29 protein-coding genes (1 of these 29 running past the window's edge) are annotated in these 57,671 nt (G+C 50.7%); 23 read left to right on the top strand and 6 right to left on the bottom strand.

Annotated elements, in window-relative coordinates; genetic code table 11:
• The 4 genes in view from GWG06_RS29515 to GWG06_RS29500 are tightly spaced (at most 24 nt apart) and all read left to right on the top strand, a layout consistent with a single transcriptional unit that may run on beyond the window.
• Positions 1–2,635 carry the 3' portion of a TonB-dependent receptor gene (locus tag GWG06_RS29515; RefSeq protein ID WP_160718070.1) on the top strand. It extends 812 nt beyond the left edge of the window, so only the last 2,635 of its 3,447 coding nucleotides appear in the window; the start codon falls outside the window, past its left edge; it ends in the stop codon at positions 2,633–2,635.
• Positions 2,636–2,655: 20 nt separating this feature from the next.
• Positions 2,656–4,071 (top strand): RagB/SusD family nutrient uptake outer membrane protein, encoded by a 1,416-nt coding sequence (locus GWG06_RS29510; protein WP_160718069.1) that lies wholly within the window; start codon positions 2,656–2,658, stop codon positions 4,069–4,071.
• Between the two features lie 24 nt (positions 4,072–4,095).
• A complete protein-coding gene (locus tag GWG06_RS29505) occupies positions 4,096–5,184 on the top strand; it encodes a TlpA disulfide reductase family protein (RefSeq protein ID WP_160718068.1) in 1,089 nt (362 codons plus the stop codon).
• A 16-nt stretch (positions 5,185–5,200) separates the two neighbouring features.
• On the top strand, positions 5,201–6,412 hold the full coding sequence (locus tag GWG06_RS29500; RefSeq protein ID WP_202183162.1) for a TlpA disulfide reductase family protein: 1,212 nt from the start codon (positions 5,201–5,203) through the stop codon (positions 6,410–6,412).
• Between the two features lie 115 nt (positions 6,413–6,527).
• Here the strand turns inward: GWG06_RS29500 and GWG06_RS29495 are convergent, their stop codons facing one another.
• A complete protein-coding gene (locus tag GWG06_RS29495; protein WP_160718067.1) occupies positions 6,528–7,496 on the bottom strand; it encodes a metallophosphoesterase family protein in 969 nt (322 codons plus the stop codon).
• 391 nt (positions 7,497–7,887) lie between these two features.
• On the opposite strand from GWG06_RS29495, the gene GWG06_RS29490 reads away from it, so the two are divergent.
• The 11 genes from GWG06_RS29490 to GWG06_RS29440 all read left to right on the top strand — a co-directional run bounded on the left by GWG06_RS29490 (position 7,888) and on the right by GWG06_RS29440 (position 26,344).
• Complete coding sequence (locus GWG06_RS29490; protein WP_127034007.1) at positions 7,888–8,496, top strand: RNA polymerase sigma-70 factor; 609 nt, start codon at positions 7,888–7,890, stop codon at positions 8,494–8,496.
• A 94-nt stretch (positions 8,497–8,590) separates the two neighbouring features.
• Entirely contained in the window at positions 8,591–9,589 is a 999-nt protein-coding gene (locus tag GWG06_RS29485) for a FecR family protein (RefSeq protein ID WP_160718066.1), read from the top strand.
• A gap of 97 nt (positions 9,590–9,686) precedes the next feature.
• Complete coding sequence (locus tag GWG06_RS29480; protein ID WP_158631293.1) at positions 9,687–13,130, top strand: SusC/RagA family TonB-linked outer membrane protein; 3,444 nt, start codon at positions 9,687–9,689, stop codon at positions 13,128–13,130.
• 46 nt (positions 13,131–13,176) lie between these two features.
• Positions 13,177–14,703 carry a RagB/SusD family nutrient uptake outer membrane protein gene (locus tag GWG06_RS29475; RefSeq protein ID WP_158631294.1) on the top strand — a complete coding sequence of 509 codons (1,527 nt, stop codon included), beginning with the start codon at positions 13,177–13,179 and terminating at the stop codon, positions 14,701–14,703.
• A gap of 41 nt (positions 14,704–14,744) precedes the next feature.
• Positions 14,745–20,942: a M43 family zinc metalloprotease gene (locus tag GWG06_RS29470; RefSeq protein ID WP_160718065.1), complete on the top strand. Its 6,198-nt coding sequence runs from the start codon at positions 14,745–14,747 to the stop codon at positions 20,940–20,942.
• Between the two features lie 29 nt (positions 20,943–20,971).
• Positions 20,972–22,147: a type IX secretion system outer membrane channel protein PorV gene (porV, locus tag GWG06_RS29465; RefSeq protein WP_160718064.1), complete on the top strand. Its 1,176-nt coding sequence runs from the start codon at positions 20,972–20,974 to the stop codon at positions 22,145–22,147.
• Between the two features lie 185 nt (positions 22,148–22,332).
• Positions 22,333–23,280, top strand: a complete 948-nt coding sequence (locus tag GWG06_RS29460) for a hypothetical protein (protein WP_160718063.1) — start codon at positions 22,333–22,335, stop codon at positions 23,278–23,280.
• A complete protein-coding gene (locus GWG06_RS29455; protein ID WP_160718062.1) occupies positions 23,277–24,125 on the top strand; it encodes a hypothetical protein in 849 nt (282 codons plus the stop codon). The genes GWG06_RS29460 and GWG06_RS29455 overlap by 4 nt, the downstream gene beginning before the upstream one ends.
• A gap of 229 nt (positions 24,126–24,354) precedes the next feature.
• On the top strand, positions 24,355–24,690 hold the full coding sequence (locus tag GWG06_RS29450; RefSeq protein ID WP_127034019.1) for a hypothetical protein: 336 nt from the start codon (positions 24,355–24,357) through the stop codon (positions 24,688–24,690).
• A gap of 76 nt (positions 24,691–24,766) precedes the next feature.
• Entirely contained in the window at positions 24,767–25,162 is a 396-nt protein-coding gene (locus tag GWG06_RS29445) for an Hsp20/alpha crystallin family protein (protein WP_160718061.1), read from the top strand.
• Between the two features lie 204 nt (positions 25,163–25,366).
• Positions 25,367–26,344: a hypothetical protein gene (locus GWG06_RS29440; protein ID WP_202183161.1), complete on the top strand. Its 978-nt coding sequence runs from the start codon at positions 25,367–25,369 to the stop codon at positions 26,342–26,344.
• Positions 26,345–26,467: 123 nt separating this feature from the next.
• Here the strand turns inward: GWG06_RS29440 and GWG06_RS29435 are convergent, their stop codons facing one another.
• The 5 genes from GWG06_RS29435 to GWG06_RS29415 form a co-directional block, all read right to left on the bottom strand.
• Positions 26,468–28,912 carry a TonB-dependent receptor gene (locus GWG06_RS29435; RefSeq protein WP_160718060.1) on the bottom strand — a complete coding sequence of 815 codons (2,445 nt, stop codon included), beginning with the start codon at positions 28,910–28,912 and terminating at the stop codon, positions 26,468–26,470.
• 48 nt (positions 28,913–28,960) lie between these two features.
• The gene (locus GWG06_RS29430; protein ID WP_127034025.1) at positions 28,961–29,350 is read right to left on the bottom strand and encodes a hypothetical protein; all 390 of its coding nucleotides are present in this window, start codon (positions 29,348–29,350) and stop codon (positions 28,961–28,963) included.
• 23 nt (positions 29,351–29,373) lie between these two features.
• On the bottom strand, positions 29,374–29,787 hold the full coding sequence (locus GWG06_RS29425) for a hypothetical protein (RefSeq protein WP_127034027.1): 414 nt from the start codon (positions 29,785–29,787) through the stop codon (positions 29,374–29,376).
• A 63-nt stretch (positions 29,788–29,850) separates the two neighbouring features.
• Complete coding sequence (locus tag GWG06_RS29420) at positions 29,851–30,300, bottom strand: anti-sigma factor family protein (protein WP_160718059.1); 450 nt, start codon at positions 30,298–30,300, stop codon at positions 29,851–29,853.
• Positions 30,297–30,914 carry an RNA polymerase sigma factor gene (locus GWG06_RS29415; protein ID WP_160718058.1) on the bottom strand — a complete coding sequence of 206 codons (618 nt, stop codon included), beginning with the start codon at positions 30,912–30,914 and terminating at the stop codon, positions 30,297–30,299. Before GWG06_RS29415 ends, GWG06_RS29420 begins: the two co-directional genes overlap by 4 nt.
• A gap of 324 nt (positions 30,915–31,238) precedes the next feature.
• Here GWG06_RS29415 and GWG06_RS29410 point away from each other — a divergent pair, with 324 nt between their 5' ends.
• The 8 genes from GWG06_RS29410 to GWG06_RS29375 form a co-directional block, all read left to right on the top strand.
• Positions 31,239–31,928, top strand: a complete 690-nt coding sequence (locus tag GWG06_RS29410) for a response regulator transcription factor (RefSeq protein WP_160718057.1) — start codon at positions 31,239–31,241, stop codon at positions 31,926–31,928.
• Positions 31,929–32,171: 243 nt separating this feature from the next.
• Positions 32,172–32,678 (top strand): UpxY family transcription antiterminator, encoded by a 507-nt coding sequence (locus tag GWG06_RS29405; protein ID WP_160718056.1) that lies wholly within the window; start codon positions 32,172–32,174, stop codon positions 32,676–32,678.
• A gap of 30 nt (positions 32,679–32,708) precedes the next feature.
• Positions 32,709–33,743 (top strand): pyridoxal-phosphate dependent enzyme, encoded by a 1,035-nt coding sequence (locus GWG06_RS29400; protein ID WP_158631295.1) that lies wholly within the window; start codon positions 32,709–32,711, stop codon positions 33,741–33,743.
• Position 33,744: 1 nt separating this feature from the next.
• Positions 33,745–40,044 carry a non-ribosomal peptide synthetase gene (locus GWG06_RS29395; protein WP_160718055.1) on the top strand — a complete coding sequence of 2,100 codons (6,300 nt, stop codon included), beginning with the start codon at positions 33,745–33,747 and terminating at the stop codon, positions 40,042–40,044.
• An 11-nt stretch (positions 40,045–40,055) separates the two neighbouring features.
• A complete protein-coding gene (locus GWG06_RS29390; RefSeq protein ID WP_160718054.1) occupies positions 40,056–50,945 on the top strand; it encodes a non-ribosomal peptide synthetase in 10,890 nt (3,629 codons plus the stop codon).
• Positions 50,935–51,585: a response regulator transcription factor gene (locus GWG06_RS29385; protein WP_127034042.1), complete on the top strand. Its 651-nt coding sequence runs from the start codon at positions 50,935–50,937 to the stop codon at positions 51,583–51,585. The genes GWG06_RS29390 and GWG06_RS29385 overlap by 11 nt, the downstream gene beginning before the upstream one ends.
• 173 nt (positions 51,586–51,758) lie before the next feature.
• Positions 51,759–53,693 (top strand): AMP-binding protein, encoded by a 1,935-nt coding sequence (locus GWG06_RS29380; RefSeq protein WP_160718053.1) that lies wholly within the window; start codon positions 51,759–51,761, stop codon positions 53,691–53,693.
• Positions 53,690–57,671 (top strand): non-ribosomal peptide synthetase (locus GWG06_RS29375; RefSeq protein WP_160718052.1); only part of this gene is annotated, 3,982 nt, incomplete at its 3' end. The genes GWG06_RS29380 and GWG06_RS29375, both read left to right, overlap by 4 nt.

Here is a 57,671-nt window from a genome sequence, read left to right as displayed (position 1 = left end):
TATCATCGATGGTGTACAGGTAACCATCCAGAACAGATATATCCAGAACCAGGCAGAAGTAGTAAACCCTGTGGAACGCTTTGGCAGCGATGATCCCAACTCCTCGGTGGGGGGCTCCTTTGCACGCGGGCTCAACAGCCTGGCCGGTCTGAATATCAGCGATATCGAATCCATCGATATCCTCAAGGATGCTTCTGCAACAGCGATCTATGGTTCTAAAGCCGCCAATGGTGTCATCATCATTACCACCAAAAAAGGTAAGCTGAATCAGAAGCCTGTGCTGGAAGCCAATTACTACGCTGGCTTCAGTCAGCCGGTGAAAGAAAAACTACTCACCGGAGATCAGTACCGCATGGTTATGAAAGAGGCGGCTAAAAACCTGAATGACGCCCGCGCCGCAGCCGGACAAGCGCCGAATACTACGGCTACCAATATTCTCAATGACCCGCACTTCTTAGGCGATGCCAATACCAACTGGTTGCAGGAAGTGCTGCGTACTGGTATTACGCAGAATGCAGACATCTCCGTACGCGGCGGTGGCAGCGGCTCCCGCTATTATACCTCTCTCGCCTATACGAAACAGGAAGGTGTCATCAAAGGGACAGATTTCAGCCGCATTGCCGGAAAACTCAGCCTGGACAATGAAATCACTTCCCGCTTCAAAGTGGTGACCAACCTGGATTACGGCTTCACCAAAAATAATATCACCAACGGCATGTACGCACAGGCATTATATGCGCCACCGACTTTACGCGCGCGCAACGCGGATGGCAGCGTATACCGCTTCCTCGCTTCCGACCTCGGCGGCTACAACTACCAGGGCTATCAGAACCCGCTGGTACTGCTGGATGGCATCAACGAAGGGAAAACATCTTCCCTGATCGGATCGTTATCTGCCGAATACGATATTATCCATGCCCTGAAATTCAGAAGTATTGTATCTGTTAACTATAACAACTACCATCAGCTGAACTTCGTGCCCAGCACGGCGGTGATAGCCTCGCCCAACGGCGTCGATGATTCCAACGGTGGTACTGCCTCGCAGAGTCAGACAGAAGATATCAACATCTTTTATGAAAATACGCTTACCTGGGATAAGCAGTTTAATGAAAACCACCGCATCAATGTAGTGGGCGGTACCTCCTGGCAGAAATTCCGGTACAATTCCTTTTCCGCCAGTGGCCAGGGCTTTCCGGATGATAAGTACCTGAATAATTTATCTTCCGCAGCTCTTACCCTGCCGGCCACCGGTATATCCGGACAAAACTCACTGCTGAGTTTTTACCTGCGCGCCAACTATGCGCTGAAGGAAAAATATCTCTTCACTTTTACCGGCCGCTCTGATGCCTCTTCCAAATTTCCGGCCAGCAACCGGGTGGGATATTTCCCTTCCGGTGGTATTGCCTGGCGCATCTCCGAAGAAAATTTCATGAAGAAAGTGAAATGGATCACAGAGCTGAAACTGAGAGCCAGTGCTGGTTATACCGGAACGCAGAATATCGGTGATAACATGTTCTATACCCTATATACGCCAGGTTCCTATGCAGGACGTAATGCACTGGTGCCTACCCAGCTGGGCAACGAAAAAATCAAATGGGAATCTACCCTGCAGAAAGACCTCGGACTTGACTTTGCAATGTTTGGTTCCCGGCTGCGCGGGGTGATAGGTTATTACGAAAAAATCACCAGCGGACTGCTGCTTACTACAGCGTTGGCGCCCAGCACTTCCTATGGCAGCGTGATTTCCAACATGGCATCCATCCGTAACCGCGGCCTGGAAATAGATCTGCGTGGAGATATTATCCGCCATAAAAAATTCCAGTGGACCAGCGCCATTAATTTCTCCGGTAACCGTTCGCTGGTAACGGATATTACCAATGATTTTACTAATCCCAACGACGACCCCGCCAGTGCAAAGTATAATCTCGGCAACAGCATCGTGCGTACAGGGCAGCCGCTGGGGCTTATATATGGTAAGCAGTTTACCGGTATTATCCGCACGCAGAAAGAACTGGAAGCCTATAAAAAAGAGTTCCGCTATGCAGATTTTTTTGCACGTTACCTGGGCATCGGTGATCCCATGTACAAGCTGAATGCAGAAGGAGATTTTGCGGAGGATGTGATCGGCAAGGCGCAGCCTGACTTTTTCGGTGGCTTCACCAACACCTTTACCTGGAAAAATTTCAGTCTCATTACCTTGCTGACCTTCTCCGTTGGCGGCGATATGCTTTATCTCGCCGATATCCAGAATCAGTACGTGGCAGGCAGAACCAACAAGGGCGTGCGCATCCTCGACCGCTGGACGCCTGAAAATCCGGGATCAGAAAGGCCCAGGCTGATGATGAATGAAAACAGCTACTATTATACCGCCAGCAATGATGTATTCGATGCTTCCTATCTGAAACTGAAATCTGTTACGCTCACTTATCAGCTGCCAACGGTAACGGCTACACGCTTACGTATCCGCGATGCTTCCGTATATGTAGCTGCCACCAATCTGTTTACCATTACGCGGTACCCTGGTCCGGATCCGGAGGTAAGCAATAACCCGTACAGCATTATCAACGCCAGCAGCGACGTGAGCACTTATCCCACGATCAGGCAGTACAGTGTAGGAATGCGGTTTGGATTTTAATCATTTTAAAAAAAGTATGTATGAAGACAATACTGAAATATATATGCTGCGGAATGCTGTTGCTGACAGGAGTTTCCTGCGGCAAGGAACTGGGGAAACTGCCTGAAAGTGCTAAAGTGGATGGTAATACCATCCTGGATCAGCGCACGGCTGAGATAGCGCTGAATGCAGTGTACTACCGCTTTGCCAATGTGCAGGCAAGCTCCAATACGACCAGCTGGCGCGACCACCAGGTAGTGCCGGGCATGTGTGCCGGATGCCTCGGAAGCGGCTATGGTATTGACCGTGCAGAAGAAAATAATTATGCCGGTTCCGGTTTTGCCGGTGTGTACTGGTCAGAATGCTATGCCCTTATCAACGCTGCCAATGGTGTGTTGAAGGGGGTAGAACCGTTGGCAGAACAGGGATTCACCGGTAACCGTAAAAAGGAGATGCTGGCAGAAGCCCGTATGATGCGTGCCTATGGCCATTTCAAACTGCTGAGCTATTACGGCGAATGGTATGATCTCAGCAGTGCCTACGGCGCTCTGCTGCGGACAGCGTTCATTACCTTATCCAACATACCGAAGAAACGGAGTACAGTGAAGGAAAGCTATGACCTCATCCTGGAAGATATAGATTACGCTATTGCCAACGCCGCTGCGGTACGCCCCAATTATTATGCCTCCAGATGGGCGGCCATGGCGCTGAAGCTGCGGGTGCTGATGAGCCGCGGCGACTACGCAGCAGCAGCAACACTTGCCGGCGCCATTATCCAGGACAGTCCCTATAAGCTGGAAACCAACGTAAAGGATATATTCTACATGAAAGGGCTGCGCAGCGAAGAAGTGATACTGGGCATACAACCGCAGCAAAATCAGCAATCCTATTACTATAACCTCAGCTCCCAGTACTATCCCGGCGCCTCTTCGCTGTATGTGGCGAAAAAGAAGCTGAAGGATATGCTGGCCGGAGATCCCCGCCAGTCCTGGCTGATAGGCAGCGAAAACAAAGAGGAAAAAGATACTTACTATTTCCTCAAGTATATTCCGGAAGGCACCAAAGCTACCATCACCTCCGAAACAGCCTATGCTTTTCGTCTCACCGAAGTGTACCTGCTGAGGGCAGAGGCTATCTTGCGTTCCGGCGGCAGTATGCAGGAAGCGCGTAACCTCCTGAAAGAAGTGATGAAACATGCCGGTATCACTGATTTTTCAGCAGTGGATAACGCCGCCACTACAACGGATTTACTGCTGCAGACCTACTATGAAATCACCAAAAGCCTGGTGGGAGAAGACGGACAGGAATGGATGGCATTGTTGCGGCTGCCCTTTGCGACCGTGCGGCAACTGAAACCTGAAATCAACGATCAGATTAGATATATCATGCCCATACCCAGGGAAGAATTTCTGCAGAACCCATCTATCGGTGATCAGAATAAAGGATATCAGCAATAATCATCTCACTAAAAATTTTCATTCATGATGAAACAACAACCTGTTTTATTTTCCCTGCTGGTGCTGGCAGCTGCCGCCTGCACAACAGGGAAGAGGCAAGCCACTATCACTGCAGAACTGCGTGGGCTGGAGGATTCAGTGGTACATATCATTTTACCGGTAGCAGATTCTTCGAAGACGGACACCGTGCCGGTGACCGCCGGTAAGTTCAGCTGGAAAGGCGATCTGCCCGAAACACAGAAAATATATATCGGTACTTCTTCCCGTTATATTGAATTGTTTGCCGGTAATGATGATATTAAAATCAGTGGACATATCGATTCTACCGACAACCTGCAGATCACCGGCTCGCCTGCACAGGATGAGCATAAAGCGTATACTGCTTCCATCAAGGATATAACAGACCAGGAACATGCGCTGTATAACCGTTACCAGGACGTACAGGATAACGACAGTGCAAAGGCGGCAGTGGAAGAAAGTCTGGATAAACTGCGTCTGCAACGCAGAGGCCGTGCTGCAGATTATATCCGCTCGCATCCTGCCAGCGTTGTCAGCGTAGACATGGTAGCGGATATGGCTGTGATGGGAGAATTTGCACCGGTTGACAGTCTGTATAAAACCCTTGCACCTGCCGCGCAACAGACCGCTGCGGGCAAGCGCCTGGCAGAGCGGCTCGCCGTGCTGAAACGCAGCGCTATCGGGCAGCCGATGATTGACTTCACCCAGGCGGATGTAAACGGTAAGCCGGTGCGGTTATCAGACTTCAGGGGAAAATACGTACTGCTGGACTTCTGGGCCAGCTGGTGCGGTCCCTGCAGAGCAGAAAATCCCAATGTGCTGAAAGCCTACAATACATTTAAGGATAAGAACTTCACCGTTGTGGGTGTATCGCTGGATGACAAGCAGGACAAATGGCTGGACGCCATCAAACAGGATGGCATGCCCTGGATACAGGTGTCTGACCTGAAAGGCTTCCGCAATGAAGTGGCAAAGCAGTACGGTATTCAGGCTATTCCTTCTTCTTTCCTGATTGATCCGCAGGGCATCATTATCGCAAAGGAATTACGTGGCAATAAATTACATGAGCAACTCGCTGCATTACTCAATAAATAAAAACCAAAAACCACCCATGATCAAAACGAAAATGCAAACTGCCGCCTTAACGGCTATGCTGCTGCCTTTCAGCCTGATGGCACAGCAGTCGTTTACCATCAACGGCCATATCAAGGGACTGACCGCAAAATTTGTTTACCTCAGCTATGGCAGTGATGCGAAGTATCTGACGGACAGCGCGGCGGTCAGCAATGGCAGCTTTACACTGAAAGGAAATATTGCCGAACCTGCCATGGCACGGCTGTATACGGACAAGCAGGCTGCCATGTATGGCGAAGGAGATGTGGCCTCGCTGTTCCTGGAACCAGCAGTAATGACGCTGACCGGAGAGAAGGGACATTTTGAGCAGCTGAAGCTCACCGGCTCCGCCACACAGCAGGAACAGGATCAGCTGAATATCGCCTACAAGCCTGTTACAGAGAAGCTGAAGCCCCTATCTGCCGCCTTCGATAAACTGAACAAGGAATACATGGCAGGCATGCGTGCGAAAAAAGGCGAAACTGCACTGACACCGTTGAAGAACAAGCTGGATAAGCTGAAAGAACAGATGGAGCCGTATTATGAGCAACGGGAGGCAATTGATAAAAAGTATATCGATGAGCATCCGGATTCTTATCTGGCAGCCTACCTGCTCCGGTGGCGGGTAAGCGGCATGCCGCTGCAGGAAGGGGAAGGCTACTACGCTAAAATGCCGGCAACATTGCAACAGAGCGAGAATGGCAAGGCTATACGAAAAGAACTGGACGGGCTGAAAATGGGCTCTCCCGGCAGCGTGGCGCATGCCTTCACCAAAACGGATATCAACGGTAAAACCCTGAACCTGTCTGACTTTAAGGGCCGTTACGTGATGCTGGATTTCTGGGCCAGCTGGTGTGGTCCCTGCCGTAAGGGTAATCCGCATCTGAAATCCCTGTACACCAGATATAAGGATAAAGGCTTTGAGATCATCGGTATTTCTGATGACGACAGCAAGCCGGAAGCCTGGAAGAAAGCGGTGGACCAGGATGGCATCGGTATCTGGAAACATGTGCTGCGTGGACTGGACTGGAAGAAACGCCAGGCAGGAAAAGAAAATCCGGAAGATGTGAGTGATTACTACGGTATCCATTCACTGCCCACCAAAATACTGATTGATCCGCAGGGCACCATCATAGGCCGCTATGGTGGCGGCGGCGAAGACGACGACGCGATGGACAGGAAACTGGAAGAGGTATTCAGGGAAATTTAATTATTTGAGATTTGGTTATTTGGTTATTTGAGATTTCTTTCCAATCAGTATCTGCCTTTAAATTTTAGGCAGATACTGATTGGAAAGAAATCTCAAATAACCAAATAATCAAATCTCAAATAACGAGGTTTCTGTCTGAAATATATGGAACTATAGGGTAGATGTATTCTACCGGATTAACTCCCAGCTGTTCCGGCGTAGTGCCTACGAATATGGTTTTGCGCCCTTTGATGGTAATGCTGCCGTTGTCTGTTATTTCTATTGTGGCCCACAGTGGTTCTTTATACGGTACTGTATATTTTATCCACGGATGTGTTTTGTCAATATCCGCGGAGTACCTGATCTCCTTGTATTTTTCTCCCAGCCATTGATAGGAGGCGCTGTTAATCTGTACATAGTGGATACCATTGATGTGATTGTAATAATCCTGGTGGTGATGACCGCTGAGCACCAGTATGACTTTATGTTTACCGCGCTGGTTTGCCTGTTCCAGGGTGTATCTGAGCAGGGTGCCGTTTTCCAGTCCGCCGGCGTCGTTATCGAGTCCCTGGTGGCAGCAGACGATTGTGGGCAGAGCGGTGGCGGCGAGGTCTTCCTGCAGCCATTGCAGCTGGGTGGAAGAGATGTAGCGCGCGTATCCGGGTGGTCTTGATTTGCTGCTGTTATGCTCATTGCCATCCAGTATGACGAAGTGAAACCCGTTGCTGTCGAACGAATAATATTTTCCTTTAGCCTTCCAGAACTCCACTACCTGTTCGCGGGTGAATCCGCCGTCGGTATCATGGTTGCCGATGACATGATAGCGCGGTCCGCTGAAGCGGTTCCATATATCCATCAGCGGCTGGTTTTCTTTTTTAGGATAGCAGAAGTCCCCCATCTGCAGGATAAAGTCCGGTTTTTCCTGGTTCATGGCGCTGATGAAGGCGGAGAGCCTTTCCGGCGCATCATGCATAATATCATGATGCAGATCGGCGATGACTCCGAACCTGATTTTCTTTTTGGCGGGTGTGTAGGCCGGGAAGCGGGCAAATAATACAGCGCCACCGGCCAGGGTGGTTTTAGTCAGGAAGTTTTTTCTGTCCATATTATTGGTATTGCTGAATAGGATAGTTACAAATGCTAAACACAAGAGTAGTAAAAAGCCTTGTAATTTAATAATATGCTGGATGAATGGTAATGATGGTTGTTTAGATATATTAAACCAGGGGGGAGTGCTGCCATTATATCCATGTCAGTAGATAAGATGAAGGGTTGTCTGCCGCCACAGGATTAGTTGAGGGGGAATGCAGTGCAGCAGCAGACTTATTACGTATAGCCGGCGCCGTAACGGGTTAATTTTTACGCAGTTTGTGTTAATAATTGTGTGTACACTATATCTTTATTTCTGTACGTTTAGTGCAACAATATAAATGCCCGGTACCTTTTCTGTAAGATAGCAGTTACCAGACAATCATCTGCCAGCCAAAATTTAAGATATTTCATCGTTATCAACATATCAGCATTGCACAGATACTGAATTATGGCATCTGTTGAAAAAGGGTGACCAGCGTGCTTTTGAATGCCTGTATGAAAGATACTGGCTGCCGCTGCTGGATCATGCCTACCAGCGTTTGCAATCCACCGATGCAGCCAAAGACCTGGTACAGGGGCTTTTCGTGAACCTGTATGTGCGCCGCGAAGAGATTCCGGACATACACTCTCCCCGTCATTATTTATTCAGGGCATTAAAATACCAGGTGCTGAACCAGCTGCGCGGCACGTTGCTGCGTTCGGAGAAGCTGCAGCAGCTGCAGGCGGAAGGGCTACGGGAACGGCAGCCGCGGGAGCAGGCTTCAGCCCACGTCATAGAAAAGGAGCTGGAAGGCAGGCTGCGGGATGCTATTCACCTGCTGCCGGAAAAATGCCGGGAAGCCTTTCTCCTCAGCCGTATGGAAAATCTCTCCTACAAATCCATCGCACTGCGTATGGGCATTTCCGTTAATACCGTGGAAAAGCAGATCGGCAAAGCATTGCGCATTCTCCGTGCGCAGGTCGGCAATTATTACCTGGATTGCCTGATACCATTTATTATTTACTTTCTCTGAGCATTTCAAAAAAAATAAAAAAAAATTAACGGGGAGATGGCGGTAGTTATTTTCTCAGGTGACATATATACAGGAGGCATCATTAAATATTCATATGCAGCAGAACGAACGAATTATCACGTTAATAGAAAAGTACAGTGCCGAAGCCTGCACAGACAGCGAGTTGCAGGAGTTGGAAGCGTGGTATGCCGCCTATGAGAATAATGCTCCGCTCAGCAGCCTGCTGGACGCCTCCGCCAGGCAGGAGCTGAAAGGAGAACTGCTGCATTCCATCCGGCAGGAGATAGTGCGCCACACCGCAGCGCAGCCTGTTACCGGCAGATCCCGTCGCTTATTGCTGTTAAGTCGTGCAGCCGCTGCCGTTATTATTACCGCAGCGGTTTCATGGGGTATCTACCAGCGTATGCATCCGGCTGCGGTGACTACCGGTAACGGATATACGCAGATAAGTACAGCCCGCGGAGAAACACGGCAGGTAGTATTGCCGGACAGCAGTAAGGTATGGCTTAATGCAGACAGCAGAATCCGTTATGCCGCCGGTTTCAATGCATCCCGGCGGGAAGTATTCCTGGAAGGGGAGGCCTTCTTTGACATCCACAGGGACCCCGCGCGTTCATTTGTAGTGCATACCGGTAAAGTTACCACACAGGTGCTGGGTACGGCTTTCAACGTTAGCAGCTATCCCGGCAACGAAACCCTAGCGGTGACTGTCGTACAGGGCAAGGTGCGCGTGGCGGAAGGCACTGCAGAAATGGGCGTGCTGTTGCCCGACCAGCAGATCAGTTATAACCGCAGTACCCGTAAGGCAATATACCAGCGTACAGACGCCGCGGCCACGGCCAGCTGGAAAGAAGGGTGGCTGGTATTCCGGGAGCAGTCCTTCCGGGAAATAGCCGCCGCATTACAACGTAAATTTGATATATCCATCGACATCAGCGACCCGGCCCTGGCCCGCTGCCGTTTCACGGCCAGCTTTGCGCCCGGCACCGATCTGCCAAAAGTTTTAAATCTGTTATGTAGAATCAACCATTCCAATTATCAGCTGAAAGCTGATAGCAACAAAATTATCATCAAAGGAAAAGGCTGCCTGTAGACAGCCGCATTGCAACCGAAAAGGAGAGGGAATGCCACATGCAGGGCGTTTCCCGGGATCCTGTTTGTCACTATAGTACATGAAAAATTTTATCGTTATGAAAAAAGCAAGGGAAACAATTGTATCCCGGTACCAGGGTATTGCCAAAAGAGGAGGGCGGTATTTTTTACTCACCGCCTGGCTCTTCTTCGCCTGCTCCTCTATACTGCAGGCGGGCGCCTATTCCCAGCAGCTGGGTGATGTGCGTATATCCCTGGACGTTAGAAACCAGCCACTGGCGAAAGTATTGTCTGCCATCGAAAAGAAAACCATCTTCCGCTTCGTGTATAACTCTGTATCGCTGCAGGAAAGGGCTGCCAAAGGCATCACCCTGGTGGCGCACAATAAGAGTGTGGAAGAAATACTGCGGGAGATACTGACACCGGTGCGCCTGAACTTCGGCCAGGATGGTATCAATGTACTGATTACCCCCGCCGCCACCGCCGCCATGTTCATCAGCACATCGCCTGTAATGGCCCCTGAACCTGTAAAGGGCCGTGTCATCAGCGCTGGCGGACAGCCGCTGCCAGGTGTGAACATCAAGGTGAAAGGCGCTGCACAGGGTACCATTACCAACGAAAAAGGCGAGTTTACCTTACAGGTGGAACCCGGCGAAACACTGGTGATCTCCTATGTAGGCTTCAACACGGTGGAAATACCTGTTAAGGGAAAAGCACATCTCGATATTACCATGAATGAAGCTACCACCAGCCTTTCCCAGCTGGTGGTGGTAGGCTACGGCATACAGAAGAAAACAGATGTTACCGGCGCTATCGCCTCTGTGAAAGGCGAATCATTGAGTAAAATGGGAACTACCAACCCAATTGACGCCCTGCAGGGAAAAGTGGCGGGGCTGACTGTCAGCCGTACAGGCGGCTCTCCCGGCTCCATGGCTGATATCCGCATCCGCGGCCTCGGTACCATGGGCAACCATCAGCCGCTCTTTATCATTGACGGCGTTCCCGGCGATCCCTACTTTCTGAACAACGATGATATTACTTCCATGGAAGTGCTGAAAGATGCTGCTGCTGCCGCTATCTACGGATCGCGCGCGGCTAACGGAGTTATTCTCATCACCACCAAAACCGGCAAGAAGGGAAATGCTTCCTTCGACTTCTCTATGTTTTCCGGAACAGTGACGCCTACTAAAAGATATGAATTCCTGGATGCGGACGGCTACCGGAAGGTGCATAGGCAGATGTATGTAAATGCCGGCAGAACATCATTTCCCGCATACCTGAACGATAATGCCGGCCCCGGATGGAATACCAACTGGCAGGATGAAATAGGGCAGAAGGGAAATTCCCGCAATTATACCATGGGTATCCGTGGTGGCGGCGATGTAGTTACCTTCAGCCTTTCCGGCAGCCTCACTGATGAAGCCGGCACCATCATTGGGTCCGATTTCAACAAGAAGGCGCTGCGCTCCCGCGTGGATGTAAAGAAAGGCATCTTTGATGTGGACGTCAACATCTACTACGCCAACACCCGCCGGGAACTCTCCAAAATCAACCTGAAGGACGCCTATTATCAGTCGCCCCTGCTGCCGGTTTTCGACCCTTCGGAGAAATACGGCTATGCCCTGGAAAAAGACGGATTACCTAAATTCCAGAATCCCGTGGCGGCAGATAATTTCTATGACAGCTACAACCGCACCCAGTACTTTGTCAGCAACGGCCGCATCGCCATTGATCTGGCAAAAGGATTGAAATACACGGTGAACCTGGGTTACACCAGTTCCCACGAATTTGATTATTCCTATTACCCGCCCAATAAGGTTAATGGCAACGATCCGGAAGTCCTTTATCCCTATGTCTATAACCAGCGCAGCAACTGGGAGGAAAAGCTCATGGAGAACCTGCTGACCTGGAACCAGGCTTACGGTAAGCACAACATCAGCCTGTTGGGCGGTTATACCGCTTCTTCGCAGACCTATGATTACCTGAACGCTTCTGTGATCGGTAAGTCGGTTGTCCGTTATATAGATGAAAACGGGAATATTGCGGAGAAAGACGTGCCCGGCGGTTTCCTGGATCCTCGCTTTAATACGCTGAAAGCCGGTCTGGGCGGCACCTACGGAGCTGATGGCTCCGGCTACGTCTACAACCGTACCTCCCTGCTGGGAAGAATAAACTATTCATACGCTGATAAGTACCTCGTGCAGTTCACGGTACGCAGAGACGGTTCTTCCAAATTCGGACCGGACAGCCGCTATGGTACTTTCCCTTCTATCGCCCTGGGCTGGCGTATCACCGAAGAACCCTTCATGAAATCCGTTGACTGGCTGAGTAACCTGAAACTGCGCCTCAGCAAAGGTAAGCTGGGGAATGAAGTGGTGCTCGGCAACTACGACGCGCAGCCGCGTATCTCTATGGGTAATTATTCGGGAGAAGGATATGTACAGGGCACGGGCGCTACGCCATGGCCCGGCTCTATCGCCCGCGACCTGGAAAACAGAAGACTCAGATGGGAAACCGTTAATTCTTCCAACATCGGTGTGGACTTCGGATTCCTGAACAACGCATTGTCCGGTAGCATCAACTATTTCAACAACCGCACCACTGATCTGCTGGTAGTGAAGAGAATGCCTTCTTCTGCCGGTATCAATGATCCTATCCTCAACGTAGGAGAAATCGCCAATAAGGGTATAGAGCTGGAACTCAACTACACCAACAGTTACAAAGGACTGACCTACGATGTAACCGGTACTTTCAGCACCCTGAAAAATGAAGTGCTGTCGCTCGCCAACAACGGCCAGATATTGCAGGGCGCAGGCCTGAAGTTCGGCGATCACATACCTACCCAAACTCGTGTAGGCAGTGAAATAGGCGCTTTCTACCTGTACCGCACCGACGGCATTTTCAGAACTGCCGCTGAAGTAACCGAATGGAACAAGGCGCACAATAACATACAACCTAAAGCCAAACCGGGAGATGTACGGTTTATTGACACCAACGGCGACGGTAAGCTGGATCCCAACGATAAAGTATATGCCGGCACCGGAATGCCTAAATATGAATACAGCCTGAACATCAACCTGGGATATAAAAATTTTGACCTTACCATCTTCCTGCAGGGCGCCGGCGGAAATAAAATCTACAACGGCAACCGCTTTGAAATGGAAGGTATGGAGGCTGGACGCAACTTCCTTACTACCACACTGAATGCCTGGACGCCTGAAAATATCAACAGCACTATGCCCAGGGCTATACTCGGCGATCCTAACGGCAATAACCGCGAGTCAGACAGGTTCCTGGAAAACGGCGACTACCTGCGCCTGAAAACACTGCAGCTCGGATATACGGTGCCGTTATCCCTGCTGAACAGAATTCACTGCAACCGGTTACGGATATACGCCAGCGGACAAAACCTGCTGACGTTCACCAAATATTCCGGTCTTGATCCGGAAGTAGGCCGCACAGGCATTTCCAGCATCGGTGTTGACCGCGTATTGTATCCGCAGACAAAAACCATCATGGCCGGTGTGCAACTGTCATTCTGATGTCTGCAGTATGATGATGACACTTTTACCATTTAAAAGCGATCGTATGAACTATTCTAAAATATTATTGTGCACACTGCTGACTGCGGCCATCGGATTTTCTTCCTGTGAGAAAAGTTTCCTGGAGCAGCAGGCGCCCGACCAGCTGACCACCGATAAATTCTGGAGAAATAAGAGTGATGCGTTATCCGGACTGGCAGCAGTATACGGGCAGCTGGAAGGAGCTACCGACTGGACCAGCTTTATTGAAGCCCGCTCTGTGAGAGAGTATTACCGGGAAGACTATGTGGTGCCCGGCGCGGATGCAGACAACTACCCCTGGTGGCTGGAGCATTACAATTTCAACTTCACCGCCGGCAACCTTGCGGTGGAAGTGTTATGGTCCGGCAGCTATCTCGGCATCAACTTCGCCAACCAGGTGATAGAGAAGGTAGGAGAGATGCCCGACACCAAAATAGATGCACCCAGCAAAAAGATGATCCTGGGCGAAGCGCATTTTCTCCGCGCCTATTATTACTTCTCCCTGGCTAAAAATTTTCAGCAGCTGGTGTTACGCGACCGCGTACCTAAAAGCGATCAGGAAATCGGACATCCCTTGTCAGATAAAAAGGCAGTGTGGGATTTCATTGTGGCAGACCTGAAAGAAGCAGCCGCTAATCTGCCGCTCCGTTCCAAACGTCCGAATACAGAAATGGGGCGTGCCACAAAAGGCGCTGCACAGGCTTATCTCGGTAAAGTATACCTGTATATGGCCGGTGAATATAAAGACCAGGCGGCCGCCTATTACAAGGAGGCGGCGCAGTGGCTCGGCGAAGTGAAAGCCTCCGGGGAATATTCGCTGGAAGCAGACTATAACAGTATGTTCAACGGTACCGTCAAAAACAGCCGGGAATCTGTCTTTGAATTGCAGCAGTCTGCCGACGAAAGCAACGGCGCCTACTACAAGTTTATGCTCAACGCCTGGATTGGCGCCCGCGAATTTAAAGGCTATGGTGAAATATACGGTACACAGCGCCTGGTGACAGAGATGACCAGAGAAGGCAGGATAGCTGCTGACGGTAACTTTGACAAACGTGCGTATGGCACTATCTACTTCAACGATGCCTATTTCAATGACGCGCAGGCCAAACGCGTATACAGCAAAACTTTCACCGCCTGGTTTAAAAATAATACCGATGCCGTAGCCTTCCGCAAATGGCTGCCCGTTGATACGCTGCGTATGCAGCAGGCCAACGATATCAATATGCCGCTGATGCGTTATGCAGATGTGCTGCTGCTGTATGCAGAAGCACTCAACGCTGCAGACCGCACCCCGGAAGCCATCCCGGTTATCAACGACGTGCGGAAACGCGCTGGTATGCCGGCGCTCACCATCACTGCGAAAGAAGAAGTATTTAAGCAGCTGATACATGAAAGGGTAATGGAACTGACCATGGAAGGCAGCCGCTACTACGACCTGCGCAGATGGGGGCTGCTGGAAACCAATATGAAAGAAGCCGGCCGCGGCTATTCGGCGGACAAGGCATACTATCCGCTGCCTAAAAGTGAAGTGGATAATAACAGCGGCATCTGATCCTGCCGCCATGTTACATTTTATCAACTAAAGAAACGATCATGACTAATTCCTTTACCAGACTGTTATCAGCACTGATAATATGCCTGCTGTTCTGCACCGGCGGGGTCTACGCCCAAAGCCCCGTCTGCGGTACAGAACGCGCTATGGAAGAATATTACAGGCTGCATCCTTCCGCCAAAGCACGCATGCAGGATTATGAAAAATACCTGCAGCGTATACAGAAAGAGGTAGTTACCGGCAACGCACGCCATGCGCGTGCCGCCGGTCCTGCAGACGACACCTGCGCTATGCAGCTGTTTGTCATACCGGTTGTATTTCACGTATTCTACGGCGACTCCCCGGAGGCCGCCGCCAGGCTGGTGCCCATGTCGCAGCTGCAGTCCGCACTCGACATTGCCAACGAAGATTTTAATATGCGCAACAAACAGCTGATCAGCACCATCGATCCGCTGTTTGCGCCGATCGCCGCCCGTATGCGCGTGAAGTTCGTAATGGCGAAGAAAGATCCGCAGGGGCAACCCACACAAGGCGCTACCTATCATGCAGAGAGGAGATTCTTCGGAGACGCTACCCGCGAAGCTGAAGACTCCGTTGCCAAATATGCCTGGGATAACTACAAATACTGTAACGTATATGTCATGAACTACCTGGAGCATAACAACAAACCTATGCCCAAAGCCACTTTTAAAGTGAGCAAACAGGAAACGGACATTGAAACAAAGCAGCTCATCACGGGAGAAAACAGCCAGCAGTTTTTTTATGTGGGAGAGAACTACTTCAGCGGCGGCGCCGTTACCCTCAATGTATACACGCCGAAAGTAGATCTGAGAAATGTGCAGCGCCCGTTGCTGACATTCTCCGATAACCTCAGCTGGGACCCGGCATACCCCACCAGCCGGCCGGAAGATAAAAGTACCACCATACTGGTAGCCGAAGCGCTCAACGGCCCCTGGCAGGAAGTGCAGACCATCGCTACCTCCAAATCTGATTTCAACAGATGGCTGCCGCGTCAGGTAGATCTGTCTGCCTGGGCCGGCAAGCAGGTTTATATCAACTTCCGCAGAAATAAACATCATTTCTACTACGCGCTGGATAATGTGTGCATCAAAGCAGCAGGTACCACTGCCTGCACTTTCACAGAAGGCTTTGAATCCGCCGCTGCCGGCGCTTTGCCTGCAGGATGGACTACCGCGGTTACAGATTATAACTACGATGCCAACAACTCCGGTATCGCCTGGTATCCTGACAAAGGTATGAACGACCGTAAAACATCCCGTATCGTTTTCAACGGATGGTACCTGGGGATGGGCGGTATATCTACCAACAACCGCAGCTTTAATTCTACCTTCTCGCATGAGCTGGGCCACTGGCTCAACCTGAAGCATACCTTCGACGGCAACAACTGCGCCGGCGCCGGCGACGGCGTGGATGATACGCCTTCTACCAACGTGGCCGGAGGCGGTTGTAACGCTACTGTATGCGGACATAAAATCAACGGCGAAAACTTCATGGATTATAACACCACCTGTTATAAGATGTTTACCGCCGGACAGATGAGCCGCGCTACACAAGCCATGTATCATGTGGCGCGTAAATCCATCTGGCAGCTCAGCAACCTGGAAGCTACCGGTGTGAGAAACGAATATGACAACGTATGCCCGCCACGCGCTGTTTTCAGCATGGACGTGGAAAGCGTACTGGCCGGCGTGAATACCACCGTTACCTTTACCGATGCCTCCGTTCATTTCCCCGCATCATGGGAATGGACCATCGACAACGGTTCCGGCACGCCCGTTATCCTGAATACCGCTACGGCTACTGCTGTATTTAATAAGAAAGGAACCTACAATGTTACACTGAAAGTAAAAAATCAGTATGGCGAAAACACACTCACCAAAACAATATCGGTAGTAGAAAAAAGCCCTTCTGCCTGTAAACAGGGAGAAGACTTCAACTACAGTGCGCTGGGCAGTCTGCCTGCCGGCTGGACCAAACAAATACCTGCCGGAAACTTCGCCGTAGCAAAAGTCAGCAAAACAGAAACCGTTGACCTGGACGGCCCGATGGTGGCTCTGACAGCAAAAGATAACAGCGGATACCTCTTCATCGGTGAAAACTTCAACAGCGAAACCAACAGCGCTGATGAAGTGAATGTAATCACACAGCAGTACCAGCTGGCAGGTATCAAAGAACCGGCACTGTATTTTGTGGATAACCTGGCCTGGGATAAATCATGGCCTGATCCGCGTCCGGACGACAGATCCACCACCATCCTGGCAGCTACCTCCCTGGCAGGTCCGTGGGAAACGGTAGCCACGCTCAGTACCAACAAATCCCTCATGGGCAAGTGGAATGACAGGAAGATGAAGCTCCCGGCTTCCTTTACAGGCAAAGATGTGTATATACGCATACGCCGCAATCAACACCACTTCTTCTATGCGTTTGATGATATGTGTATCAAAGAGTGGGACGGTACCGTGGAACCTGAGCCGGAACCCAGCATGGGAGCAGATTGTAAGGCGGGTGAGAATTTCAATACCACCCTGCCGGATAACCTCGCACCGGGATGGACACAGCAGGTGCCTGCTACACTGAAAGGCGGCAAGTTCCGTGTCAGCAAACAGGAAACAGTAAGGCTCGTTACCTCCATGGCTTATCTCAAAGCAGCAGATAATTCCAATTATCTTTTCCTGGGAGAAAACTATGATGATGCCGTTAACAATGCAGCAGAAGTAAATGTATATTCCGGCAAACTGAACCTCGCAGGTATCGTGAAACCGGTTGTATTGTTTGCAGATAACCTTTCCTGGGATCTGGCCTGGCCGGAAGCACGTCCGGAAGATAAAGCCACAACGGTATATGTAGCTGAATCACTGACAGGCCCATGGACCAGCGTAGCGGTATTGACTACCGACAAGGCTGCCATCGGCCAGTGGAATGAACGTAAGATAGACCTCTCCGCCTTCACCGGTAAAACTGTTTATCTCCGTATCAGCAGAAACAAACATCACTATTTCTACGCTGCAGATGATTTCTGCGTGCAGAGCGGCGTAGCAGCGCCTGATCCGGAACCCAGCATGGGAACAGGTTGCAAGGCCGGTGAAAATTTCGATAAAATGACCGTCGGACAAAAACCCGGTGGCTGGACGATAAAGATTCCGGGTGGTAATAAAGCGGCTGCAAAAATTGCTGTCAGCGAGAATGTATCTGTAGACGGAAAACAGGCTACCATCAAATCTTCCGACAACTCTCCGTTCCTGATACTGGGAGAAAACTTCAACGATGACCTGAATGGGATAGATGAATTAAATCTCATCACCAACAAAGTATCCCTGAAAGGATTAACCAAATCTGTACTGACCTTCGCCGATAACCTGGCCTGGGATCCTTCCTGGCCTGATCCGCGTCCGGAAGATAAAGCCACTACGCTCCTGGTAGCGACAGCTGCTACCGGCCCGTGGGACAGCGTTACCACGTTTACTACAACCACTTCCCGCTTCAAACTGTGGAACGACCGTACGGTTGATCTCAGCAAATATGATGGCAAGGATATTTATATCCGCTTCCGCAGGAATGCACATCATTACTATTACGCGCTGGAAAATCTCTGCGTGAAAAACAGCGGGGATACAGATCCCGATCCGGAACCAAGTATGGGCAAGGATTGTAAGGCAGGAGAAAATTTTGATAAGATGAAAACCGGCGCCGCACCGGCAGGCTGGAAGAGTGAAATTCCTGCCGGCAACAAAGCCGCAGCGAAAATCACTGCCAGCGAAAATGTATCGATAGACGGTGCACAGGCTACCATCAAATCTTCCGACAATTCTCCGTTCCTGATCTTGGGAGAGAACTTCAACGATGACCTGAATGGAGTAGATGAATTAAGTATCATTACGAACAAAATATCGCTGAAAGGATTGACGAAAGCGGTGTTTACATTCTCAGACAACCTGGCCTGGGATCCTTCCTGGCCTGATCCGCGTCCGGAAGATAAAGCGACTACGCTCTTTGTAGCAACGGCTGTTGGCGGTCCGTGGGACAGCGTTACCACGTTTGCTACAACCACTGCCCGCTTCAAACTGTGGAACGACCGTACGGTTGATCTCAGCAAATATGATGGCAAGGATATTTATATCCGCTTCCGCAGGAATGCACATCATTACTATTACGCGCTGGAAAATCTCTGCGTGAAGAACAGCGGTAGTACCAATCCTGATCCGGATCCGGAACCAAGTATGGGCAAGGATTGTAAGGCAGGAGAAAATTTTGATAAGATGAAAACCGGCGCCGCACCGGCAGGCTGGAAGAGTGAAATTCCTGCCGGCAACAAAGCCGCAGCGAAAATCACTGCCAGCGAAAATGTATCGATAGACGGTGCACAGGCTACCATCAAATCTTCCGACAACTCTCCGTTCCTGATCTTGGGAGAGAACTTCAACGATGACCTGAATGGAGTAGATGAATTAAGTATCATTACGAACAAAATATCGCTGAAAGGATTGACAAAAGCGGTGTTTACATTCTCAGATAACCTTGCCTGGGATCCTTCCTGGCCTGATCCGCGTCCGGAAGATAAAGCGACTACGCTCTTTGTAGCAACGGCTGTTGGCGGTCCGTGGGACAGCGTTACCACGTTTGCTACAACCACTGCCCGCTTCAAACTGTGGAACGACCGTACGGTTGATCTCAGCAAATATGATGGCAAGGATATTTATATCCGCTTCCGCAGGAATGCGCATCATTACTACTATGCTGTAGAGAATCTCTGTGTGAAGAACAGTGGTGGTACCAATCCTGATCCGGATCCGGAACCAAGTATGGGCAAGGATTGTAAGGCAGGAGAAAATTTTGATAAGATGAAAACCGGCGCAGCACCGGCAGGCTGGAAAAACGATATTCCGGCCGGTAACAAAGCTACCGTTAACATCAGCACCAGTGAAAATGTGAATATTGATGGTATGAAAGCCACCATCAAGGCGGCGGATAATTCTCCCTACCTGTTCCTGGGAGAGAATTTCAACGATGCCGGAAATGGCCCGGATGAAATGTCATTGTATTCTTCAAAAATATCTCTGAAAGATGTGAAGGATGCCGAACTGCATTTTGTGGATAACCTGGCATGGGATCCAACCTGGCCGGCAGACAAACCTGATGATAATGCCACTACCATCTTTGTGGGACTGAGCCAGAGCGGCCCGTGGGACAGCATCACCTTCCTTGGCACCAACAAAGCCAACTTCACGAAATGGAATGCACGTACCATTAACCTGAAAGCATATGACGGTAAGGATATCTACATCCGTATCCGGAGGAACGCCCATCATTTCTATTATGCGATGGATGATATCTGTATTAAGGGGTCGGGCGGCAGCACAAATCCGGAGCCTGGAGATTGCAAAACCGGAGAAAACTTCGATAACACCGCCGCTGGCAGCAAGCCCGCCGGCTGGACGGAGAATATCCCTGCCGGCATGACCGTGAGTTATAAAGTAACCAGCAGCGCTAATGTGGACATTGACGGCACACCGGCAGTGATCAAGGGAAAGGATCAGTCTCCGTATCTCTTTGTCGGCGAAAACTTCAATGCAGGCATCGATGCACCGGATGAGATCAATCTTTATACGCCGAAGATTTCGCTGAAAGATCTGAAGACTGCCGAGCTGCACTTCACAGACAACCTGGCATGGGATGCCGCATGGCCGGCGCCGCGTCCGGAAGATAAAGCCACTACCATTTTTGTATCCGCATCCCTGACCGGCCAGTGGGATAGTATCACTGTGCTGAGTACAGACAAGGCGAATTTCAAAAACTGGAATGAGCGGACAGTCAACCTCACGAAATATGCCGGAAAGGAAATATTTATCCGCATCCGCAGAAATGCACATCACTATTACTACGCCATAGATGGTATCTGTATCAAGGGAACAACGGGTCCGGTAGATCCGGGTGTTCCGGTACAGCCGGAGCTGGGCAGGGGCGCAGCATTCGGGTTGATGGTTACACCTAACCCGGTAGCGAAAAATATGCGTATCACTTTCCTGAACAGAACACCGGGTACGGTCAGCTTCCAGGTGATAGATATGTCGGGCAGGATCATGATGCATGGCAAACTGCAGAGTGCAGGCCGTGTAGCAGAAACACATGACCTGCCGGCAGCCTCCCTGCAGCCGGGTGTATACATCCTGAAACTGCAGAACCGCGAGGTATGGGAATCACAACGGTTTATCAAACTATGATGATTTATTAATTCAAAAAAACTGAAATAATGTTGCGCAGATATATCATTTGTTCACTCGGGCTGTATGCTGCTACCGCGCTTTTCCCCGGCAGGGTAAAGGCGCAGACGATACCTTCCACTGCTGTTAATGTAGACGGAAGAACCAATACCATCAGTACAGCCGTACCTTTTCTGAGGATTTCTCCGGACGCCCGCAGCGGCGCCATGGGAGAAACGGGGCTGGCGCTTTCCGCCGATGCCAACGCCGCTTTCTGGAACCTGTCACGGCTGGCCTTTACCGAAAATCGTGCAGGCGTTTCCGTAACCTATACGCCGTGGCTCCGCGATCTGATCGGAGACATGTACCTGGCGAGTCTGAGCGGTTACAAAAAGCTGGACGAGCAGCAGGTTATCAGCGCATCGATGCGTTATTTTTCCATGGGTAACGTCACCTTCAGGAATGAAGCGGGGCAGGAGCAAGGTAGCTCCCGCCCCCATGAAATGGCCATAGATGCGGGATACGTCAGAAAACTGTCGGACCACTGGGCACTGGGTATCGCCATGCGCTACATCTATTCCAACCTGGGCAGCGGGCAACACGGCGCAGACCCCGGACGTACCTTTAAAGCAGGACATGCATTTGCGGCAGACCTCTCCGCCACCTATCATAACAGCATGACCTATGACAACGGGCAGTCCGGTAATTTCAGCTTCGGCGCAGCCCTCACCAATATGGGCACCCGCATCTCCTACGGCAGCGATGCACAGAAGTACTTTATTCCTGCCAACCTGGGTATCGGCGCTGCCTATACACACCAACTGGATGAAGCCAATAAGCTCACCTTTGCACTGGACCTGAATAAGCTGCTGGTACCCACACCGGCCATCTCGGCAGACAGCCTCGGTACCGTATCCACCAAAGGCTCCATGGACGCCCTGTTCAGCTCCTTCGGGGATGCCCCCGGCGGCTTTAAGGAAGAACTGCAGGAAGTCATGCTCTCCGTGGGCGCCGAATACTGGTACAACGACCTGTTTGCTGTCAGAGGCGGCTACTACCGCGAAGGCGTTAATAAAGGCAACCGCAGGTATTTCACTACCGGCGTTGGCTTAAAACTGCAGCAGTTCGGCATTAATTTATCGTATATCGTACCGGCAGGATCAGGAACAACAAGAAACCCATTGTCGAATACGGTGAGGTTTTCGTTGATGCTTGATTTGAAATAACGACGGGAAGTAATTACGAATTACGAATTGCGAATTACGAATGAGGAGCGAAGATATAAGCGGATAAAGAATTTACTTCTTCGCTTATATCTTCGCTCCTCATTCGTAATTCGCAATTCGTAATTCGTAATTTAAAATCCCTATATTTAGTGTATTAATCTTACCCATAACCCCAGCACGCAGCCATGAGATTAATCTGTACCTCTATACTTTTATACTGTCACCTTATTACGATGGCGCAGTACCATCAGCGGCAGGTTGTTGCCATTAATGATTTTCAGTATGGTGTGGCGGGAAAGGCCATTATGGAATTGAAGAGAAGGGAGCCACATCTGCGGCTGTCGGTCAGTACGGGCATCGGGTGTCCGGTGGCTGGCAACGGGCTTTACCCGGCGCTCAATATGGAATGGCAGATCTATTATGGTGGATTGGGTACGAAGTCAGGCTCACAGAAGAACGGCCTTTTTTCGTCAGATATTATCTGGTCAGCTATGCTGACGGCAGGTACGGGATACAGCAGGAATCCGGACTATGTGCCGCTGTATTATTTCACGGATCTGTCGCAGCCGCCGCTGATAAATCCTTATCAGGGAGTATCTGCATCAGTTGGCGTCAATGCCGTGCTGGCAATGGATAGGGGAAAGAGCCGCTGGCAGCGGATAGCGTATGTGAATGCCCATTGGCGTTATGTTCAGCTGGGATACTATAATGATGGCGGCGCCTTGCTGAAATACTGGGGAGATAAGGCAGACAGGTACTATACCGGTGGTGGTTTTCTGGCTGTCACCATTCCGGAGGAGAACACCATCAATACTTTTACAGCCAGCTATCATAAATTCACCGGGTATACCGGCTGTGCCTTTGAGATCACCAATGAAATCAACGGCGCTAATGTGTATTACAGAAAGGTGGAGCAGCAATACTATAACCGCAGTTACTGGAATGTATCTGTAGGCAGCGCCAGGTATGGGTTGTCTGCCTTTTATCAATACAATAATCCGATTCACCGGTGGGATTTTCAGAACTTCATTCACTACATCGGCAACTTCGGATATCACCAGATTCCCTATCCGCAATATCAATCATTCGGGCTGACCTATTTTAATTCATTCCATCAAATCAGCAAGCCATGAAATACCTCCTGTTATGTTGCGCTATGGCAACGGTTTTAAGCTGTAGTATGGCGAAGCGGAAGTATCTCAGTTTTGCCGGTTACAAAAGGGTTGGTACACTGGATACGCAGTTCCTGCCGCTGGATAAGGATTTTCAGTTGTATGTCAGACAAATATGCAGGGTAAGGCCGGTGCCAAACTTTTACACGTCCCGGGATCCCAACCACGCCGCACCGGCAGAAAGATGTAACTGCGATGATAAGCCTGCCGGCAGCAATATGGAAAAAATGGAAGTGGCCTATCTGCTGTATTCGCCCACGCTTCGCAAGGTGTTGTATATTACTACCATACCTACCTATACGCTGAAAAACGGCGATGAACGGAGAGGGTTATACGATATGCCCATATATCGCGCCGATAGCTTTGTGAACGTTGCCAATTTCAATACTTTTTTTGCCGGAGAAATTAAAGGAAATCAATTCATCTTCATTCAGAAAAAAGATACGCTGCGATGGACATTTACTACTACCGATAACAACCGGATAATTACCCTCTCCGATATATCGCGCGATAATGGCAAACAGGAGGAAAGCTATGGCCTGGACTGCTCGCTGGCATTGCCGGTGAGCTTCTACAAAAGAAACAGCTGGACGATGGGATTCGGATTTAATTTCCGGTCAGATACAATCGACCGGGAACACATCACATTTATGAAACACCAGGGTATCTGGTTTGGCAGAGAAAAAAACGGAAATGAAGATAGCTTCTTTCCCCTCTTTGAATTTGAAGCCAACGTTGACTACAGAAAGAAATATCCCTGGGTGTATTTTGGAGCATTCCGGATGCAGAGCAGATGGTTTAGGTAATTACGAATTACGAATTGCGAATTACGAATGTTGAGCGAAGATTTAAGCGGATAAAGAATTTACTTCTTCGCTTAAATCTTCGCTCAACATTCGTAATTCGCAATTCGCAATTCGTAATTGCCCGAAGGGCAAAAACTTATCTTCCCTTGTAAAGAAATGTGAAGATTGATTAAGCATGGTTTACGGACGGATATGTTGTTTAATATTGAGGCTCAACAATCTGTTCGCTATGCTAAAGAGAATGTTTGGCCGGCTGCCTTCTGAACCGGGGGCTGCAGCTGTGCTATTGCCTGCTATGGTGTTATTTGCCTGCACTGCACCCCGTCAGGCACAACAGTATAATTTTACTGCCAGAGGTTGTGACCCTGATTCTCTGTTAAAGCAGGCCACTTACATATTTACAAAGTATAACCTGAATGGGCGGCCTTTTAAGGTAGATGTCATTCAAACAGATTCTTTTTATGTCATCAGAAAATATCCGAAGCGGGAGTATGATATCGGAGGATCTGCCTATATCTATATTTCCAGGGCAGATTGTAAGGTAGTCAGGGAGTTGTGGGATTAGGGGTTACAATATTCCGGTGGTTCATTCGTCTGCATATACAGGTGTTATTACCTGTTAACATTTTAAATGAAAGATCATGAACTACTATCAGTCATGTGCCGCAAAAGGCAACTACGGAAACAGACAACGGGGTTTGTTTTACCGTTCAATGGAAAGGGCTGCTGTAAACATTTACAGGACAGACAGCTCTCTGGAAATACTGGTGTTTGCACCCGGCCGTATCCGGGAACATTTTAGCCTGGCAATCAAAGGGAATGAGCTGGAGGTGTCTTATACGCCGCCTGAAGGTTTTGCGCGGCCTGAATGGATCAGGCGGGAGTACAGCAGGGGCGGGTTTATCAGGACATTTGCCCTTGATCCGTCCATCGATGTATCCGGTATTACGGCAAAGTATGTAGATGGTGTGCTGCAGGTGAGCCTGCCGCTGGCCACCGGAAAGGAGGCCGCACCGCATACCATCCCGGTCAGTTAAGTATGTATTACATTTGTTGAATCAGCCGGTTGTTCTTTTGGGAGCAACCGGCTTTTGTTTAGATATTGCCGGAAATTTATTTATTGGCGGAATAACAGAAGGTGTTTAAATTAGTAGATGATACGACACGCCGGTGAATAAATCGCCGGTTATTGTCAGCCCGGAGCACTGATATTTTCCGGTACTAACCAAATTTCCCCTGTTATGAGTATGTCCCTGAATGATGCTATTATTAAAGCCCTCGACGTAATTAAGGAGCCGGCCACCTATATGCAGGTGTATAAGAAAATCTGCGAACACAATGACTATGATTTTAAAGATGGCAAAACACCTGCTTCCACGGTATCTGCCTCACTCGGTAACTTTATCCGGAATCGGGATTCCCGGGTGAAAAGGATTCCGTTGAAAGGAAATAATTTCACTTACTACCTGTCGAAGTATGAAGGAGAGATCAGTATGGAAGCGCTGCAGGTAGTACAAAACAACGAGCCGGCGGTAAGTGTTCCCTTGCAGGCTGCGGGCGGCTTTGATGAAAGAAGTCTGCATCGCCTGCTCAGCAGCTTCCTGCACTCTGTCAATATCAGATCCAGAACGATTTTTCATGAGCAGTCCAATGCGAAGGACAGTAACCAGAAATGGATACATCCTGATATGATAGGTATCAGGTTTGTTAACCTGCATACGGCTACGAGCCAGGCATTTTTAAATGCGATCAACCGGTTGGCCACCTTTGAGCTGATGTCTTACGAAATCAAGAAGGAGATTAAAACGGATTATGAGCTGAAGAAGTGTTTCTTCCAGGCTGTTTCAAATTCCAGCTGGGCCAATTATGGTTACCTGGTGACCTTTGAGCTCAGCGACGTGCTGATGGATGAAGTGAAGCGATTGAACCAGGCATTTGGTATTGGTATTATCCGGTTAAGCGGCAACCCTTTTGAGAGTGAGATTATTTTCCCTGCCAGATACCGGGAACTGGATTTTGTGACGATAGATAAGCTATGCAAGATAAATCACGACTTTGAGAAGTTTATTGACCATACAGAGAAATATATTACTGCGGATAGCCGCTACACATCTGCCTTAGCCAGCGAGCTGACAAAATTCTGCGATGAGTTTTTTATGACAGAAACAGAAGCCGTGGAGTACTGCAGGGGGAAGAACATTCCGGTAATTTTAGAATAAAATTAATTACGAATTACGAATTGCGAATTACGAATGAGGAGCGAAGATTTAAGCGAAGAAGTAAATTCTTTATCCGCTTAAATCTTCGCTCCTCATTCGTAATTCGCAATTCGTAATTCGCAATTAATTTTTAACTCTATTCTGTTCCGTATCAGCCCCCGAGTTATTATGTTTCCGCTGGCCTTCCACGGCTTTACCGAAGCGGAAGCTAACGGTGAGGATGGCGGCGCGGGAGTCGCTGAGGGTTCTGAAGGTGGCATCAGTGAGGCGCAGGTTGTTGATGGTGCCCTGGCTGATGTTGTTAAAGAAGATATCACTTACGCTCAGTTTCACAGAAACTTTACGGGAGATCATTTTGGCTACGGCGGCGTTTATGCGTCCTCTGCCGGCGAGGTCGAATTGTGCGTTGGTGAAGCGGGTCTGATAGGTGCCGTCCACCTGCAGGGTCCAGTTCTTTTTCAGTTTGAACTGGAGGAGGCCCTGTGTATAAAAGTAAGTGCTTCTGGTGTCGAGGGGGCCGTCGTAGAAATCGCTTTTGGCATGCACGAAGTTCAGTTCATTGCTGAGCTGGAAGCTGAACCAGGGGGTGGGGGCCAGACTGGCATCGAGGCCGATGGTGGTCAGTGTGGTGCGGCCGATATTGGCGGGTCTGCTGTAATAGTTGTTGCCAACAATTTCGATGGTTTCGAATACCTGATCCCTGGTGTCGCTGTAGCCGATGCTGGCAGTGAGCCAGTTATGGAAAATGTAGGCCAGTTCCAGTTTGGAGGAAAAGGAAGGTTGCAGGTAAGGGTTACCTACATAATACGTGAATTTATCGAGTGGGGATATGAATGGGTTCATATCCTGATAGTAGGGCCGGTCGATTCTTCTGCCGTAGTTGAATTTCAGCTGGTGGTTGCTGAGCGAGTCCAGTTTGTATAAAAGGAACAGTGTGGGGAAAAGGTTGCTGTAGTTACGGGTGAAAGAAGAATCGGACTTGATGGCGTTGCCCAGCTGATGACCTTTGATGGAGGTGCTTTCAAAGCGAAGGCCTGCCTGTATGCTTAATCGGTTAAAGTCTTTGTTGATATTAACATAGGCGGCATTGATATTTTCCTGGTAGTTGAAATGATTGGTTTTATCATAATCCGGTTTGCTGATATTTTCAATGACGTTGAAGTAATTGGCTGCGTTGGATGTTTTGGTATAACTGGTTTTGGCGCCGGCTTCCAGTTGCCATCCATCGTTGAGCGGGTGGGTGTAATCGGCTTTCCCTGCGTATATTTTGATGTTGGAGGGCAGCTGACCGGTCAGCAGGTCTGATGATCTGAGTTGCCCGTCGGATTTGAAGTTCTGGTTGCTGAATGTCTGATCATTGTCGATGCCGTAGGTCAGGTAGTCGAAGTTGGCCAGCAGGGAGGGGCCGTTTTTGCGGAAGTCGTGCCGCAGGTTGAGGTTGATGCCACCGTATTTAAAGGAGCCGTCTTCATCATTTTGTGATACCACGCTGGAGTCCGGGTTGTTTTTAGCATCGTAGAGGGTGCCGGTGCTGCTGTTCCTGTTTTTTGGGTACCTGGCCAGTCCGTTGAAGATGATGCCGGCGGTGGTTTTGTCTGACAGGTAAAAGTCAGCGCCGAAGCTGCCTTTATAGGCGCCGCCCAGGCGATGAATATAGGAGTTCTGGGTGAAGATGCTGCGGGTGCTGCCGTCTTCATTTTTATATTTCCTGAAGATGTCGATGTCGTTGTAATTGTTGCGGGTGCCGTATCCGAAGTTACCGAACAGGTTTACCATGTTGTTGCGGTAGTTGAAATCGAAGCTGTTGGTGGAGCTGGAGTATTTGGATACGCGGGCGCTGAGGTTCAGGCCGAGATTAAATCCCCTGATTTTACGTTTGGCTGTTTTGATATTGATGACGCCACCGTTGCCGGCAGCATCGTATTTTGCCGGCGGGTTGGGCATGATTTCCACCTGAGCGAGTGTGGAGGCGGGCATAGAGCGGAGAAAGTTCTGCAGGTCTGTGCCGGAGAGGTAGCTGGGTTTATCGTCAATGTAGATGGTAACGCCCTGTTGTCCTTTCAGGCTGATGCCTCCGTTCTGGTCCACTCTTACGCCGGGCGATTTTTCCAGTACATCAAGTGCGGAGGTGCCTGCATTGGAGATAACGGCATCTACGTTGACCACAGTACGGTCTATTTTCTGTTCAACAAATTTCTTCTGGGCTGTTACGGCTACTTCTTTGAGTGCGATATCTGATTTCTTCATGATGACAGGCGGTACTGTTACCGGAGTGCCGGTGGAGTCAGTCGTGAAGGGTGCTGTTTCATATTTAAGCATACCTATTGCGGTGACGATGATGCTGTAGGTGCCGGCTGGCTGGCCTTCGAAGATGAATGAGCCGTCTTTTTCAGATACTTCCAGTTTCACGGGGGCGGCTGTTCCCTGCCTGAGCAGCGCCACGGTGGCGGCGCTGACAGGCTGCTGCTGTTCGTCGGTTACTTTGCCGGCAATGCGGGTCTGTGCGTTGGCCTGTTGGAAGGCAAAGTACGGGCATATGGCCAGTAAGGTCAGTAATAAGGGCTTCATTCCTGGATGATTTTTAGTGAATGTTCGGGATGGGTTTTAAAAGAGGGATTATTCCGGTTTGATAACGGTTTTCATCTTCATGCAGATGTTGACCAGGTTTTCCAGTGCGGCGGCGGAGTTATTGTTTCTGGCTGCGGCGAGCGAGAAGTAGCCGGCGGACGCGTTGATATGAAACCTGGCGCTGTCTGCGGTGACGATGTCTTTATCAATGCTGTGCTGGCCGCCGAAAATTGTCTGTGGCCGGAAGCAGCTGTCAATATAGTTTTCTACTATCGCTGTCTGATTCTTGTTATAGCGTACGTGCATCTTGAAGGTGGCGGTGGTTTCTTCCACCGAGATTTTAACGCCATGTACCGTGGAGTGCTGCCGCAGAAATTTTGTCAGCAGCAGGATGACAGCCACCAGGCAGATACCGAAAATGATATATACTGATTTCATATCGTCGTTTTATCTGTAAAAGCTCAGTTACGGATTCTTTTCGCCCAGAAGTAGTACACGAGCAGCCCCAGTGCTACGCTCACTGCCATGATGATAACGGAGTAGATGCTCAGCGGGTAGTTGCTGATGATGGCCAGGCCTGCGGCGACGGCCACCAGTATGCAGATCCATTTCACGGCAGCGATAAGATGATTGTTGCGTGGCAGCATGTTGGCAATGACTTCTCCGGGAACGCCCTTTTCTATCATTTTCTTTTTCAGGCGGTCGTCCAGTAATATACGTATCAGTGAAAGTATAAAGGACGCGACCAGGTAAATAATGATGACAGCTACTGCGCTTCTCATCAGTTCCGGCTGCTGTTCCCCCGGAATCTGTGTTTGTGCCCCGGCAGTAAGGGAGCAGCCGAGCAGACCAGTGATATTGATAATACGTTTCATGTGGTTCTTTTTAAGTGTTTATACGGTATCAGACCGGCGGGATAAAATAATGTTGCAGTTTTTTTAATAAAAATTCAGCAACCGCATTTTTTCCCGGTAGTTAAGCACCGTTTCCCGGCATAGAAACAGCAGAATACCTGCTGCTGTTACCCCTATCAGGGCAAGCATCATGGCCGGGATACCGCTGAACAGACTGCTGAGGAACCTGCCCAGTACCAGCAGCGGCACCGCAAAGCCCATCACGGCAGCAGCGCCGGTGAGCACCGCAGGCCAGGGGAAGCGGCGCACCGCAGGCTGCGGCTGTGGTAATTGTTCCAGCACCAGCTGCGCCACATCAAAATCAAAGACCGGCTTCTCCATAGTCTTCAGCGCGCCGAAAATAGCCCGGTATTCCGCCACCGCCGCCCTGCAGGAAGAACAGCCTTCCAGGTGCGCTTCCCGCACGGAGCCGGCTTCCGGCTGTTCCATGGCTGCCTGCTGCAGGGCTTCTTCTGAAAGATGATGTGTATTCATAATGCTTCTCTGTTATATATAGATAATAGATTTTTTTTCAGCTGATTACGTGCCCGGAACAGATAATTTTTGACCGTTCCTTCCGGCAGCGATGTTATTTCAGCTATCTCGGCGTAGCTTAACTCTTCCTGGTGATACAAAGTGATCAGGGTCTGGTAAACGGGAGGAGAAAGTTTTCTGATGGCATTACCCAGAATAGCGGTACGTTCCCTGCCGGATAACTGCTGCTCAATGGGATTCTGATGCAACGGTTGCTGCGACTGCAGCAGCAGATCCAGCCCGTCGTCTTCCTGGTCCCCGTCTGCCGGCCGCTCCGGCAGAAATACCAGCCGCTTTTTCTCCAGGTAATGCAGGCAGGTGTTGTAGGTAATCCTGCCAATCCAGGTGGACAGCTTTGCGTTGAACCTGAACCCGGCAAGATGCCTGAACGCTTTCAGGTACACATCCTGTACGATGTCTTTACGGTCGTCAGCCAACGGGATCATTTTGAACACAATCTGGGCTACCAGCCCCTCGGTTTGCCGCACTATCTGTGCAGCGGCCGGTTGATGGCCGCCAAGCGCCCGCTCAACAAGCTGCTGGTCAGTAAATTTCTGTTCGACTGAATGGTTCATTTTGAATCAGACCGGTTAACGCCAATAATGTTGCAAAAATTACAAGAAAAAATACAACAATGAAAAATGCTTTTAAATTTTTGTGTTTTGATTTTCTGGAAAAAAGCAACTATTTTAGAGTATAGCGAAATCTGGAGTTTCTGTCACATATTTTGCTATAAACTCACAGATATAAGAGTAACCCGGAGTTTTTTGTATTATACCGCCGGTACAAAAAATGATTCACAACGCTAGTAGGTACTTAGACCTTCACGGTTAACCGTACTCTCAATCATATAACCTTATTTGCACACGACGTTATCTGACGAATCAAATGTTCTCCTCATGCCAGTAGTAAAGTCCATTAGTATAGCCATCGCTGACGAAAGCTTCCTCTTTGCCAAAGTACTGAAGAACTATATTATTGAACAGGACCGCTTCCATGCCTTGGTTCATACCGTAACCCTGACCAACCTCATCAGCCAGCTGGAAGATCTGTCTCCAGGTATTCTGCTGATGGATATTCTTCAGCAACCCAACATCACTGAAACATTAATCACCGTGAAAGACAGATGTCCGGACCTCAAGGTAATTATATTATCCATGTGCGAAGACCCGGAACTGATCAACACCCTGCTGAATGCAGGTATCTACGGATATGTTTCCAAAATGAACGAACCGGAAGAACTGCTGGACGCCATCATTGCTGCCGCTGAAGAAAAAATCCACAGAAGCAGTGTCATAACAGATTTCCTCTACCAGAAACAACAGCGCAAATACGGCATGTTCAGCAAAGCAGATACCATTTCACTGAACAACCGCGAAAGAAAAGTACTGCAACTGCTGTGGGAAGAAAAAAGTACCCGTGAAATTGCCAGCGAATTCTTTCTCAGCACCAAATCCATCGAAAAAATCAGGCAGGATATGAAAGAAAAACTAGGGATAAAATCAACGGTAGGACTCCTGAAATACGCTATTTCCAATAATATTATTTCAGTGTCTGCCGCAGAACCCTGCGTCAGAAGCGAAAGATAATGATACCCGCTGCCATAATTAGTAAATACCGCATTAAAAATTGGGATTAATGCTAAGGGTTCTCTTTACTGTTTGAATTAATTTGTTAAGGCGTTCAGTTGCCTGCTGACGCTTCTCCACAAAGAAGCGCCTGCATCACATTACTGAACAGACTTTACACTGTAAACCCTATTTCGGCTCCTTCCTCATCCTGGCAATGTCAGTTGCCTTAGCGGGAGCTATTGATCAAACAGTCACCCAGCTATGAGCAAGTTCTCTGAAGGATGGTACCTGATCTACACGAAACCTAAGCATGAGAAAAAAGTATGTACGCGTTTAACGGAACTACGCATCGTTTCTTTTCTGCCTACCAGGAAATCACTGAGAAAATGGCATGACAGAAAAAAGTACATTGATGAACCCCTGTTTCCCTCTTATGTTTTTGTTTACCTCACAGATCTGCAGAGCTACTATCACAGTATAGATGTCGACGGATCCCTTTTTTATGTCAGAACCGGGAATATTATTACCCGCATCAGCGAAGCAACTATTAATAATATCAAACTTATTACCCATAATGCGGAAACGGTGGAAGTATCGGAAGCATATTTCTGCCCCGGACAAAAACTCGTGATTGCAGAAGGAGCACTGGCCGGACTTTCCTGCGAACTTGTCAGGTACAACGATAAACAAACCCTGCTGGTGAGAATGGATCTCCTCAAAAGAAATCTCCTGCTCACCCTGCCGGCCGGATACCTGACCTGCGCTTAACCGCTTTCCGCGGAAAAAAATCAGATGGATATGAATATTGAGCTTACTCCGCTGTTACCGGCAGACGGACCCGCCACCCTATTGCCCGGTACCACCGGTACAGAAAAATGCAGGAACGCCATTCTGAAGCTGTCACCGTTTATAGGAAACACCCAGCTGTATAAATTCAGCTACCCTCACGCTAACCTATATACGAAACTGGAACATCAGAACTTCTTTGGCAGCATCAAGGACCGCCCCGCCCTTTATATTCTCCGCAAGGCACTGGAAGAAGGACGTATCAATGAAAATACAACGGTCATTGAATCTACTTCCGGCAACTTCGGCGTTGCACTGGCAGGCATCTGCCAGGCCATGTCCATCCGGTTTATTGCCGTTGTGGATCCTAACCTTTCTGCTGAAAAAGAACAGATCATGCGCCTCAGAGGCGCTGAAATCCTGAGAGTAACGGAAAGAGATGCCACCGGCGGCTACCTCCTGAACAGGATCAAAACCGTGAAAGCATTCCTGGCTGCCAACGAAAATGCCTACCAGCCGGACCAGTACCAGAACCCCGACAATTATTTTTCCTACTATCATACTTTGGGAGAAGAAATAGTGAACAGCTTTTCTTCGCTCGACTACGCCTTTATCAGCGTAAGCACCGGCGGTACCATTACCGGACTTTCACAGCGGCTGAAAGAACATTACCGGAATATCCGCATCATCGCGGTAGACGTGGAAGGCTCTATGGTCTTCAGTAACGTACCCGCAGTAAGAAAACTCTCCGGCCTCGGCGCCAGCATCCGCACCCCCTTCTTTGACAAGGCGCTGATAGATGATTATATCATTCTTTCCCAGCAGGATATTATTAAAGGATGCCATGAACTGCTGACCAGCCATCACCTGTTCCTGGGAGCTTCCGCAGGCGCTGCCTATACCGCTGCCGACAGAATACTGCAGCAGGCCGCACAGCCTTCTGCAAACGCTGTATTCATCTCGCCCGATGCCGGCAATGCATATATCGATACGGTGTATAACCAGGAGTGGGTAAACCGTAATATACTGACGTCACAAACCATCTGATATGTTAGAAGATGTTTATCCTTTAAGCCCGCTGCAGAAAGGGCTGTACTACCATTGGCTGAATGATCCCGGATCCCAGGCATATTTTTCCCAGATAAGCTGTACTGTAAAAGGAAACCTGCAACTTCCGCTACTGGAGGAAAGCTACAGACAACTCACGGCGCGTCATGCCATCCTGCGCGCTTTTTTTACACATACGGTCGGAGAAGAACCTTTACAGGTAATCAGAAGCAACCAGCCACCTGTATTTGCATATGCGGATGTCAGCCACGATGCTGCCTTTTCCCTGCCCGATTACAGGGCGGCAGACCGGGAGAAGGGATTTAACCTGCAGACCGGCGCACAGATCCGGCTGACGGTATTGAAAACAGGAGCAGATCAGCACGAATTCATCTGGAGTCATCATCACATCCTGATGGACGGATGGTGCCTCCGCATTCTCATGAAAGAATTTACGGAATTATATACTGGCCAGTTACGCCAGCGCCCGGCGCAACTGGGAAGGGTATATCCCTATGCGAACTATATCAAATGGCTTTCCCGCCAGGATAAGGCAGCATCGCTGGATTACTGGCGCGCCTACCTCAGTGCCTTTTCGCAGCCTACCGGCATTCCCGCTACCGGCCTGCCGGATAAAGGCCGGATGGCAGGAAGGAAAAGCCAGCTGCGCATAGAAGGCACGCTGCGCCAGGGTATCAGGCAGCTGTGCCATCAGCTGCAGGTAACAGAGAATATCTTCTTCCAGGCGGTATGGAGCATACTCCTGGGCTGGTACAATAATACCACGGACGTGCTGTTCGGCGCAGTGGTTTCCGGCAGGCCGCCACAGCTCGAAGGCGTAGAGCAGATGATCGGTCTGTTTATCAACACCATCCCCGTACGTGTAAATCTCAGCGACGCGCCTTCTTTCACGGCGCTGATGAAAGCCCTGCAGCTCGATTTTATCCGCGGCACGGAACATCATCATGTGGAGCTGGCCGAGATACAGGCTGCCGCTCAAACAGGCCGCGCACTCTTCGATCATATCATTGTCTTTGAAAATTATCCTGACCAGGAACCTGCGCAGCCATCAGACGCGGCAGCCACAGCACCAACGGATACCGTGGCATTTACAGCACTGGAAGCATTTGAACAAACCAGCTACGACTGCTGGATGTCCGTGATTCCCGGCGCTGCGCTTACTGTTAAAATACACTACAATACCCTGCTGTATAAGGAAGAACAGATCACACAACTGCTGGAGCACCTGCAACGGCTGATGACTGCAGTGGTGGAACAACCGGACATCGCCCCGGAAAAAACAGAAATACTTTCTCCGGAAGAAAAATTACAGCTCTTATTTACGTTTAATGATACACAGGCTGCCTTTTCTGACCATACAACCCTCACGGCATTGTTTGAGACACAGGTGCGGTCAGCGCCGGAAACAACGGCGCTTGTATATGAAGATACCAGCCTTTCCTTTAATGCATTGAACACTGCCGCCAACCGCCTGGCGCATTGCCTGCTGCAACAGTATAATATCCGCCGGGAAGAAGTGGTGGGCATACGCCTGCAACGCAGTCCGGATATGATAATTGCCATACTGGGCATCCTGAAGGCCGGCGGCGCTTACCTGCCGCTCGATCCGTCGTATCCGCAGAGCCGTGTGGACTACATCGTGAACAACAGTAACTGCCGCCTGGTAATAGACGACACCTGGCTGGACGGATACCGGGCAGATACCACGGCCTATCCTGAATATAATCCCGATGCCGGCGGAACCGCTGCTGATCTGCTTTACGTGATCTATACCTCCGGTTCCACCGGTAACCCCAAAGGCTGTATGATTGAACACCGCGGTGTCATCAACCGCCTGGAATGGATGTGGCGTAAATATCATTTTTCTGCGGAAGAAGTTATCCTGCAGAAAACGAATTTCACTTTCGATGTGTCAGTACCGGAAATATTCATGCCGTTGTGCCTCGGTGCAAAGATGGTGCTGTGCCCTGCGGATGATGTGGCTTCACCACCCCGCCTTGCGGCGCTCATCGCCCGGCATGCCGTTACCTGCGTGCATTTTGTGCCTTCGATGCTCAACGAATTTATTCCGTTCCTGACAGACAATACCCTTCACCGGCAGCTGGCATCAGTGCGGCATGTCATGGTGAGCGGCGAGGCATTATCACCACAGACTGCTGCCAGGTGGTACGAACAAATGACAGCTCCGCTTCATAACCTGTACGGACCTACGGAGGCATCTATTGAAGTGACCTGCTATGATGTTGCCCCCGGCGATGCTACCGTGCTGATAGGTAAGCCTATCGCCAATACCGGCATTTATATCCTGGACCAATGGAACCGGCTGATGCCCGCCGGCGTGCCCGGCGAAATATGTATCGGCGGTGTGGGCCTCGCCAGAGGCTATATGAATGCACCGGAGCTTACGGCACAGAAATTTGTTCCGCATCCCTGTCAGGCTGGTCAGCGTATCTATCGCACCGGCGATGCCGGCCGCTGGCTGCCCGGCGGACAAGTGGAGTACCTCGGCCGCAAGGACGACCAGGTGAAGATCCGCGGCTTCCGCATAGAGCCGGACGAAATCAGCAGGATACTGGAAGAACATCCGGAGATCATCTCCGCGGTGGTAACGGTATATCAGTCTGAACACAATAACGACAAGGCACTGGTGGCTTATATGATCGCTACTGCGCAACTGGATACGGCTGCAGTAAAATCATTTTTAAGTACCCGTCTGCCGGAATATATGATACCTGCCTGGTATATACAGCTCGATAAATTTCCGCTGACGACCAGCGGCAAGACAGACCGGAAACGCCTGCCCCCGCCGGATATGGCCGGACTGGGCGCTCATGGCAGATATGTCATGCCCGGCACCCGCACGGAAGAACAGCTGGCCGCTATATGGCAGGCTGTGCTGGGGATTGAACGCATCGGTATCAAAGATCACTTCTTTTCCAGGGGCGGTCATAGTATCAAAGCTATACAGCTGCTGGCACAGATACAGAAAGTATGTAAGGTGAAGCTGGCGCTGAAAGACCTGTTTACACATCCGGTGCTGGAAGACCAGGCCAGGCTGATTGCACAGGCGGATAGTAATAGCTTCACCGCCATTACGCCGCTGCCGCAACAGGAGAGTTATATTTTATCATCTTCCCAGCTGAGAATCTGGATACTCAGCCAGTTTGAAAATGCCGGCGCTGCCTATGTAATGCAGGGCAGGCACAGCTTCGGCGGTGATATGGATACCGACGTGCTGAATGCTGCCTTTCACACGCTGATAGCCAGGCATGAAATCCTGCGCACGGTTTTCAGACAGAACGACGCCGGAGAAGTCAGACAGTTTGTACTCGATCCTGCTGCAATACACTTTGCGGTAGATATCCATGATCTGCGCGCCGGCATCAGCGACGATGCGGCGGCTATCATCCTGCAGGGGTATGCAAAAGAACCTTTTGATCTGACCACCGGCCCGCTGCTGCGTATCCTGCTGTTCCGCAATAACAGCCGGCAATGGACGCTGCATTATTTTATGCACCATATCATCGGCGATGAATGGTCGATAGGTATCCTCATTAAAGAATTGCTGCACACCTACCAGGCCATGCTGGAAAATATTCCGGCTACGCCCGCACCGCTGCGCATTCACTATAAAGATTATGCTGCCTGGGAACAGGAACAGCTGCATGCGGATAAATTGCAGGCACACAGAACCTGGTGGCTGCAACAGTTTGAAGGCGAGCTGCCTGTGCTGAATATGCCGCAGGACCGCGTACGCCCTCCGGTAAAATCATATCAGGGAGGTGTTGTACACAGCAGCCTTCCGGCGGATACCCTCCGGAAAATACGCCAGCTCAACGAAGAAGCCGGCGCTACTTTGTTTATGAGCCTGCTGGCGTTTGTAAATATTTTCCTGCACCGCTATTCCGGTCAGGAAGATGTAGTGGTTGGTACAGTCATCACCGGCAGGGATCATGCTGACCTGGAAGACCAGATCGGATGTTACCTGAAGACGCTCGCACTACGCACGGGCTTCAGCGGCAGAGATACTTACTGGGACCTGCTGCTAAAAGCCAGGAAGCTGTCGCTGGGTGCATATGAACATTATATGTATCCGTTTGAAGACCTGGTAGAGGAACTGCATCTGCCCCGCGATATGAGCCGGCATCCGCTCATTGATGTGATGCTCATCCTGCATGGTAAGGAAGGCGTAGCAGCGGCAGACGCAGCCCCGCACGAAAGCATGGCTACCTCCACCAGCAAGTTCGATCTGTTGTTTGAATTTTCCGAGGCAGCCGGTGCATTACATCTCACTATAGGATATAACAGCGATATATATAACGGCGATACTGTAGCCCGGATGGCTGCACACTGCTGCAGCCTGATAACGGAAGCCGTTTCCCGGCCTGAACTGCCGGTGAATCAGCTGGCATATCTGTCCGCGGAAGAAAAACATACACTGCTGCACGTGTTCAATGATAACGCCGTGGAATACCCGTCAGACAGCACTTTCGTGGATCTGTTCCTGCAGCAGGCCACCCGCACGCCACTGGCAGCGGCGGTGAAAGCAGGAGAGGAGATGGTTACCTACAGGGACCTGCACGTCCGCGCAGCGCGGCTGGCAGCCCATCTGCAGCTGTCCGGTATAGGAGAAGGTTCGCTTGTTCCTGTCTGCCTGGAACGCTCCGCAGATATGATTATTGCTGTACTGGGCATCCTGATGGCGGGAGCAGCCTACGTTCCAATAGATCCGGGCTACCCGCCTGAAAGAATACAATACATCTTAACAGACTGCGACGCGCAGATGATAGTGTGCAGCGAGTCCACCGCGCAGTTGTTACCGGCAGGAAAAGAAATACAGCAGCTGATACCCGGCCGTGAAACAGCCACTGATACGTATGTTACAGCACATGTACAACCTGCCCACCTGGCCTATGTGATCTACACTTCCGGATCTACCGGTACTCCCAAAGGCGTGATGGTGGAACATGCGGGCATGCTGAATCACCTTTTTGCCAAAATCAATGACCTGCATATCACAGATCAGTCAGTGATTGCCTACACGGCTTCCTTTACGTTTGATATTTCCGTGTGGCAGATGCTGGCCGCATTACTGAAAGGCGGGCATACCATCGTTTTCCCGGATGAGCTGATCTATCAGCCTGCTGCACTGATACAGGCAGTAGATGCCAGCAACACCACCATCCTGGAACTGGTGCCCTCTTATCTTGCGGTAGCATTGGACACCGTGACGGAGATAGCGCCGAAACATCTGAAAATACTGCTGACAACCGGAGAGGCCGTCAGCAGAAAACTACTGGAGAAATGGTTCGGCCAGCCCGGCGCGGCGCATATCCCGGTAATGAACGCATACGGACCTACGGAAGCATCTGATGATATCTGTCATCACCTGATGTATAATGTACCGGAACAGGTGAACGTACCGGTAGGAAAGCCAATACAGAATACCCGCATCTATGTGCTGAATGCCGCATCAGAGCTGTGTCCTGTAGGAGTGTCGGGAGAAATATGCGTAACCGGTATCGGCGTATCCAGGGGATACCTGCACCAGCCGGCGCTTACAGCTGCAAAATTTGTGGAAGATCCTTTCGGCGACGGTACCTGGAAAATGTACCGCACCGGGGACCTTGGCCGCTGGCTGCCGGATGGCACCATCGAATATGCCGGCAGGCTCGATGAACAGGTGAAGATCCATGGTTACAGAATAGAACCCGGTGAAATCGAACATGTGATAAAAGGTTGCCCGCTTGTCCGCGAAGCCGCTGTACTGGTAGCTGATGCCGGCAACGGCTCCCGCCGCCTCGCCGGTTACATCGTTCCGGAAGGCCCGTTCAGTAAGGAAGGGATTATACAATACCTCAAGGGCAAACTGCCAGACTATATGATTCCCGCTCAGCTCCTGCCATTGGAGCAGCTGCCGCTAACCATCAATGGTAAACTCGATAAAAAAACACTGCTGCAGATAACAGGAACAATAGAAGATGATATCGAAATAATTGCTCCCAGAACGCCTCTGGAAGAACAACTCGCTGTCATCTGGCAAGAAGTACTCGGGAAGGAAAAGGTGAGCGTTACCCGTAATTTCTTTGAAGACGGAGGGCAGAGCCTCCGCGCCATTCAGCTGATTGCCAGAATCAACGCAGCTTTCCAGGTGAAGATAACTGTGCAGACCATCTTCCGCGATGCTACCATTGAAAGCATCGCCGGACAAATCGATTTTCTGCAGGAACAACAGCGTAAGAAACATGCTAAAGAAGGTCTTATTCAAATAGAACTGTAAAAGATATTTCTATGAAAAAATTATTGATGGATTTGAAGGAAAATAATATCCTCCTGGAAGTTGTTGACGGCGAGCTGAAAGTCTTTGCTGACAGTAATCCGGATCCATCCCTGATAGCGGAGATAAAGTTGCGTAAAGCGGAACTGCTGCAATTGTTGTCGGGTAATACGGGAGGAATTACAGCGGAAGAAACCGTGCCGCATATTACTCCTGCCCCGGCAGCGGAAAGCTATGCGTTGTCCTCTTCACAGCGCCGCCTGTGGGTTATCCATCAGCTGGAACCTGACAGTACGGCCTATAACCTGAAAGGCACGCATGTGTTTGAAGGCCGGCTGGATCAGCAGGCGCTGGAACAGGCATTCAGCAGCCTGGTGGAGCGGCATGAAATATTGCGTACCGTTTTCAGAACAGATGAGGAAGGAACGGCCGGACAATACATCCTTTCCGTCGCTGACGCCAGGATGCAGATTCAGCAGGTTGATGCACGGGAATTATCTGCTGCAGCGCTGAACAGCCTGGTGCTGCAGGAAGTGAATACTCCTTTCGACCTGGCGGCAGGCCCCCTGCTCAGGGCAACGCTCTTCCGCACTGCCGGCGGCAGCTGGGTATTCTGTTATGTCATGCATCACATCATCGGCGATGCATGGTCTACCGGCGTACTGGTGAAAGAACTGCTGGTATTATATAACGCTTTTACAAAAGGAGAAAGCAACCCGCTGAAACCCCTGCGTATTCAGTACCGGGATTACGCCGTCTGGCAGCAGGAACAGCTGAACGGCCCTGCCCTGCAGGAACACAAGTCATACTGGCTGCAGCAGTTTGAAGAAGATGCGCCTGTCCTGCAACTGGCGCCGCATCAGCCCAGACCTGCAGTGAGAAGTTATAACGGAGATGAATATACGCATATCATCGGGCCGGAGCTGACAGCCGCCATCAAAAAGCTCTGCGCTGCAGAAGGAGGTACGCTGTTTATGGCGATGCTGGCGCTGGTGAAAACCCTGTTATACAGATATACCGGGCAGGAAGATATTGTTATCGGTACCTCTATTGCCAGCAGGGAAAATGTGGAGCTGGAGAACCAGATTGGTTTTTATGTGAACACGCTGCCGATGAGAACCCGCTTTACAGGGAAAGACAGCTTCCGGAAGCTGCTCTCCGGGGTAAAGGCCGTTACGCTCGATGCATACGCACACCAGGCTTACCCGTTTGACGAACTGGTGGAAGTACTCAACCCGGTGCGTGATGCAGGCCGGCATCCTCTTTTTGACGTGATGGTGGTATTGCAGAACATTGATGTGGCGCGCGAAGAACAGGCTGCCCATCTTGATGGCGTTGACGTAAAAGGTTATGGCTACAACGGTAAGGTGGTCAGCAAGTTTGACCTCACCTTTTTCGTCCTGGATGACGGCGAACGGCTGCTGGTCAGGACCGTATACAACACGGACATCTTCGGCCCCGCACTCATTCATCAGCTGAGTACACATCTGCAGCAGCTCATGGAAGCAGTGACGGAAGATTGTCTGCAGCCATTGTCTGACCTTCCCATGCTGGATGAAGCAACGCAGCAGCAACTGCTGCGGGAGAGCATCTCTTCGGTGATATATGAAGATACCACCGTGGTAGACCTCTTCAGAAAACAGGCGCAGCAAACGCCGGATGCCACTGCACTTGTGGCTGGCAGGACATCCTTAACCTATGGTCAGTTACAGGATGAATCAGACAGGCTGGCGGAATATCTCCGTACCACCTGCGGCATCACTGCTGATGATCGTGTAGGCATCCTGCTGCAGCGCTCCGAAAAGGTGCTGGTGGCCATGATCGCCGTACTGAAGGCCGGCGGTGCCTACGTGATGATAGAACCGGAAATGCCTGAATCGCGCAAACGCTACATGGTAACTGATGCCGGCATCCGTGCGATGATTACACAATCAGATTTTCTGTTTGACATACACTATTACGACGGACAGCTTTTTGCCATAGACATACAGCTGGAAAGCCTGCCGGCAGCTACTGCCGCGCCGGCGGTCATTTCACCGGAACATCTCGCGTACATTGTATATACTTCCGGTACTACCGGTGCGCCGAAAGGAGTGATGGTAACACACCGTAACCTGGCAGACTATTATTACGGCCTGCTGGCCGCTACCAATATCGGCGCATGCCGCAGCTTCGGCCTGGTTTCCACACCTGCTGCAGATCTGGGTAATACTGTTATTTATGCTTCGTTACTCACCGGCGGCGCCCTGCATATATTCTCCGCCGATGAAGTGATGAACGGAGAAAAAATGCGGCAGCATCAGGTAGATTGTATCAAGATAGTACCCTCGCACTGGAAGGCATTACAGGATGACAACAGTTTCTTCCTCCCGGAGAAATGTATCGTTTTCGGAGGAGAAACGCTGACCGCTGATGTGATAGAAACGATCCGCAAAGTACGCCCGTCCTGCGATATCTATAACCACTACGGCCCTTCCGAAACAACTATCGGTAAGCTGGTAAGGAAAGTGGACGAACCCTCGCGCATTATTCCGCTGGGAAAACCATTCGGGAATACGGCAGTGTACATCCTGGATCAGTATGGAAAACTGCTGCCTGCCTGGGCTACCGGCGAAATCTGCATCGGCGGAAGGGGCGTTTCAAAGGGCTACCTGCAACAGCCGGAACTGACGGCACTGCAGTTTATCACCGACCCTTTTCATGCTGACCGGCGTATCTATAAGACCGGGGATCTCGGTCTGCGCCTGCCCGGCGGCGATATCATCTTCCTGGGCAGAAAGGATAATCAGCTTAAAATACGTGGTTACCGTATTGAGCTGGAAGAGATAGAACATGCGCTGCTGAAGCACCCGGACATCAACACCGCGGTGGTACAGGCTTTTGAGCATGCGTCCGGCGATAAGGAACTGGCTGCCTACTGGACCGGCGATCATGAAATGGATGCAGGCATGTTGCGTACACATCTCGCCGCATCTTTACCATTGTATATGCTCCCCGCGCATTATATCCGGCTGGAGCAACTGCCGCTGACCGCCAACGGAAAGATTGACCGCCGCCGGTTGCCAGCTCCGCAGGAAGCAGCAGATGCGGCCTACGTGGCCCCGCGTAATGAAATAGAAGAGCAACTGGCCGCCTTGTGGAGAGAGATCCTGAAAAGAAAACGCGTCAGCGTAAAAGATAACTTCTTCGATATCGGCGGTCATAGCCTGCGTGCTACCAGGCTGGTCAGCATGATACACAAAACATTTTCCGTGAGCCTGGAGCTGAAGGATATTTTCGCTTCGCTGGTACTGGAAGATCAGGCGGTATTGATCGCCAATGCCCGGAAGACGGGCTGGATGGCTATTGAGCCGGCGCCGGTATCAGACAGCGGATACCCCGTTTCTTCCGCGCAATACCGTATGTGGATACTGAGCCAGCTGGAAGAAGGAAACATCGCCTACAACGTGCCCACTACGCATATTTTCCATGGAGCTGTCAGCCCCGAAGCACTGCAGGCAGCCTTCAACAGCATGATAGCGCGGCATGAAGTACTGCGTACCATTTTCCATGCCACGGAAGATGGCGCTGTAAATCAGATAGTGCTGCCGGCAGATAAAACCGGTTTCAGCATTACCCTGCACGATTTCAGAAAAGAGGCGGCGGGAGAAGCGCTGGCAGATGAAGTAGCAGACATCGCTGCCAGGCAGCCATTTAACCTTTCCACAGGACCGCTGATCCGCGCCAGCCTCATCTGCCTGTCAGATGACAAATGGGTATTTGTTTTTGTCATTCATCATATCATCTGCGACGGATGGTCAAAAGAAATATTGCTGAAGGAACTGCTGCAGTTCTATCAGCAGTATCAGCAACCTGAAAATACTTCCCTGATACCACTGCGCATACAATACAAGGATTATGCGGTATGGCAGCGTGCATCCCTGGAAAGTGAAGTAATGCAGGCGCATAAAAACTACTGGATAGAACAATGTTCCGGTGAGCTGCCGGTGCTGGAAATGCCGGCTGACCGCCCGCGGCCTCCCCGCAAAACGTATAACGGCGCTACCGTTGGCAGGTTTATTCCTGAAGCAACGATGAACGCACTGAATGCAGTAGCCAGGGAGAATGAAAGCACGCTGTTCATGGCATTGCTCGCAGCCGTGAATACCTTACTGTACAGGTACACCGGGCACGAAGATATTATCATAGGCACTACCGTAGCAGGCCGTGAGCATACCGACCTGGAAGACCAGATAGGTTTTTATGTGAATACGCTGCCTGTCAGGATGCGCTTCAGCGGAGGTGACAGCTTTCATTCCCTGCTGCAGCATGCCCGTCAGGTGATGCTGCAGGGCTTTGAACACCAGGCCTACCCGTTTGATGAACTGGTAACAGTGCTGGACGCAGACCATGATATCAGCCGGAACCCGCTGTTTGACGTTACTATGGTGTTGCAGAATGTCAAGGAGATTACCAGCAACCAGGGACAAACCGGCGAAAGTGCCCGCCGCGGCATTACCAGCCGCTTCGATCTCACGTTTAATTTTGTGGAGAGCAGTGATGGATTGCGTGTATCCCTGATTTATAATACAGACCTCTACAATGATAATACCGCCTGGCGGCTGCTGTTTCACCTGGAGAATATCATCTGTGATATTGCGCATCATGCAGATAAACCCGTATGGGCGCTGGAGTACCTGGCAACAGCAGAACGTGCGCAGCTCATTCATGATTTCAATCCGCCGGCATCGCCATGTCCGCAGGAGTGGCATACCGGTGATGCCTTCCGGCAGCAGGCAGCCGCTACGCCGGATAAAACAGCCATTGCCGCCAACGGTACTACCATCACCTACAAAGAGCTGGATGAACGCTCAGATAAACTGGCGGTATATCTGCGGGAGAATTACAACATCACTGGCGGCGACCTGGTAGGCGTGCTGCTGGAGAAAACGGAGAAGGCGGTCATTGCCATCCTGGGGATACTCAAAGCCGGCGCGGCATATGTTCCCATAGATCCGGCCTTCCCGTCGGACCGCAAAAATTATATGCTGCAGCAGGCAGGATGTAAGGCCATTCTCACCCATATCGATTATATCCCTGACCTGTACAGCTTTGAAGGAAGCGTCATAGCGCCGGAGGTGGAAGAACACCTGATAGAGGCGTGTGAGATAAAACATTATACCGGCATCACCGGCAATGACCTCGCCTATGTGATGTTCACCTCCGGTTCCAGCGGGGAGCCGAAAGGCGTGATGATAGAACATCACGGCATCCGGAGGCTGGTGAAAGACTGTGGATATATTGACCTGAAAGCATCAGATGTGCTGCTCGCATCAGGCGCAGTAGCCTTTGACGTAACTACGTTTGAATACTGGAGCATGCTGCTGAACGGCGGTACGCTGGTACTGGCCGGCAACGATGCGCTGCTCGATAAACAGCAGCTGTCGGCGCTGCTCCGTGAGCATGCCGTAAATATGATGCTGCTGACAGTAGCCAGGCTGCACCAGCTGGTGGAAGATGACGTAAACATTTTCGCAGGACTGGAAGCTGTTTTTGCAGGAGGCGAACAGATGTCATTACGCCATGCGCACGCCATCCTCGCGAAGTTCCCGGACCTGCTGCTGCTGAATTGCTATGGCCCTACAGAAAATACGACCAACTCCACCGTAGGCGCCGTACGTCCGGAACATACCGTTATCTCTATCGGTAAGCCGGTGACTAACGGTACCGCCTATATCCTGGATGGCCGTCAGCAATTGTGTGCGGTAGGTATAAAAGGGGAATTGTATGTAGGCGGCGGACTGGCAAGAGGATATATCAACAATGAAGCGCTGACTGCCGAACGCTTTGTGGCAGACCCTTTCCGGGAAGGCGCCCGTATGTATAAAACCGGTGATATTGCCCGCTGGCTGCCCGATGGTAACATCGTGTTTGAAGGCAGGGTGGACGATCAGGTGAAAATAAACGGTTACCGCGTTGAGCCGGATGAAGTGGCCAGCATCCTGAAAGGCTTCCCTGATATGGGTTCTACGGTAGTCATAGCAGGCGTGAATGTCAACGGAGAAAAAGAACTGTGGGGATATTTTGTTTCCCACGTGTTAGTGGATATCACAGCACTGCGGACTTACATGACAGGTAAAGTGCCTGCCTTTATGGTGCCGTCCAGCCTGATACAGCTGGGAGAACTGCCGTTAAACGTAAACGGCAAGATTGACAGAAAACAACTTCCGCGGCCGGATAATGCGGACCAGTCTTCCGGCGCACCCTACGTAGCGCCGCGTAACCAGGTGGAAGAAAAATTGCTGTTGCTGTGGCAGGAAGTGCTGGGCAGAACCATCATCAGCGTGAAGGACAGTTTCTTTGACATCGGCGGGCATAGCCTGAGAGCCACGCGTCTCGCCAGTCTCATTTATAAAACCTTTGATGTAAATATCACCCTCAAGGATATCTTCGCCTTTACCGTGCTGGAAGAGCAGGCGGAACTTATCCGGCAGGCGAAGAAGGAATCATTTGTAGCGATAGCGCCGGCGCCGCCTTCGGACAATGGTTATCCGCTGTCGTCTTCCCAGTACAGGTTATGGATACTGAGTCAGTTTGAAGAAGTCAGCATTGCCTATAACGTAAAAGATGTGCATGTATTCAGCGGAGAGCTGGACCCTGCCGCTTTACAATATGCCTTTGATGCTGTTATCGGCAGGCATGAAGTGCTGCGCACGGTTTTCCGGCATGATGATACCGGTGAACTGCGGCAGTTTGTGCTGGAGCCGGCAGCATTGGGCTTCGCCATTGCGCGCCATGACCTGCGCGGTGAAGACAATGCCGCCGCCATAGCGCTGCAGCTGGTAAGAAAAGATTTTGTGACACCGTTTAATATGGCCACTGGCCCGCTGGTAAGAGCCAGCCTCATACAGCGGGCAGAAGGAGAGTGGGTGTTCACCTATGTGACACACCACATCATCAGCGACGGATGGTCAAGAGGTATTCTGATAGATGAGCTGATGAAATGCTACCGTAGCTACCGCGACTCCGTAGATCCGGAGCTGCAGCCGTTGCGCATACAGTATAAGGATTATGCCGTATGGCAGCAGGAGCAGCTCACCGCCGACCTGCTGAAAGAACACCGGGAATACTGGTTGCAGCAGTTCTCCGGCGCATTGCCTGTACTGGAGCTGCCGTCAGATAAAGTACGTCCCGCCGTGAAAACCTACAACGGCGCCGCCTGGAGGAAAAACTTCAGCAAAGAGCTGAGTCAGCGTATACAACAGTTTACCACCGACCAGGAAAGCACCCTGTTTATGACGATGGTAGCCGCTGTGAATGCACTGCTGTATCATTATGCCGCACAGGACGATATCATCATCGGCACGCCGGTTGCCGGCAGGGAACATGCTGACCTGGAAGATCAGATCGGTTTTTATGTTAATACCCTCGCGTTGCGCACACAGTTCAGCGGCCGCCACAGCTTCCGGGAACTCCTGCAGCAGGTGAAGAAAGTAGCGCTGGGCGCTTATGAACACCAGCTCTATCCGTTTGATAAACTGGTGGGTGACCTTGATGTACAGCGCGACCGCAGCCGCAACCCGCTTTTTGATATACAGGTAATTGTACAGCAGGCCGTAAAAGCCGTCAGCAGTGCGGGAGAACAGTCGCAGCAGCTTACTATGAGCGGCTATGACGGTATCGGTACGATCTCCTGCGTGTTTGACCTGGTATTTGATTTTGCAGAACGCACAGACGGATTACAGCTGCGCCTTGCCTATAACACCGATATATACAGCCAGTGGATGATACAGCAGCTGGGAGATCAGCTGGAACAATTCCTGTCCGCTGCCCTGAGCAATCCTGATACAGCTATCGGGGAAGTAACTTTCCTCAGCAGCGATGACAGACAGCAGCTGCTGCACACCTTTAACCAGACGGCGGCAGATTTTGCGCCGGACAAAACGATTATACAGCTTTTTGAAGCACAGGCAGCACGTACGCCGGACAGTACGGCGCTGGTATTCAACGATACGGCGCTGACCTACGCGGAGCTGAATGAAAGGGCGGAGCAGCTGGGCGCTGTTTTACAGCAGACATATAACATCCGTACAAATGATCTCGTCGGTATTATGCTGGACAGATCTGCGGAAGTGATCATCTCCATGCTCGGTATATTGAAGGCAGGTGCAGCCTTTGTACCTGTGAACCCGGATTATCCCAGAGGGCGCAAGGAGTTTATCTTCAAAGATACCGGTATCAGCACACTGATTACCGAAACCTCCCGGATGTTTGAACTGGACTATTTTGACGGCGCACTGTATATGACAGATATTCCTGTTGCCGCACCGCCTGCAGGAGCAGTGAATCAGGCAGGACCCGGAGATCTGGCCTATGTGATCTACACCTCCGGATCAACGGGAGAACCGAAAGGCGTGATGGTGGAAAACGGCGGACTGGCCAACACTATCCAGGGGATGCAGGCATTCTTTGACATCCCTGCAGGATACAGGAATATGCAGATTACTTCTTTTTCTTTTGATGCTTCTGTATTTGAAACATTCAATGCGCTGACCTGCGGCGCCGCCCTGTATGTGGTTAGTGATGACATCAGGGATAACCCGCTGCTGCTGGAACAGTTCATTACAGATAACAGCATAGACTTTGCACTGATACCGCCAGCCTATCTGCGGATGCTGGACGTAGGAAAAATCAGTACGCTTAAAAAGCTGGTGACAGCCGGTGAAGCAGCCCTGGCAGACAAAGCCCGCGCCTTCCTGCAGTACGGCGAATACTATAACGCTTACGGCCCTACGGAAACCAGCATCTGCGCTTCCGTAATGCCCGTACCGGATGCAAAGAGCATCGCCGGCGACAACGTACCTATCGGCCGGCCTATTGCCAACAGCCCCGTCTATATCCTCGATGCACAGGATCAGCTTACGCCGGTGGGCGTAATAGGAGAGATCTGTGTAGGCGGCAGCGGTATTGCACGCGGTTATCTTAATAAACCGGAACAGACAGCCGCGAAGTTTGTGCCCGATCCGTTTGCTCCCGGCAGGCGTATGTACCGCACCGGGGACCTCGGCCGCTGGCTGCCTGGTGGTATACTGGAATATACCGGAAGAAAGGATGAACAGATTAAAATCAACGGCCACCGCATTGAACCGGGCGAAATAGAAAACGCCCTGTTACGCTATCCGGGCGTGGATGCAGTGGTAGTAACACCGGTGCTGAAAGAGAATGGTGAAAATGAACTGGCGGCCTATCTGGTAGGCGCAGCGCCATTGTATACGAATGAGCTGATAACACACCTGTCAGGATTACTGCCCCTGTTCATGATCCCTGCATGGTTTGTGCAGCTGGATAGCTTACCACTCACCTCCAATGGTAAAATAGATAAGAAGGCATTACCTTATCCCGGCGATGCCGCCGTGAATAATGTGTATCTGTACTCCGCGCCTGAAGGCCCTGAAGAGCAGCTGCTGGCAGCTATCTGGCAGGAAGTGCTGGGCCGGGAACAGGTAGGCCGCACCGATGATTACTTTGAACTCGGCGGTAACTCACTCAAGGCTATGATCATCCTCAAAAAAATACTCGATGTCACCGGCGTTACTATCCCGATGAAAGTATTGTTTGAGGAAAAAAATGTGGCTGCCATCGCGCGTCATATCCCGGTGGGTACCGTGATCCTGCCTTCTTATAACCAGCAGGTTTATTTCTCCGGCTGGAACAGGAAAGGAGATCACCTGATTGTAATGCCGTATGAAGGAGCGGAGATACGCGCAGATGCGCTGACGGCTGCCGTGAACCAACTGGCAGACCGGCATGAAATGCTGAGAACTGCATTTGTGAAAGCAGGAAGCGTTGTGCTGCAGCGCATATTGCCACCAGGTGCATTGCGCATCAATGTGGAAGGCCCCGTACAACTGCAGCAGGACGAAGCGCTGGATACGATCATCAAAGAGGAATATAACTGGGAGGCGGATCTTGCCGCCGCTCCGCTGTTCCGGGTGAAACTCTTCCATTGTGCCAACGGCAGGCATGTTGCGCTGATTACCATGCATCACATTATCACTGATGGTTATTCTATCGGCATCATAAAAAATGAACTGACCGCGTTGTATATACAGCAGCTGACCGGCGCTGCGCCACCGCCTCCGTTGAAATTCCAGTACAGGGACTTCTCCGGCTGGCAGCGGAATCATGTGGCATCGGCAGCCGGACAGGAAAGCCTGCGGTACTGGAAAGCAAAGCTGGAAGGCTGCCGGCTGCAGGTAGCATTCCCTGCGTGGCAGGAAACAGACGACGGACCCAATAACCTGGTGCTCCTGCTGGAAGGCAGCCGTTATCAGGAGATAGCCGCCTTCTCGAAAAAACACGGGGTGACCCGCACCACGCTGCTCATGGGGGTACTGACACTGCTGGTACACCGGCTGTCCGGACAACAGGAGGTCGCCCTCTGCACCACGGTTTCAGGAAGGAACTCGATACATTTCGGCCCGCTGGATGTAACCGGGCTGATAGGGTTCTTCGCCAACATGATGATTGTACGCCATCGCATAGAGGATGCGGGTAATCCGCTGGCATTGCTGAAAGCAGTACAGTCCGGCTTCCTGGACGATCTGCAGCACGACGCCTGTCCTTTTGGCGAGGTAGTCCGTGCGCTCGGTATAGATACGCCGGATTTACTCCGTTCTGCTGTCTTCTTCAATTATCACAACTATAACAGCGATCTGGAAGCAGCCTACGAAGGTAATATCGCTGATGGTAACAAAGACGGAGAGCATATGCAGCTCTTTGGTATGGTACTGGTGGTAAAGGAATACAGCAACTGCCTGAAGCTGAATTTCATTTTTAACAGAAATATCTTCCCGTATACACAACGAATAGCGTTGAGAAATCTTTTTGCAGAAATATTAAATCATACGCTGAATGCCCGTTAATCCTGTATCCGTTGTTATTATAGACGAACAGCTGCTGTTCCGCAGAATGCTGAGCAACTATCTTGTTAAATGTGCGCACATGGATGTGGTGCTGGAAGGAGGACAACTAAAGGAATTGCTGAGAGCTGGCAAAAGAATGATGTTTGATGTGCTGGTGATGGATATTCCTGCTACCGGTGCACATGAAATCATCTGCCGCATCAAAGCCATGTATCCGCTGTCAAAGATCCTGTTATTATCTATGACAGCGGATATTGAATGGGTGAGCGAGCTGCTGGAGATGGGCATCTATGGCTGCGTATCAAAAAGAGATAGTCCGGAAGAACTCCGGGATGCTATTCTTACCATTGCATCGGACAGGATTTACCGTAACCAGTTGTTCACAGAAGCGCTCTATTGTCATCACCGGAATAATTACTCCGGAGGGCCGGATATTGCCGTGCCGCTGACAGACCGCGAGAAACTGCTGCTGAGGCTGATGTGGGAAGATAAAAACAACAGGGAGATAGCAGATGAAATATTACTCAGCGTGAGGTCTGTGGAAAAGCTGAAGCAGGAACTGAGAGAAAAGCTGCAGGTCAGATCTGCAGTAGGATTGCTGCGGTATGCTATCGAAAGTAAGATCTGTACCATCGGATAGTGCTTTAGTAAAAACCGTAATGAAAATTAGCACAACCCCTAGTTTATATATTCCCTTATAACTGTAATTTGTATTTATAAGCCCTATTGATGCTATCCTGGTTGTAACAGGAAATGTTACATGCCATAGCGATAGCTGCATCTTCTATTCTTCTCACCCGCGATATACGTAACATGCTTAGAATAATCGACTACCTGACGTATCACGCCAGCGTATCCCCATTTAAAACAGCTTTTATTATTTCAGGTAAAGGACTTGAACCGGACCAGCGTATTTCATACGGCAAACTGGAGGAAGAAGTGCTGTCACAGGCCATGCAGCTGGCGGCACATCACCTGCACGGCAAGCGGGTAGTGCTTGTTTACCAGGATGTATTGTCTTTTATCGTATCATTTTTTGCCTGTCATTACAGCGGCGCTGTACCGGTGCCGGTGCCTTATGTGCAGAGCAGCAGGCAGTTTGCGCGGCTGCAGCATATTATTGACGATGCCATGCCTGCAGCTATACTGTGCCGCAAGGCAACGGCCCGCTACCTGGAAGATGCCGCAGCGCTGCTACTGTTTACAGATGGCTGGAATAATCCTGCGCCTGTAACAGAGTCCCAGCCGCATGATATTGCCCTGCTGCAGTATACCTCCGGCTCCACCAGTGATCCCAAAGGCGTAGTAATCTCTCATCAGAACCTCATCCATAATCAGGAGATGATTGCGCAGACATTCCGCTGCGACAGTCAGTCTGTTATCTTCTCCTGGCTTCCCTTTCATCATGATATGGGATTGATCGGCAATATCCTGCATACCGTTTTTATGGGCTGCACGGGTGTGCTGATGGATCCGGCGGATTTTATACAGCAGCCGCTGCGCTGGCTGGAAGGCATTTCCCGCTATAAGGCCACGCATAGCGGCGGCCCCAATTTTGCCTATGATCTGTGTACAGACAAGATTCCCGCCGATAAAGTGAGCACCCTGGATCTTTCCTCCTGGAAAGTGGCTTTCAACGGATCAGAAGTAATCCGGCCCTCCACGCTGCAGCGGTTTACAGCACATTTCGCGGCTGCAGGATATAACCCTCATGCCTGTACGCCGTGCTACGGCCTCGCGGAAGCCACCCTGCTGGTTGCCGTGTATCATGATGAGCAGCAACCTGTATGCATACACGAAGACCGGCAATTAATAGGCGTAGGTGCAGCAGTGCCGGGCATTACGGTGAAAATCATTTCCGCCGCTACAGGTCAGCCGGTAGCCGCAGGAGAAGAAGGGGAAATATGCATCGCCGGCGACAGCGTTACCGTTGGCTACTGGCGGCGTAATAACCAGGCATATTTTTATGAGCAGGACGGTCTTCGATTCCTGAGAACCGGCGACCTGGGCTTCTTTCATCAGGAACAGCTGTTTGTACAGGGCCGGCTGAAAGAGATGATGATCGTCCGCGGAAAAAATATCTATCCGACAGATGTGGAACAGGCGGTGGCAGGCAGCAACAATGATATAGAAAATAATGGCGTAGCCGTGTTTTGCACAGATGCTGCCAGCGAACAGGTGGTAGCCGTCATAGAAATAAAAAGAAGCGCAGTCAGGTCGCTGGAACCCGCTATCGTGATTGCTGCTGCCAGAAGAGCCATGACAGGCAGATTCGGCATTACTCCGCATGATATACTGCTGGTGTCGCCTTTCACCATTCCCCGCACCACCAGCGGGAAACTGCAACGCAGTAAATGTGTGGGATGGTACCAGGAAGGGCTGTTTAAAAGTATGGCTTCCCTGCAACAGCTGCCGGAAGAAATCATCCATACGGCGGTAGCGGATGTGGAAGATATAGCCGCTCATCCCGACAGTTATAAAATACAGGATTACCTGCTGCGCATCGTCTCCGAAAAAACTGGCAGCGCCGTCTATGCCGGCGATGTGTACCATACAGACCTTACCGACCTCGGACTGGAATCCATGCAGCAGGTAGAGCTGCTGAATAAAGTTAACAGGGAGCTTGATCTGAATATAAATATTTCAGCAGTGATGGAGAATAATACCATCTCAGCGCTTTCCGCTTTACTGGAAAATATGCTGTGGCTGAAGAACAGACAAATCTCCGATAACGAAGTTATTATATGAAACCCCTGGAAATTATTGCTGCGCTTAAACAACTGAATGTGGCGCCCGTAGCGCATGGCCAACAGCTGAAGCTGACCGGCGAAACGGAACGGGTGCCGCAGCATCTGCTGACTGTTATCAGAGAAAACAGGGAGGAGCTGTTGGCATTCCTGACAGCGAGCGCAGGACAGATAAAACATATTCCACTGACCCGCACAGCGCGGAAGGCCTCCTTTGAAACATCAGATGCGCAAAGACGGCTGTGGTTACTATCTCAATGGGAAGGCGGCGATACCGCCTACAACATTGTTACCGGCCTCCTGCTGAAAGGAAATACAGATCATCTGCTGCTACAGGCAGCCCTGCAACGGGTGGTGCAGCGGCATGAGATCCTGCGCACCGTATTCCGGGAAGTAGATTTCGAACCAAGGCAGTTTATTCCCGATACCCTGTCCGTACAAATACCACTGGAAGATATTTCCGGCCGGGCTGATAAAAAGGCTTATCTCCTTGAACAATACCAGCAGCAGTACCGTACCGCTTTCGACCTGGTGAACGGGCCGCTGCTACGGATGCAGCTGTACCGCATGGCCGCAGAAGAATATGCCCTGCTGTTTTCCATACATCATATTATCAGCGACGGACATTCTGTAGCCCTGCTGCTGCAGGAGCTTATCAGCAACTATGAATTACTGCTCGCCGGACAAACACCGTCGGCCGCACCTTTATCAATACAGTATGTAGATTATACCGCTTACATCCGTCAGCAGGAAGATGAGCGGGCAAAGGCATTCTGGACCAAAGCATTTGAAACAGCCGTGCCGCCGCTGGAGCTGCCGGCAGATTTCAAAAGGCCGGCAGTGAAACAGTTTGCCGGCGCTATCCGCCGCTACTACTGGCAGGAAGGGAACTACGAACGTATCCGTAACTTCTGCAAAGAACAGCATGTTACGCTGTTCAACTTTTTCCGCGCTACCCTCACCGTACTGCTATACCGCTTTTCCGGGCAGCAGGATATGGTAATAGGCACACCGGTGGCCGGCCGTAACCGGCAGGAGCTGGAACAGCAGCTGGGTCTGTATGTGAACACGCTGCCATTGCGTACTACACTGCAGGCAGACAGTCCCTTCCTGGAACATCTGGCGCTGATATCACAGCACTCAAAGCAGGTATTTGAATTCCAGGACTACCCGCTCGGTAAAATCATGGAACAGGCCGTAGTGAATACTGATGCCTCGCGCGATCCGTTGTTCGATATCCTGATGGTGGTACAACCTGAACCGCTCATCCAGGTAAGCCGGCAATCCGGTATCGTGCTGGATGAACTGTATCATTACCTGGCGGAAACAGCACCGCTGCTCCTGGATCAGGTGACCTCCAAATTTGATATCAGCTTCAGCTTTGCCGTAGATACGGGAAAGAAAGGTTATCTCGAAGTAGAGTATGCAACCGCGCTCTATAAAGATGAAAGTATTCAGCTGCTGCTGGATGCCTACGAATATATTATTGCCCAGGTGCTGGATAACCCGCAGATTACGCCGGCAGCAACAGCTATCGCTACGCCGGCGCAACAGGCGTTACTGCATCTGTTTAATGATACCGCACACGATTTTCCTGCAGATAAAACGGTAGCGGATCTTTTCCGCAAACAGGCGTTGCAGAACGGTACGCGTACCGCGCTGATATGGGGAGATGTACAATGGACCTACCGTGCACTGGACCAGGTATCCGGCAGGGTTGCCCGTTTCCTGCAGCAACGTTATCACATCGCCGCCAACGATCTTGTTGGAGTAGAACTGGATCGCAGCGACTGGCAGGTGATCTGCCTGCTGGGGATCCTGAAAGCCGGCGGGGCATACGTACCGGTAGATCCGCAGTATCCGCCCGACCGCATTCAATACCTGCGTGCCGACAGCGACTGTAAGGTTGTGATAGATGCCGCATTGCTGGAAACAATACAGCAGGAGCTGCATACATACAGCGACGAACCGTTGCTGCGTGCATCCACTGCCGACGACCTGATATATGTCATTTATACTTCCGGCTCCACCGGTATGCCCAAAGGCTGTATGCTGAAGCACAGGGGCGTTGTGAACCGCCTCCGCTGGATGTGGGATCACTATGGTTTTACACAGGAAGACGTTATCCTGCAGAAGACCACCTTCACGTTTGACGTATCCGTATGGGAACTGTTTATGCCGCTGTGTTTTGGCGCAACAGAAGTGCTATGCCCGCGGGAACATATCGGCTCCCCGGAACATCTGCTGGCACTGATAAATGCTACCGGCGTTACCGCCCTGCATTTTGTGCCTTCCATGCTGAACAGCTTCCTCGAGTATCCGTTTACCGGTACTCCGCTGCAAGGCGTTACTAAGGTGATGTGCAGCGGAGAAGCCCTGACAGCAGGCACTGTCAGCCGCTGGTATGACCGGTTTAATATTCCGCTTCATAACCTGTACGGACCTACGGAGGCATCTATAGAAGTAAGTCATTATAGTCCGCTGAACGGTGATAGGGTGATTCCTATCGGCCGCCCGATATGGAATACCCGCCTGTATGTGCTGGGACCGCACAATGAATTACTGCCTCCCGGCGTGAACGGCGAAATATGCATTGGTGGCGTAGGCCTGTCCGTAGGCTACCTGAACCGCCCGGAGCTGACAGCAGAAAAATTTACGGCAGACCCTTTTATTGCCGGAGAAAGAATATACCGCACCGGCGACACCGGCCACTGGTGCGCAGATGGTAATATCGTATTTGTAGGCCGTAAGGATAACCAGGTGAAAGTACGCGGCTACCGCATAGAACCAGGTGAAATAGAGCATGCGCTGCAGCAGTACCCCGGCATCAGCGATGTGGCAGTAACTGCACATGCCGCTCCGGATGGCGATCATACGCTGATTGCATACCTGGTAGCCACAGATACACTAAACCATACGGATATACGTAGTTGGCTGGGAAATACCCTGCCATCGTATATGATACCGGCGCATTTTGTACAGCTGGAGACATTCCCGCTGACTTCCAGCGGTAAAACAGACCGGCGGGCCTTGCCATCTCCGGAAGGTTTTATCTTCACCGGCAAAGGTACGCGAACAGCCCCGCGTAATAGCATCGAAGCACAACTGGTAACCATCTGGGCTACTGTACTTGGTGTGAAGGAAGATCATATCAGCGTTACTGATAATTTTTTCCTCACGGGAGGTCACAGCCTGAAGGCAACCCGGCTCGCGAGCCAGCTGTTCCGGCATTTTGAAGTGAAAATAACCTTGCATGATATTTTCACGCATCCTGTTCTGGCAGCACAGGCGCAGCTGATCTCTTCCCTGGGTCATACGGACTTTGTACATATCCCGGCAGCGCCGCCGCAGCGCAGCTATGTATTGTCATCAGCACAGCGCCGCCTGTGGGTGCTGAGCCAGCTGGACGGAGGCAGCATCGCCTACAACGTACCCTCGGCGCATGTCTTTGAAGGCCTGCTGGATGTGGAAAAGCTGGAAGACAGCTTCCGGACGCTGGTAGCAAGACATGAAATACTAAGAACCATTTTTCAGGAAGATGAACAGGGAGAAGTAAAACAGTTTATTCTTCCTGCACTTGATTTTAACATAACAGTAACGGATATACGTAATAACAGCATTGCACTGGATGCATTACTGCAGGAAGATTTTCTGTCTCCCTTCGACCTGCAGACCGGTCCGCTGCTGCGCGCATCGTTATACCGCCTGTCTGCCAACCGCTGGGTATTCAGCTTCACCATGCACCATATCATCAGCGATGGCTGGTCTATGGGCGTGATGATCCGTGAACTGCTGCAGCTGTACCAGGGTGGTGAATCGCTGCCGGCGCTGCGTATCCAGTATAAGGATTATGCGTGCTGGCAACCGGAGCTGGTAAACCCGGAACATCGCAGCTACTGGCTGGATCAGTTCAGTGATGAACTGCCTGTCCTGGAACTTCCCGGCGATTATCCGCGCCCTGCAGGCCGCACCTATACCG

Origin of the sequence: Chitinophaga solisilvae, from assembly GCF_009928525.1 — a bacterium.
Lineage (GTDB): Bacteria > Bacteroidota > Bacteroidia > Chitinophagales > Chitinophagaceae > Chitinophaga > Chitinophaga solisilvae.
The sequence above is the reverse complement of the archived record's forward strand: the minus strand, read 5'-3'. Positions and strand labels throughout refer to the sequence as shown.

Bases quoted from the DNA above. Each gene is read 5' to 3' on its own strand.
- GWG06_RS29510 (WP_160718069.1), top strand. From the start codon at position 2,656: ATGAAGACAATACTGAAATATATATGCTGCGGAATGCTGTTGCTGACA.
- GWG06_RS29505 (WP_160718068.1), top strand. From the start codon at position 4,096: ATGATGAAACAACAACCTGTTTTATTTTCCCTGCTGGTGCTGGCAGCT.
- GWG06_RS29500 (WP_202183162.1), top strand. From the start codon at position 5,201: ATGATCAAAACGAAAATGCAAACTGCCGCCTTAACGGCTATGCTGCTG.
- GWG06_RS29495 (WP_160718067.1), bottom strand. From the start codon at position 7,496: ATGGACAGAAAAAACTTCCTGACTAAAACCACCCTGGCCGGTGGCGCT.
- GWG06_RS29485 (WP_160718066.1), top strand. From the start codon at position 8,591: ATGCAGCAGAACGAACGAATTATCACGTTAATAGAAAAGTACAGTGCC.
- GWG06_RS29480 (WP_158631293.1), top strand. From the start codon at position 9,687: ATGAAAAAAGCAAGGGAAACAATTGTATCCCGGTACCAGGGTATTGCC.
- GWG06_RS29475 (WP_158631294.1), top strand. From the start codon at position 13,177: ATGAACTATTCTAAAATATTATTGTGCACACTGCTGACTGCGGCCATC.
- GWG06_RS29470 (WP_160718065.1), top strand. From the start codon at position 14,745: ATGACTAATTCCTTTACCAGACTGTTATCAGCACTGATAATATGCCTG.
- porV (WP_160718064.1), top strand. From the start codon at position 20,972: ATGTTGCGCAGATATATCATTTGTTCACTCGGGCTGTATGCTGCTACC.
- GWG06_RS29460 (WP_160718063.1), top strand. From the start codon at position 22,333: ATGAGATTAATCTGTACCTCTATACTTTTATACTGTCACCTTATTACG.
- GWG06_RS29455 (WP_160718062.1), top strand. From the start codon at position 23,277: ATGAAATACCTCCTGTTATGTTGCGCTATGGCAACGGTTTTAAGCTGT.
- GWG06_RS29450 (WP_127034019.1), top strand. From the start codon at position 24,355: ATGCTAAAGAGAATGTTTGGCCGGCTGCCTTCTGAACCGGGGGCTGCA.
- GWG06_RS29445 (WP_160718061.1), top strand. From the start codon at position 24,767: ATGAACTACTATCAGTCATGTGCCGCAAAAGGCAACTACGGAAACAGA.
- GWG06_RS29440 (WP_202183161.1), top strand. From the start codon at position 25,367: ATGAGTATGTCCCTGAATGATGCTATTATTAAAGCCCTCGACGTAATT.
- GWG06_RS29435 (WP_160718060.1), bottom strand. From the start codon at position 28,912: ATGAAGCCCTTATTACTGACCTTACTGGCCATATGCCCGTACTTTGCC.
- GWG06_RS29430 (WP_127034025.1), bottom strand. From the start codon at position 29,350: ATGAAATCAGTATATATCATTTTCGGTATCTGCCTGGTGGCTGTCATC.
- GWG06_RS29425 (WP_127034027.1), bottom strand. From the start codon at position 29,787: ATGAAACGTATTATCAATATCACTGGTCTGCTCGGCTGCTCCCTTACT.
- GWG06_RS29420 (WP_160718059.1), bottom strand. From the start codon at position 30,300: ATGAATACACATCATCTTTCAGAAGAAGCCCTGCAGCAGGCAGCCATG.
- GWG06_RS29415 (WP_160718058.1), bottom strand. From the start codon at position 30,914: ATGAACCATTCAGTCGAACAGAAATTTACTGACCAGCAGCTTGTTGAG.
- GWG06_RS29410 (WP_160718057.1), top strand. From the start codon at position 31,239: ATGCCAGTAGTAAAGTCCATTAGTATAGCCATCGCTGACGAAAGCTTC.
- GWG06_RS29405 (WP_160718056.1), top strand. From the start codon at position 32,172: ATGAGCAAGTTCTCTGAAGGATGGTACCTGATCTACACGAAACCTAAG.
- GWG06_RS29400 (WP_158631295.1), top strand. From the start codon at position 32,709: ATGAATATTGAGCTTACTCCGCTGTTACCGGCAGACGGACCCGCCACC.
- GWG06_RS29395 (WP_160718055.1), top strand. From the start codon at position 33,745: ATGTTAGAAGATGTTTATCCTTTAAGCCCGCTGCAGAAAGGGCTGTAC.
- GWG06_RS29390 (WP_160718054.1), top strand. From the start codon at position 40,056: ATGAAAAAATTATTGATGGATTTGAAGGAAAATAATATCCTCCTGGAA.
- GWG06_RS29385 (WP_127034042.1), top strand. From the start codon at position 50,935: ATGCCCGTTAATCCTGTATCCGTTGTTATTATAGACGAACAGCTGCTG.
- GWG06_RS29380 (WP_160718053.1), top strand. From the start codon at position 51,759: ATGCTTAGAATAATCGACTACCTGACGTATCACGCCAGCGTATCCCCA.